The organism is Congregibacter sp. (assembly GCF_045107095.1).
GTDB lineage: Bacteria > Pseudomonadota > Gammaproteobacteria > Pseudomonadales > Halieaceae > Congregibacter.
The window spans coordinates 1-51,506 of sequence record NZ_JBGCFU010000041.1 but is presented as its reverse complement, the minus strand read 5'-3'; the positions used below and the strand labels follow the sequence as shown (position 1 = coordinate 51,506).

Here is a 51,506-nt window from a genome sequence, read left to right as displayed (position 1 = left end):
CCACCGTCTTGTTGACCTTAGGCCGCTTGCCTAAGGCACTCGCTATCGCTCGAGCCTGCCGTGCGGCGGGGTGTCGCGTACTTGTTGCTGACCCTTTTCGCTGGCACGTCTGTAAGCCATCCCGGGATGTGGCCCGGTCTTTTCGGGTTACCGCGCCCAATGATTCTCTGTCGTGTTACCTCGCTGATTTGCTCGCTATAGTCGAGCAGGAGTCCGTGGATCTCGTGATTCCGGTTTCTGAAGAAGCACTGCACGTAGCCAAGCTTAGCGATCAGCTGCCCGATGGAGTCCGGCTTTGGGCAGCGCCTCTCAAACAGCTTGCGGAACTTCATCACAAGCGTGATTTTATTGCTCTCGCGGCGCGCAAGGGGCTAGAGGTGCCTGAGACATTCACAGCGGATGAACCTGGTGCGTTAGCGCTGTCACTCAACAACGACTACGTGGAGAAACCTGTACACAGTTGTTCGGGTATTGGCCTGCGGTTCGCTAAGGCTGGTGATGCTCTCGATTCCAGCTCCAAAGAGGGGCTGGTGCAGACCCATCTAGATGGAGATTTGATCAGTTCGCTCTCGGTAGTCAGTGAGGGACGAGAAGTGGCGACCGTGTTCTACCGCGGGTGCGTCTTTGCAGGGACGGTCGCTATTTGCTTTGAGCGTGTGGACGATGCGCCGTCGGCTCAAACGTGGGTGAGCGACTTCCTCAAAGACAGTAATTACAGCGGGTTCCTTGCCTTCGACTTTATCGTTGATGAATCGGGCGTAGCGCGAGCGATTGAATGCAACCCTCGGGCGACTAGTGGCGTGCACTTTTTCGATACCCACGCCCTTGGTAGTGCACTCCTTGATCCTGAAAGTGCGCCGGCCATTGAATTAGCATCAGGTTCGCGCTTTCAGTGGGCGTACTCAACGCTTACAGAGACCTATGCGGCAATCTTCAAGCCTCGCGAATTTATTCGGCGTTTTAAAGAGATGCTGGCAGCGCGTGACGTTATTTGGGCAGGGCATGACCCTCTTCCGTTTTTGCTTATGACGCCCATGTCCTGGGAGATTCTCTGGCCGGCCATGACCAGCGATCTTTCCCTCGGTGAAGCAACTCAGCGGGACATCGCGTGGTTTGGTGAGAACCCTTGAAGGTAATGCTACCGCTAGATTTACGACCGACTGCGGCGAGTCACGCGACAAAATATTTGTTCACGAGGACGCGTGGTAAGGCGCGCAGCGGGGCGAACGCGGTTCGGATTCAAGGCTTCAAAATCAAAGCGTCGCAACAGCTCAGCGATGATCAACAGACTTTCGGTCTGCGCAAAACCCGCGCCTACGCAGGTATGTGGTCCTTGTCCAAAGGGTATGTAAGCGCCGTTGGTAAGCGCACTCTCGTTCTCTTGCAAGAATCGCTCGGGCTTAAAGGCGTGGGGATTTTCCCAGTAGTCTCCATTGCGATGGAGTGTCCACGGCGAAATCATCACCAGCGCACCCTTGGGCAGTTTTCGGGGTCCCACCGTCGTGTCTTCCATGGCAACCCGAGGCATAAAAGTGATCGGGGGGTACAAACGGAGGGCTTCGCGAAAAACTGCTTTGAGCAATGGCAATTGCCGCATGTGCTCAAAGGTAATTTTTCCATCGGTCGCTCCTTCTACTTCACCCCCGCCTTCAATTCCGGTAACGCGATCAATCTCCTCACGCATTTGGGCGACCAGCGTGGGTCTTTGAGCGCAGATAAAAAACAGCCAGGTCAGAACGCTGGCGGTGGTTTCGTGCCCTGCAAGAAAGAACACGCCGAGCTGATCAATGAGTTCGTCCTTGGTAAAAGGCTCCTGCGTGTCACTGTCCCGCGCTGCCACTACCGCACTGGCAATGTCGTTGTAATCAGCGTCGGGCGCGAGGTGCGTGTCGATGAGCGCCGCGAGATGGCTGCGAATGCGAGTGCAGGCGTCAAGCACGACTTGTGGCTGCGGGGCCTTGGTCCATGCGGGCTCAAAGATCAGTCGCTTGATGTCAACCTGAGCAACAGAACGCTCAAAGACCGTGAAGTCTTCAAAGACATCGTGGGCAACCTGAGAATCCAGCGAGGTGGAAAATACCGTGCGGCAGATGATGTCAGCGGTGAGTTGACTCATAGCCAGATCCAGCGAGAGTGGCTCACCACTATCGGCACTCGCCTCGAGAGTGTGTACATAGTCGTTAACCGCTGCCTGCATCGCCTCAAAGGCGTGACTAATGCGCATATGCGAGAAGGCGGGATCAATCATCGCTCGCTGACGCCGCCACTTTTCGCCGTCGGTAACAAAGATCGATTCACCGATGAGATGCTCAAGGGCGTTGACCATGAGATCGCTCTTGGGAAAGATGCCATCGGGGTCGCGCATGATGTGTCGCACGAGATCGGGGTCATTAAACAGCACGGTGGAGCGTCTCGAGTACCCGAGGTTTCCCACAGGGAAGCGGTAGGCAGCAGCTGGGAGAAGATCCAGCAGGTTGCCATCACCGTTCCACAGCACCCGCATCAACGCCGGAAGCGCAGCGAGGGAATGAGGTTTTGGAGGAATATAGTGTTTGTCTTGGCTCATAGTGCCCAGGGTGTTTTTATGAGGTTTCAGTATCAGGTTCCTTCGCAATGATGTCGACCCACACTCTGTTTGAAATTCTTGTGGCGATACACATCGTCACGGGTGCTACCGGTTTAATCAGTTTCTGGGTGCCCGTGGTCGGACGCAAAGGCGGCGTAAATCACGCACGCTTTGGCAAGCTGTTCACGATGATGATGCTGGTTACGGGCAGCGTTGCGATATGTATTGCGCTGACCACGTTGTCAGATCCTATCGCGACTCACCCGCATTTGGTCGATCACGCACAATTCGGTGATCCTGCACTCATCGCAGGGATCTTCGGATGGATGATGCTGTATCTCGCTACGCTAACGATCAACCTGGCTTGGCATGGTTGGCTGTGTATTCAGAATCGTCGGGATCATAAGGCCAATCGCACCTGGCATAATTTGCTGCTGCAAGTCCTGCTCACCATCGCGTCCGCGAACTGCGCCTGGCGGGGCTGGGAGCTGAATCAGCTTTTGATGGTGGGCATCTCTATGGTGGGATTTGCCACCGTAGGGACGAATCTCTGGTTTCTTTACAAGCCTAATCCGCGGCCGCTCGATCGTATTAAGGAACACATTAAGTCGTTGGTAGGAGCTGGCATATCAGTGTATACCGCGTTTTTTGCCTTTGGGGCTGTGCGCATGCTGCCGGAGATCGCACTGACACCCGCGCTGTGGTCTGTTCCTTTGATTACTGGTTTGACCTTGATTATTTATCACCAGCGCGCCGTGACTTTAAAGTTTCGTGCGAGAACTGCAGCTTGAGCGCCAACCATACTCTCGTTATCGGTGCGGGGGTTGGCGGTTTAGCCGCGGCCATCGAGTTGGCAGCTGCAGGACATCGTGTCACGGTACTTGAGCGTGCGGCGGAACCCGGCGGCAAGATGCGTCAGCTACCCGTGAATGGAGTGGGGGTGGATGCTGGGCCGACGGTGTTCACTATGCGCTGGATTTTTGACCAGCTCTTCGAGACAGCGGGATCGGCATTGGAGGCGCATTTACGTCTGGAAAAAGCCGATGTGCTTGCTCGCCATGCGTGGCGACAGGGCGGTGTACTGGATTTGTACGCGAGCACGGAGCGGTCCGAACAAGCGATCCAGGAGTTCGCAGGGAGAGAAGACGCCTTAGGTTACAGGGCGTTTTGCGCGCGAAGTGCTGATATCTACGAAACGCTGCGTGAACCGTTTATCGCGTCCTCTCGCCCGGGCATGCTCGAGTTGGTTAGCCGGGTCGGTTTTAGCAAGTTAGATGCGATGTGGCGCACGGCGCCTTTCTCTTCTTTATGGTCCGCGTTGGATGATCACTTTGCCGATCCTCGTTTGAGGCAGCTTTTTGGTCGTTACGCGACTTATGTGGGTTCCTCTCCGCTAAAGGCCCCGGCAACGCTAATGCTCATCGCGCATGTGGAGCAAGAGGGCGTGTGGCTTGTCGACGGAGGTATGCGCGCTGTCGCGGTGGCGCTTCGGGAACTGGCGGAGGGCCTGGGTGTGCAGTTTTCCTTTGATGAAGGTGTTCGCCAGATCGTGATGGAGGCCGATCGTGCGGTAGGCGTGCTAACTGAGCATGAGCGAGAGCTACGGGCGGATCAAATCGTTTATAACGGTGACATCTCTGCCCTAGGTACGGGAATGCTAGGAGCGGCGGTGGCACCCAGCGTTAAGCCGGTAATGCCCACAAATCGGTCCTTGTCTGCAATGACGTTTTGTATGGTGGCGAAAGTCTCGGGCCTCGCTCTGCATTATCACACCGTGTTTTTTGCTGAAGAATATCCGGAAGAATTTGCCGCCATTTTTGGTCGAGGGCAGATCACGGAATACCCGACGGTGTATGTCTGTGCTCAGGATCGCGCTGGCGGAAACGTTCCCCAAGGCCCTGAACGTTTGTTGCTGTTGATCAACGCTCCTGCTGACGGAGATCGGCGTCTGCGAGACCCGCACAAGCTTGCACAGTACAAAAGTAAGGCGCTCGCCCTGCTGCGTGAGTGCGGCTGCGAGCTGGAATTTGATGAGGCATCCTGCGTGACCACGGATCCGCGGGGGTTCAGCGAGCGATTTCCGGGTAGTGGGGGAGCGCTTTACGGGCGCGCGAACCATGGATCTATGGCGAGCTTTGCAAGGCCCGGTGCCCGCAGTCGCGTCAAAGGACTCTATCTTGCCGGCGGCTCAGTGCACCCCGGTGCCGGGGTGCCTATGTCAGCGATGTCTGGGCGCTTGGCGGCGGGGGCAGTCCTTGAAGATCAGAGTTGAGCGCATTGGACTGTGCGCCCAACACTAATCTTTAGGGCTCTCAGAGCTTATCGCTCTCTCCGTTGGTGGCGTCTGGCCATTCCGAGTAAGAGCAGCGCCATAACAATCAGGGCACTGCGACTCATCGTGTCAACGCTTAATGCCGGGAACATATTGATTACCCGCGCGATGTTGTTTTCGGGCACAGGATCCAGACCGTTACTGAAGTCATCATTGGCTTCGATGATGTTAATGATTTGCCGGTTATCGGGTGTGCTTACAACGTCGATCGCGAACATCAGAGTTTCCATGAAACCCACATTGACCGCTCCCGCCTGGTACTCGCAAATCGTTCCGCCAGGCGCACCGTCTGCACAGCTCCAAGGAGTCGGGGCACTGTTGCTGGCATTAAAGGTAGATCCGAGCGGTACAGCCTCACGAACGATAACGCCGGTGGCATTCTGGTTTCCCTGATTTCCGTACATTGCGGTGTAGATGATGCTGTCGCCTTCGCGAACAATACCGGCATCTGTTTGTTTGCTTACGTAAATCTCAGGTACGGCGATGAGAGGTGTGTCATCGGTGTCGGTATCAGTTGCAGGGAGCACAGAGTTTGCGCCGTCATCCTCAATATCTACAGTGTTGATGATGAGCTCTCTGCCAGCCTCTGCAGGGAAATTGACATCAAGACCAAAGCGAGCCTGATCACTAACTGAGGCTAACAGTAGAGGTATGGTGATGGAGCAAACCGTACCCGGTGGGCTCCCATCGGGGCAGCTCCAGACACTCGGCAAACTCGCCACTGCACTAAACGCCACGTCGTCGGGAACGGTTTCCGAAACCACTACGCCGGTAGCGCCCTGATTACCAATGTTCGCGTAATCAATGAGGTAGCTATAACGTTGACCGGGGGTGACGCCGATGCCGCCATCATCTTTGGTGATCTGCAGTTGCGGGGATGCACCTCCAATCGGTGTTTGTTCTGTGTCCGTGTCTGTCGACGGAACAACCGGCGCCCCGGGGTCGAACTCATCGCCGTCATCGGTGATGGAAACGAGGTTGTCGATCTGAGTAACGGCTGGAGGTAGCGGTGTATCGACGAGTACGGCAAACACCACATTGCCCGGCGTGTCCGACAGATTTCCAACGGTGAATTCACAGGTCGTTCCGGGGCCACTGCCGTCAGCGCAGCTCCACCCTGCAGCGCTGCTTGCCGCGGTGTAAACAGTATTTGCGGGTACCGTTTCGGTGATGACCACGCCGGTGGCGTCTTGGTTGCCCAAGTTACTGTAGGCGATGAGATACTCGATTACGGCCCCAGGAGCGGTGAGTACCACTTGATCGTCTTTGGTAACGTTCATCACGGGATCCGCAATGACCGGAACAACTGTTGGATCGTCTGCAGTACCCGTAGTTGGGTCATCAGAGATGATGCCTTGTTGCTCTTTAGAGTCAGCGTTGGCTTGGTTGCTCAGCTCTTCCGGAGAAGTCTGCCCATCGGGATACGGCAGTGGCAACAGAACATCGTATGTAATCGTTGCAGTCGCGGTCGCCGCAAGTGTGGTGTAGCTCACACTGATACTGGTGTCGCCCGGCGTGTTGCCGGTGTCCACTACACCTATGCCCGATGCGCTCACAGATCCGGCTTGAAACTCACCAATGGCGTCTGGTGTATCGGTAATCACCAGCGTCGTAGCAGCAGCTAGTCCGTTGTTGTCCAGCGTCAGGGTGTAAGTAATTGTGTCGCCGGGTTCCGCCGGATTGTTTGGCCCTATCCACGTTTTCTCCAACACCAAATCCGGAAAGAACAGGCTGTCCGTTGCAGTTGTGGTGTACGTGCGCTCAGCGGGATCAACACCCGGTAGGCTGGTTGCTTCAACGTCCGCCGTGTTGTCTATTTGGCTGACGCCAACGATGCCGCCGTTTACCAGTTCCATGGAGAACGTGATAGATAGCGTTTCTCCCGGAGCCAATACTTCCTCGGGCTTCGCGGGATTACCTTCCGTCTCAAGGGTGACGGTAGTTGTGCCCGCTGCGGACGCTTCAGTCAGTGTGAATCCTGGCGGCAGCGTGATCGGAGTTAGACTTCCGGGTATCCAGAACGTCTCATCAAACGCATCTGTCACCGTGAGCTCATAAGCACTGGAAGTGCCACTGTTGGTCACCGTGATTTCGATAGTCGCGATGCCTTCCGTTAAGTCGGTAAAGTCTTTGGTCGCTGCCAGAACAGGTTCCACCACGTCGATATCTACGCTGCTGGTCTCAGGCAGTCCGGCACCTACAAAGTTCAGCTCTGCGGTATTGGTCAGAGTAATTCCGGCAACATTGTTGGGCACGTCCACCACGCGAGCGATCAATTCGTAGACGATGGTGTCCTTCTCGTTGAGGATCATGTCCGCAACGTTGTCAACCGTGCCGTAGTCAATGGTTATTACGTTTCCGGCAACAACAGGTGTTCCTGGCAACGAGGTTGTGATGTTGTCGCCAATAGAAATCACGTTGCCACCGATGAGTTCCAGTATGGGGCCACTGGGATCGTCATCCTGCAGCGTATCTGTAAGCACAACGCCCGTTTGCTGGCCTTCGCTAAATGCAGTCACTATCTCGTAACGTACCTGCTCTCCTATGGTGAGATCCTCAAGCAGTGGATTCGCCTGCGCGCTTCCTGTATCTGGAACAGAGGTGCCAGATACAACCTTGCTTACGGAGGCTGTGCTAAGGCTTACAAGGAAGTTGCGATCGCTGTCGCCCCCAGCCCGTGACTCTGGACTTGTCGGTGCAGACTCCCAGGCAATGGTGGCTACGTTGGGAAATTCACTAGGCACAGGGAATCCCGCTCCGATCGCTTGAACATCGTAGCCAATCTCACAGAAGCTTTCCGCGACACTGAGTGAATCTACTGAAAACTCAAGGCTCCCGTTGGTAAGTGGCGCCGGGCTATTTACTATCGCAAAGCCCGGGCAGTCAGATACGACCGTACTGTCGTTTACCCACAGCATGTCGCTATTCAATACATCAGTGACAGTGATAGATCGAGCCGTGGCGGTGGATATGGCGGCGTGATTAATTTCCAGTACAAATCTCTTCTGCTCCGCCGCGACAACGATGGCCGGTAAGGTGCCATTCTCGGTGAGCTTACTGATTTGCAATTGGGGCTCAATGAGATCGAAGCTTGTGGCCGCGACGACGTTAATGGAGTTACTGCGAAGCTGGGCGCGGTTTTGCAGGTTTTTGTCTTCGCCCGGAGCTCCGGAGTTTAGTGCGTTGTCTAACACTATGGCGTCGATTTCGAAGGTGACACGATCGTCGGTGTCGGGCTCCGGTCGATTGTCCGGTGTGTTCACCACGTTGCCCAGTAACCATTCAGCGCAGGTTTGCGGTGCTCCTGGGCTGCAGTCGAGAGCTGCGTCACCCACTAGCAGACCGCTACTGATTGAAAGGTCACTGCCAATAGCGATGACTTCGGTTCTTGTTATTTCGAAGGCGACATCGGTGTTCGGCATGCTGTCCGTGACGAATGCTTGCTCTGTCGTCCCGTCGGGGAAATCAGCATCAATGGTGAAGGTGACTGTTGAGCCGATGGTCAGATCCTGCGAGGAGGCGCCCAAGACAAAGTCACCGATATCAATCGCCGTAATCTCCTTGGCGATGCCCGGCGCACTAATGTTAAGTGTCCATTGGTCAGTGAGGTCGTAGCTTCTGTCATCAGGGTCGCCTTGGGTATCCAAGGTGGTCCATATCACTTCGGCGGTATTGATTATCGTCTGCCCGGTTACGGCTGTTACATTTACTGAAGCGTCAAACTCGATTTCGCAGACGCCTCCTAGAGGGAACGTTGACCAGGTGGCAGTAATTTCCCCGGCTGCCAACGTAGGCCCGGTATCGGGCAAAGCACTGCAGACAGCGCCTAGTCTGACGTCCGCGGGCACTACACTAAGGTCTGTAGGTATCACATCGCTTAAAGCCAGGTCTTTGGCGTCTATACGTGAGGCGGGGCTGTGCTCCACACGAAGGGTATAGGTAACCAGGTCACCTGCTTCCGCCTGTCCTGTGTTCGCTGTTTTGCTGATGCTCAGTAGCGGCTCGACGATTTCCAAGGCCGCGCTGTCAGACGATGTGATTGATGGTAGGAATCGGGCAATCGCGCCGTTGCTGGTGCTGTCGTTGTTTTGGTTGACCAGTACGTCTTTGACTTTGGCAACCACCTCTATGCGAATCCGGTCGCGGAAATTGGTGGTGCCGTCAGCGGCCTGCGTTACCGGACCGTAGTTCAATACTGCACGGTCATTAACGCCGTCGCCATCACGATCGTCGATAGCAGCTGTCGGGTCCGGGATCGTGGGTGTTAGGTCGCCACCGACAGAAATAGTTCTCGCCGAGACAAGTTCCAGCACATTGTCTGTAATGGGAAGTAAGTCAGTGATGGTCAGGTTGGGAATGTTGACGTCAGGGATGGTCGCCACAACCTGAAAAGTCACCGTCTCGCCAATCGTCAGTGATTCTGCGTCGGCGGGTGTACCGGGGATGTTGTCTGTGTGGCTTTGATCCGTTGTGGTGACATTCTTTGTCAGTCCCACGCCAAATACGGTGAAGATATCGCAGCTTTGCAGGCGATAGTTGTTTTGCTGCCCGGGATCGGCATCGTTACCGGTTCTTTCCACACCAAGGGTATTGTTTGGTGTTGTGGGTAATACGGGCTGATCTGTATCTAAAAGGCTCTCCCAAAGCGATTCCGCGCAGTTTTCTAATTGACTTCCCGCGATAGGATTGATGATGAATTCAGTCTGAAAGCGTAGCGTGCAAACCGCGCCTTGGGGGAATCGGCCCCAGGTTGCTTCTACCTGGTCTGATGCGGCTAGTGAGGTGATGGTTATATTGTCGGGTGTTGCCGGACAAAGACTGTCGTCGATGGGACCATCGACGCGCATATCGTTCGGGAGTACATCACTCAAACTCACATCGAAAGCGTCAGCGGTAGTTCCGCTCGCATGATTCAGCGTCAGCGTGACGAGCGGTGGTGTCGCATTGTCGCCGGTATCAGGCGTAAACGTTTTCGCAAGCTGCAGACTACTTTCTACGATGCGAATAGGGTCTGCGCGTCCTTGAACGTTGCGCCGAGACTCCCCGCTGGTTTGCCACAGCCACCGGGCGCGGTTGCGTCGTCGCTGTCCCGAGGTGTTGACCGAAGCGTTCAGGACTTTGGCTCGATAAGTAATAGTGATGGTTTCGTCGACGGTGTTGTCGCTGTTCGCATTCGTGATCGTTCCAAAGCCGCTGGCGTTGTTTGCGGGGCCAAAGACCAACCTGCGATCAGGCGCTGTTTCACCGCTGCCTAGGCTGTTGAATCCAGCATTGGCAAGCACGTTGTTGAAGTTGCCCAGCGATGTCGTGACGTCTGCGCTACTTGGCACAATGGAAACGACGTCTGCAAACGCCATTCCGTTAGGTAGTCGATCTTCCACCCGTACGCTGGTAGAGGTGCCCTCGGGGACAGTGATTACCAGGTCATAAGTGACGAGCTCGCCGATGTGTGCACGAAGGTTTTGGGAGCTGTAGCCCGGAGAAATATCGGTAATTGTTTTAGTGACCAGGGGATTCGCAATCACCGCCTCGGCTGTGTCCGTGACACGGGTAAACGGTGCAGAAGGGTCAGGGACTGATGTCCATGTTACTCCGGCTTCGTTAGTTACGGTTTGCAAAGGTTCAACCGCGTTATCCAGAGTACATCGAACGGTCGCCAGAGCTGTGTCTGTGCCGTATGGCGCTCCTTCCATTCCATCGTTTGCGGCTAATGGGTCATCTAAAACAATACCGGTGGTTAAGGAGCCCGTGAACGGCAACACGTTTCCGTTGCCATCGACAACATCACCTAAAGTGGGTTCAGTGCAGGCCAGTAAACTCACTACCGGTTCATCAAAAGTAACGTTGTAAGCGGGTGTTGTACCAACGTTCTCCACGGTTAACAGATAGGTGATTTCATCGAAGGCATCAACGCCGTTGACGTCGCTCTCCGCGGTTTCCGTGCTAGGGTCCGCCGGCGGAGCCGGAACAATGATCGCGTCACTGTTATCGGTAGCGATAACGCCTTTGGTAATGGTGAGAGACGGTGCGCCGATGGTTCCGCCAACGGCCTGTAGGTCTGTGATGGTCCTGCCATCGGTGGTGTCGTAGTTCGTTTCCAATAGGTTGGTGAGAAACAGTGAGTCCGCGAAGGGCGTGCCGACAATGCGAGCGGTCAGTCGTACACGCAGCGTGGTGGCAATGGTTGTAGCGACGTTGCCAAACTCCATGCGAATCGAGTTGTTGCTTGCCTGCGTCGTGACCGTGGGGTTGAGGCTTGCAAAGGGCGGCAAAATAGAAAGGTCATTCGCTTCGACAAAGTCTGCAACGGTAAACACGGGGCGCGGTAGAAAATCGACGAACGTCACATTGTCCGTGTTTCCAGCAGGAATGCTCAACGACAGTTCAAATACAACTTCATCCCCAGGCTCCAGAACCGGTGGAACCGGATTAGGAGAAAAAATAGTCTTGTCCGGTACATTGGGCTGCACTGCGGCCTCAATGGTTGAATCGTTAGCACCGCTACCGCCTTCCGTAAGTCCATAGGTGAGAGTTGCCGAATTATCGAAACCGTCTGCTGCCAGCACGGGATCACCGTTGGCGTAGGTGTCGAGGATGGTTGTCTCGTAGGTCAATGAACCTTGAGCGCCATTATCAAGCTGGCCGCCCGTTGCGGCAGCAATATCCCATGTCAGCGAGGTCTGTCCGGGACCTGGGCCGGGTATTGCCGTGGCGGTTATGGGTACCGTGGCACCGTCGATAATCAGTGCGACGGTGCCGTCGAAGTTGAGGCCATCAGCGATCACGTCATCGATCAAGAAGGCGTTAGCACCCGCGCCGGGAGGTGCGTCCGGGTAGTCGGTGAGACGAAAGTTCATTACATAAGTGAGGACTCCGCCGGGAAGTCCCGTACCCGACACGGACTTTTGCAGCGTCGCATGCTCCGCGGTAACAGTGCTGTTCGCAGTGTCATTGAATCCTGTGCCCTGATAGTCGTAATCAAAGGTCACCGTGTTGATGATGGTTTCGCTGTCAGGCAGGGTTTCGTCAAGAACATCAGAAATGTAAACCGGTACTGAAACCGTCAAGTCCGCGGTACCTGCGGTGCCGAGTACGGCGGTGCATTCTGCCGTCACAGTGCCGCCCGTGATCGGTGCAAGATTAGGGTCGCCGGTTATTGAGCAGCCGACGCCAAAGGGCGATGCGATGCTTATGGGGTCTCCCGTCCACTGAATCTGTGCAGGCAAGACGTCACTCAGGACAATGTTTTCAATCGCAACGCCTTCTGAAATGTCCACGTTCCATGTGTAGACAAAAGCGTGGCTGGGTCCGGGGGGGCGTTCGCCTTCAGGCGCTGAATTTGCCTTCGTAATACGCGCTAGTTCGGGTGTAACAGTGGAGTTGCTGGGCGTTCCGGTTATTGCGCCGTTTGTTCCTACCGTTGTGTCGCCGAACTCGAATCCGGGAATCACCTCTACCGGCTTCGCCACTCCAATATCCGCTCCTGCCTCGACAACTGCACACACAGTCATAACCAGTGCGGGTTGTCCTTGGTCAACAGATCCGACGGGGTACCGCGCAATCCATGCACTACCACCCGGGTTCCCGGTCAGAGGGATGCCTGAGATGGGGTCAGTTAACATGCCGGTGGCGTCAAAGGTCCCAATCTGGGTGAGCTGAGGAGGGATATCAACAAAATCGACGCTCAGTTGCCGAATCTGGCTATCCACAACAGCGATGAGGTAAGGGCCGTAGCCGGTTGTGCTATCTGCATTGGTAAAGCTGGCGTCGACACAAAATTCTTCACCAATCAATGGAGTTGCGGGCAGGCCCTGCAGGCTTACCGTAGGAATTTGTGCGATTGCAGTAGGAGTGATTAGAGCTAGGACTATAGCGGCAAAGGCGCAAACGATCGATCGTCCAATACTGGGTAATAATGAAGGGCTGCTGGTGTTGCGCTGCACTTTGACGTTCACTCGGTTTGCTCTACTGTTATATGTCTGTGTTATTGACGCTTTTCTTCACGTTACAGTTTAGCAGCAAGGTGCGTGCCAAAACTGTGACGAAACACACATTGCAGATTCATGCTGCGGCAAAAGGCCAAGTGTGATAATTCTAAGAGAATGTCCGGTGTAACAAGGTTTTTCGAATTCCTCGGGAGGGCGGCCCTTTGGAGTGCTGTGCTATGCGCCTCCGCGGGCGCGGCTGGGTCATCATCAGAGCTAGTCCAAGACATCGCCGAAGCAGAACTTAGCGAAGTGTTGGTCGAACCTGCTTCGGATATTGAGGTGCCGCACTGGGTCGACAAAAGCCACGAGTACGCCACAAATCGAACCCAAGCCTTAGCCCAATGGATGGATGACTTCTTCGGTGCGCAAGTGCGCGATGCGGAGCGGGCGGATTCCTTTGTTCGCGCCATCTTTATAGATGATTGGGATCAACGCGATGGTCATGATCTCAAGGTGCGGCTCCGTGGGCAGGTGGATCTTCCGAAGATTTCAGAACGCGTCGACCTGGTGTTTTCCGGCGAGGAGTCTGAGCAAACGCTGACTGAGGAAGAGCGCGGGCAGGAAAATGATGTAGGCCTGCGCGTAAATGTCCGAGATGGCCGCCGCACACGCCTCGATGCCACGATTTCCGTGCGATCAGGTCCGGCGATTTTACCCGGTGTGCGTTTTCGCTATCAGCAATCAATTACCGATAACAGTTGGGCGCGATTCACCCAGCGCCTGCAGTACCACACCGAGGATGGCTATCGCTCACTGACCAATTTTGAGGCGAACCGAATTCTGGACGATAAGAGCCTGATTCGATGGGCCGGGCGTGTTCGATACCGTGAAGATAAAGAGTTTTGGGATTACAACACCGGTATTACCTATCGACGCTGGCTGGATGACCATGCGAAGTTTCCGAGCGCCATTGAGTATTTTGTTGCCGTGAGTGGCCGCGACCAGCCTGAAAACTACGAGACCAGTTATCGTCTCGGGTTTTTATACCGCAAGCAGTTCTTTCGGCAGTTTTTGTTTTATGAGATAGAGCCGAGCTACAACTGGCGAAGAGATCTCTATGAAGAAAAACGGGAAGGCGTGATGGGTATCGTTTTTCGCCTGGAGGTCATGCTCGATCGGGAGCTGGTCGGCGGTCGCTAAACCTTGCTCAGCTTTTGCTCCTTGCTTGAACGTAGCGCTCTCGCGCTTCCTGACATTCTGGGTCTGAAAGTCCGGCAAGAAGGCTGTCTGCGTCTGACCAAGATCGTGCGAGTCCTACCTGATTGGCGGTCACCGCATCGACATGGCGCTTGGTAGCCTGTATCGGAAATGCTGGACGAGAACTTATGGACTCGGTCATGCGATGTACTGCCTCATCTAGTTCTTCTATATCCACTGTTTTGTTAAGAAACCCGGCGCCCAAAGCCTCCTGCGCATCAAACGGTCTGCAGGTCATGACTAACTCTTTAGTGAGAGCCGGGCCAATCTCGCGCACCAACCTGGGGATGCCTCCCCAGGCCAGCGGAATGCCGAGATCGACTTCGGGGATCGAGAACCGCGCATCCTGCGCCGCTATGCGCAGATCGCAAGAAGCTGCCAATACCAGTCCCCCGCCAATGCACCATCCTTGAATACGGGCGATGGTTACGGCGTTAATCTGTTCCATGGCGTCGGCCATGCGTCGTCCTGCATCAGCCGCTTCCCTGGCGCCAACGTCGCCAGGTGCTGGAAAGCCCGCAAGGTCAGCTCCTGCTGAAAAGCACCGGCCTCTGCCGCCTACAGTGACTACCTTAATGGCGTTGTCGCGATTAAATTCTTTGGCCGCGTGGGTGAGTTCTTCCAGCGTCTCTAAAGACAAAGGGTTGAGTTTGTCGGGTCGATTTAGCCACAACGACGCGGTCTGTCCTTGGCGCTCTATATCCAGTGTTTTGTACATCGATTGAATCCCTGCGACAGCTAATGAACTAAAGTTTAGCACCGCCACAAAAACGCGTGCGCGAAGTGTGTGCCCCGTGGTTCAAATGGTGTAACCTCCCGCGGGGGGACCTATTGCTGCAGCGTTTAGTGCGTGTTTCGCATCAAAAGCCCTGAACCCAGAATGCAAATTCCCACTAAAAAAACAGCAAAGAAAGGACATGACCATGAAATTGTTTACACGGCTTTTTGTACTCCTGTCAGTCGCCGTGCTCGCGGCTTGTAGCAGCGTTGATATACGCGATTACGAAACCTGTATCGTCGGCAGTAGCGCGGTGGGTGGCGTTGTTGGCGCGACCGCTGGCGGAGCCGGCGCGGTAGGTGGGGTAGCAGTGGGTGCCGGTGTAGGCGCTGTCATCTGCGATTACGAAGAGCCAGCGCCCATGGCGGCAGCTGCCGCAGCGCCCATGGATAGTGATGGCGATGGCGTAATGGACGACAAGGACCGCTGTGCCAACACCCCTGCCGGCGCAGAAGTTGATATGAGCGGCTGTGCCCTTGATAGTGACGGGGATGGTGTTGCCGACTACAAAGATCAGTGCGCGAATACACCCGCAGGCGTCAAAGTGGATGCGACAGGTTGTCCCGTTAAAGACGAGGTGGTGCTGACAGTGGACCGTCTGAACTTCGACTTTGATAGTGCGACTTTGGACGCTCAGTCGCGAGCAGCTCTTGATTCAGCGGTTGCTGTTATCAAGTCCCACAGCAGCGTGAAGATGGATGTTGTCGGTTACACCGACACCTCGGGTCCCGAGGAGTACAACCTGGGCTTGTCCGAGCGTCGCGCGCAAGCAGCAGTAGATTATCTGGTGTCTCAAGGTGTTGATGCTGACCAGTTGCGTGCAACGGGTCGCGGTGAGGCTAACCCGATTGCCAGCAACGACAGCCGGGACGGGCGCGAGCGCAACCGACGTGTTGAGCTGGTAGTTCGCTAAGGCACTTTTTGACGATCTTTGGAGGCGCCGGATTGCACCGGCGCCTTTTCTTTACCGTGAAGAATACTTGAGCGACAGTAAAACATACTGTATGTTCAAATCCGACTTTTTTGCGGTGCGGGCACAGGCTGCCCAAGCCCTTCATATTCGAATTCGTAACCCTCAGGAGGCTTCCGCTTTGACCGAGATAGATACCTTTCGTCAGGAAACCCGGGAGTGGCTTGCCAACCATTGCCCCGAATCCATGCGCCAACCCGTTAACAGCTTTGAAGATATCTATAACGGTGGTCGAAATCCCGAAGTAAACATCCCCGAACAGCCTCTATGGTGTGAGCGCATGGCCGAGCGAGGCTGGACCGTGCCTCACTGGCCCAAGGAGTACGGCGGTGGTGGTCTTTCCGCCGAGGAAGTTAAGGTTTTAAGAGAAGAAATGGCCAGAATTGGTGCCCGGCGCCCGCTGGACTCTTTCGGCATTTCAATGCTGGGGCCAGCACTACTGAAGTTCGGTAGTGAGGAGCAAAAACTGGAGCATCTACCGCGCATCTGCCGCGGCGAGATTCGCTGGTGTCAAGGTTACTCCGAACCTGGCGCAGGCTCAGATCTGGCAAGTTTACAAACGCGTGCTGACGATCATGGTGATCACTATGTAATCAATGGCCAGAAAGTCTGGACTTCCTACGCAGACAAGGCGGATTGGATATTCTGCCTGGTACGCACGGACAACTCCGGTAGCAAGCACGAAGGCATAAGCTTTGTACTCTTCGATATGGACCAGCCCGGAGTGACTGCAAAGCCCATTCGTCTTATTAGTGGTTCTTCGCCGTTTTGCGAGACCTTCTTTGACGACGCTCGCGCGGACAAGCGGAACCTGGTTGGCGAAGAAGGTCAGGGCTGGACAATTGCCAAGTACCTGCTTACGCATGAACGGGAAATGATCTCAGCGTTTGGCACCTCGGGAGGTAAGTCCCTGGGTAAAACGGCAGTCGAGCAGATGGGTGCCGATGCGGAAGGACGGCTTCGTAACGGCATCCTGCGCCAAGACATAGCCCAGCATCAGCTGGACACCATGGTGTTTGGCGCGACCATGGAGCGCGTTGGCGACGAAGTGAAAGCTGGGCAGGGCCTTGGGCCCGCGTCATCAATCTTTAAGTACTACGGCACGGAATTGAACAAGCGTCGTAACGAGTTGAATCTCGCTGTGGGTGGAGAAGCTGCGCTGGGTTGGTCTGGTGATGAATACCGCGGAGGCGAAACTGTACGCAGCTTTTTGCGATCAAAAGGTAATTCCATCGAGGGCGGTACCTCCGAAGTTCAACTCAACATCGTAGCCAAGCGTGTGCTTGGTCTACCCGACGCCTGAGGAGTTGCTGTCATGACATTAGTGCTAAATGAAGAACAACAAATGCTCAAAGAGTCTGCAGCAGGCTTTTTGGCGAGTAAGGCGACCGTAGGGCACCTTCGTAAACTGCGGGATTCTGGTGATGAGCTCGGCTTTGACCCCGCTGTATGGCAAGAGATGGTTGAGATGGGTTGGGCTGGGATTGCGATTCCTGAGGCCTATGGCGGTTTGGGTTATGGATACACGGGCTTGGGTGTGGTTCTGGAGCAGGCTGGACGTCATCTGAGTGCTTCGCCCCTTGAGGCAAGCGTACTGGTTGGCGCCACGGCGATTAACTGTCTGGGCACGGAGCCGCAGAAAGCGACGTGGCTCGCAGAAATAGCTGCTGGCGAAAAGCAGGTCACCTTGGCGTTGCAGGAGTCCGGTGCCTTCGATCCAGCAGCGGTGGCCGCGACGGCAACACGCGACGGTGACGCTTACGTCGTATCTGGTGAAAAGCGCATGGTTTTGGATGCCAAATCCGCCGATGCCTTTGTTGTGATTGCACGCAGTAGTGGAGCAGCCGGAGATCAAGATGGCCTGAGCGCGTTTTTGGTTCCTGCAGATGCCGCGGGACTGAGCGTGACTCCCTGTGACATGGTTGATAGCCGGCAATGCGGATCCGTCGCACTGGATGGTGTTCGACTGTCATCTGATGCGCTCATGGGTGGTGAAGGTGATGCCTGGGCAGCGCTTGAGCGCACACTTGATATTGCGGCCATTGGCTTTTCTGCACAGTTGCTCGGGCTGTCTTTAGAGGCCTTTGAGAGAACTATGGACTACATCCGGGAGCGAAAGCAGTTCGGGAAGGTGATTGGTTCCTTCCAGGGCTTACAGCACCGCGCCGCGCATTTGTTTGCAGAGTTGGAGCTGGCCCGGTCTATCGTCCTTAAAGCTCTGCAGGCAGTAGACGCGGATGACGAAAATCTGTCGCGTTTGGCCAGTGCTGCGAAGGCTAAGCTAAGTGAAGTTGCCAGACTCGCCAGTAATGAGGGCGTTCAGATGCATGGCGGGGTCGGTATGACAGACGAATACGACATCGGCTTGTACATGAAGCGTGCCCGCGTACTGGAGCATTTGATGGGTGACTACTACTATCATCTGGATCGTTTCGCGCGAATCGGTGGATACTGATGAGCTGATTTACTCCGCAGGCACAGGAAACTATAAAAAGTATGAGCGAAGAACTGCAGAAAATTGATGAAGCTGTCGAGCAGCTCACCCAGGACGGCGCGCCCTTTGCGTTGAGCACCGTTACCATCGATGGCGCGGAGTATAGAAGCTTCGCCTCAGCACCAGAGAATATGGCCGCGTACTTCCGCTTTATGCTGAATCACGCGGATAAGGAGTTCACGGTCTATCGCGATGACCGCATGACCTTTGGTGAAAGCTATGCGCAGTCCGCAGCGCTCGCACGGTCCCTTATTGATGACTTCGGAGTGAAGCCCGGTGATCGCGTGGCCATTCTCAGCCGCAATAACCCACAGTGGATGATGGGCTTCATCGCAGCGCTGTCCATTGGCGCGGTAGCCGTGCCAATGAACGCCTGGTGGACCACCGAGGAGCTCGACTACGGTTTAAAGGATTGCGGTGCAAAGCTGGTTATTGTCGATCGTCAGCGCATGGAACGCCTATTGCCTCTTCAGGATGAGTTGCAGCTTAAGCTTATCGCTGTGGACGACTGCGAAGGTCTTGCGGTGGAGTTCAGCAAGTTCGAGGATTTGGTAGCCGCTCATGCGGGTGCACAGATGCCCGAGGTCGAGGTGACCGGTGACGATCACGCCACAATTATGTACACCTCGGGATCTACAGGGCATCCCAAAGGCGCACTGTCATCTCACCGCGGTATGTTGTCGGCGCTCTACAGCTGGATGCTGTTGGGTTTGTCAGCAAAGCAGGCCGGTGGCGATAGCGAGCCAGCAAAGTTTCCAGCGTCAGGCCTGCTCACTATTCCGCTGTTTCACTGTACCGGCAGTCACACAGCTTTCTTGCTGTCCCTTATTGTGGGTCGTAAGTTAGTGATCATGCACAAGTGGGACGTGCAGGAAGCGCTTCGCATGATCGAAGAAGAGCGCATTACCTGGTTCACCGGCGTACCGACGATGTCTGCAGAGCTTCAGGCTGCGGCGGCTGAGTCCGACCGGGATCTATCGTCTCTTGCCGAGATTTATGGTGGTGGTGCGGCCAGGCCGCCCGCACAGGTCGAGAAGCTCGCAACCACCTTCAAGCATTCATCGGCAGGTATCGGCTACGGGCTGACCGAGACTAATGCTTTAGGGACCATCAATACGGGCGCCGTGTACCGCGCGAGACCGGGCAGTGCCGGACGGCCGGTACCTGCGGTCACGGACATCGCGATCTTCGATGAGAATGATCAGCCGGTGCCTGCGGGCGAGCGCGGCGAGGTGTGTATTCACTCTCCTGCGAATTGCCTTGGCTATTGGAACAAGCCCGAAGCCAGTGCGGAGGCTTTTCGCGATGGTTGGTTCCACACGGGTGATGTGGGCTACATCGATGAAGACGGTTTTTTGTTCATTGTCGATCGTATGAAGGAAATCATCATCCGAGGCGGCGAAAACATAAGTTGTATCGAAGTAGAGGCCGGCATCTATCAGCATCCGGCGGTGAGTGAAGCTGCTGTTTACGGCGTTCCCGATGAACGCCTGGGCGAGGCCGTTGCTGCCAGTGTGGTGCTGCGCGAAGGTGAGCGTTTGTCTGCCGAGGAGCTTCAAAGCTTTTTGAAAGAGCACATTGCGGGATTCAAGATTCCCGCACACGTCCGTTTTCACGAGGACGCCCTGCCACGTATTGCTACGGGCAAGATTTTTAAACGACAACTTAAGGCAGAGCTGAGCGAACAGCTAGCAGCTGCTTGAGGGTTTTCATTTATTTGCCCTGCAAGAACGTGGGGCATGCACGCAAGGAGATCGGGTCATGGACCTAGGAGTATCGGAAAAAGTTGCGCCGTTGTTGGCGCGCGTTACGGCGTTTATCGACGAAGAAGTCGTGCCCGTAGAGAAGGAATACGCCGCGGAGATTGCGACAGGTGATCGCTGGCAGTTCACTGAGCGACAAACCGAAATCATCGAGACCCTCAAAGCGAAAGCGCGTGCTGAGGGGCTGTGGAATTTTTTCCTCACGGAAGGTGAGCAAGCGAGCGGTCTAACGACCGTTGAATACGCTTATCTGGCTGAGCAGATGGGTCGATCGCACTTGGCCGCAGAGTCTTTTAACTGCGCCGCGCCAGATACCGGCAACATGGAAGTACTGACTAAGTACGGTAGCGAAGCACAGCAGGCTGAGTGGCTCACACCGCTCCTCAATGGTGAGATTCGCAGCGCCTACGCAATGACCGAGCCCGGTGTTGCTTCCTCTGACGCGACCAACATCTGCACCAGCGCCGTACTGGAAGGTGACGAGTGGGTCATTAACGGCGAGAAGCACTGGATATCTGGCGCGGGCGATCCGCGCTGCAAGATCATGATCGTGATGGTCAAAACCGATCCCGATGCCGCTAAGCATAAGCAGCAGTCTCAAATTCTCGTGCCCATCAATACTCCGGGCGTTGAAATAATCCGTCCCATGCAGGTGTTTTCCATGGACGATGCACCCCACGGACACATGCAGCTCGCGTTCAACAATGTTCGCGTGCCCAAGGACAACGTCATTCTTGGTGCGGGACGTGGCTTCGAAATTTCTCAGGGTCGTCTTGGGCCTGGTCGTATCCACCACTGCATGCGCGCTTTGGGCGCTGCCGAGCGTGCCTTAGAGCTGATGTGCAAGCGAGCGACCACACGAGTGGCCTTTGGTAAGCCTTTGGCTCGTCTAGGTGCCAACATCGACATCGTTGCCAACGCGCGCATGGACATTGAGCAAGCGCGACTCCTGACCCTTAAGACTGCGTGGATGATGGATAACGTTGATCCAAAGGAAGCGCGTATCTGGATATCGATGATCAAGACCGCCGTGCCGAATGTGACGCTCAAGGTAATCGACGAAGCGATACAGATGTTTGGTGGTCTGGGTGTATCGCAGGACACGCCGCTGGCAACTATGTACATGGGGCAGCGAACCCTGCGTCTTGCTGATGGTCCCGATGCCGTGCATCGCATGGTTGTAGGTCGTAATGAGTTTAAAAAATACTCGGATCAAGAGCCGGTTAACGCGACGTTCCGCGACGGTTAATAGGTACAGATAGCAAAGGCTGTGCGGCGCTTGGCGCCGCTCACTAACGACAGAATTCAATCAGTAATAGGGGAAAGTACATGGGAGTTACAGTCGTACCAAAAGAGCAGCTTGTGGATCAGGTGGGCAACAAGACAGTCGGCGAGTGGGCGACGATGGACCAGGATCGCATTAATACCTTTGCGGACTGCACGGAAGATCATCAGTTTATTCACATCGACGAGGAAAAAGCTGCGCAGACGCCCTTTGGTGGCACTATCGCTCATGGCTTCCTTTCACTATCAATGCTGCCAAAGCTGAGCGAAGGCACCGGTGTGGTACCAGAGAACGTTGTGATGGGTATTAACTATGGCCTGAACAAAGTGCGTTTTTTGAACCCGGTCCGTGCGGGGAAGCGCATCCGCGCTCACAGCGAACTGATCAGCGTTGATCAGAAAGATGATAATCGGTTCTTGCTGACATCGTCGGTGACGGTTGAGATTGAAGGCGTAGACACACCCGCGCTCGTCGCTGAGTCTCTCGCGATGATTGTCTGCGGCTGATACACATAAAAGGAGTATTTTAGAATGACGATTCGTTATGACGGTCGAGTGGCTATTGTTACCGGCGCAGGACAAGGACTGGGTCGCAGTCATGCCATCGAGCTTGCAAAGCGTGGTGCCAAGGTTGTAGTTAATGACTTGGGTGGCTCCAAAGACGGTACGGGATCCTCGTCTGATGCCGCTCTCGCTGTGGTTGCCGAGATCGAGGCAGCCGGCGGTGAGGCAATGGCCAACGGCGCTAATGTCGCCGACTACGCGCAAGTCGAAGCCATGGTCGCCGCGACAATGGAGAAGTGGGGTCGCGTTGATATCCTCGTAAACAATGCAGGCATTCTTCGCGATAAGAGCTTCATCAAAGGTTCCATGGAAGATTTTGAGCTTGTACTAAACGTTCATCTTATGGGTACCGTCTATTGCACTCGCGCCTGCTGGGAAATCATGAAAGAGCAGGAATACGGTCGGGTAGTGGTCACCACCTCTTCCTCCGGTCTCTACGGCAACTTTGGTCAGACCAACTACGGTTCTGCCAAGATGGGCGTGATCGGGCTAATGAACACATTGGTTCTTGAAGGCGCGAAGTACAACATCCGAGTGAATGCGTTAGCCCCAACAGCAGGAACTCGAATGACGGACGGCCTCATGCCAGAGAAGATGTTCGAGTTGCTGACTCCCGAGACTGTTACACCCGCTGTGCTGTACCTGGTGAGCGAGGACGGTCCAAATCGCACGATTCTTTGTGCCGGTGCGGGCTCCTACGCTGTGTCGAAAATTGTTGAAAGTGAAGGCCTCTGGCTAACACCTGAAGAACAGACGCCCGAAGGCATCGCTGCTCACTGGGGTGTAATTTCAGCCGCCGAGGGTGGACGCGCGCTACAGGCTGGTTTTGAACAGTCGGGCAAAATGCTGACGCAGGCTGCCGCAGGTTTGGGTATTTCTCTCGAGTAAATCGCGGGTTTTTTAGCTAGCAATGTTTTTTTGACGGCGAGGCTTCGTCGTCTTTTAGGAGATAAGTTATGAAAGAAGCAGTAATTGTATCGACGGCGCGTACGCCTATCGCAAAGGCCTATCGTGGCGGGTTTAACAATTTGCCAGCCCCCACTATGGGTGCTGCGGCCGTGAGTGAAGCGGTTCGTCGCGCGGGTGTGGAGCCGGGCGAAATCGAAGATGTGATCATGGGTGCCGCGCTACAGCAGGGCAGCGGTGGTCAGAACGTCGCGCGGCAGATTGCCTTGCGAGCAGGCTTGCCCGTCACCGTATCGGGCATGACGATTGATCGCCAGTGTTCGTCCGGCTTGATGGCAGTAGCCACTGCCGCGAAGCAGGTTATGTATGACGGCATGGACATCGTTGTCGGCGGTGGTCTTGATTCTATCTCGCTGGTCCAGAACGAGCATATGAACCTGCATCGCGCTGCAGATCCAGAGCTGGTAGCCATGCATCCCGATATCTACATGCCCATGCTGCAGACGGCGGAAACCGTTGCCAAGCGCTATGGCATTAGCCGTGACGCTATGGACGAGTACGGTCTTCAATCGCAGCAGCGAGTAGCGGAAGCTTATGAGCAAGGCCGTTACGATGCGGAGCTGACCCCCGTGACCTGCAAGCGCATTGTGTGGAACAAGGAAACGGGCGAACAGTCTGAGGCTGAAGCAACGGTCAGCCGTGACGAAGGTATTCGCGCTACGACCCCGGAGGCTCTTGCGGGTCTTAAGACCGTGATTGAAGGCGGCACTATCACCGCTGGTAACGCCTCACAGCTGTCTGACGGTGCGTCGGCCCAGTTGATCATGGATTCAAAAGTTGCGGAGCAGCGTGGTCTGGAGCCTCTGGGGCTTTACCGCGGTATTGCGGTCGCGGGTCTTGAGCCTGATGAAATGGGTATTGGTCCTATCTACGCTGTACCTAAGCTGCTGAAGCAGCATGGTCTGACCGTCGATGACATCGGCCTTTGGGAGCTCAACGAAGCCTTTGCAGTACAGGTACTGCATTGTCGTGACGTCTTGGGCATCGATAATGACAAGCTCAACGTCAGTGGCGGCGCCATCGCCATTGGTCACCCCTACGGAATGAGTGGTTCGCGCATGATTGGCCACGCACTCATCGAAGGTAAGCGACGCGGCGTTAAGTACGTTGTCATCACCATGTGTGTTGGTGGTGGTATGGGTGCAGCAGGACTGTTTGAAGTACTGTAATACTCAGTGTTGAGAGATTAAGCACCGAGCCGCGTGAAGCCTTGAGCTGCGCGCGGGCGTCGCGAGCCATGGATGGCGAGCGCCGAGCCTGTCATGGATGACGCTTTTTGGCGTCCCGCGCACAGTTCAAGGCTGCGCACGGCGCCATGCTAAGAATTACTGACCAGGTCATGGAGAGAGAGGATGCGCGCATTACTTTGTACAGAACACGGGATGGCCGACAAGCTGCAGCTTGCGACCGATCATCCGGAGCCAACCGCCGAGGCGGGTCAGGTCGTTATCGACGTTAAGGCGGCCGGCCTCAACTTCCCGGATGTTCTGATTATCCAGGGCAAGTACCAGTTTCAGCCAGATATGCCGTTCTCTCCCGGTGGCGAGTGCGCCGGCGTGGTGTTGTCTGTGGGCGAAGGCGTGGAGCGTTACAAGGCTGGCGACAAGGTGATCGCGATGACCGGTAGCGGCGCTTTTCGGGATCAAGTTGCGGCAGATCAAAATGCCGTAATGCCCATGCCCGAAGGTCTGGACTTTACGCAGGCAGCAGGCGTTGCCATGACTTACTTCACCTCCTATCACGCGTTGAAACAACGCGCCGACCTCAAAGAAGGCGAAACCTTGCTAGTGCTCGGTGCTGCAGGTGGCGTCGGTTCTACTGCCGTGGAGCTCGGTAAAATGATGGGCGCGAAGGTGATTGCGGCGGCGAGCTCAGAAGAGAAGCTGGCTATGTGTCGCGAGCTTGGCGCGGATGAGACCATCAACTACAGCGAGCAGGACCTGAAGGCAGCGGTAAAAGAGCTAACCGGAGGTAAGGGCGTCGATGTTGTTTATGACCCCGTAGGCGGCGACTACGCTGAGCCAGCATTACGCGGTATGGCATGGAACGGTCGTTACCTGGTGGTAGGTTTTGCCGCCGGACCTATTCCAGAGATTCCATTGAATCTTGCTCTGCTCAAGGGCTGCTCTATCGTTGGTGTGTTTTGGGGGCGTTTCATTGCTGAAGAGCCCGCGGTTCATCTTCAGAACATCGAAGATCTGTGGGGCCTTTTTGCCGAGGGCAAACTGAAGCCAGCGATTAATGACGTGTTTTCCCTTGAGGACTACGAGAAAGCCTATGATGTGATGACCGGGCGCTTAGCGCGGGGTAAGGTCATCATCACCATGGAGTAGGTACGGCATGCAGTCATTTGCCTTTAATACCGTCGCGCGTCTTGTCAGTGGAAGTGGCGAAGCACTGAAGCTGGCAGAATACTGCGCCAAACTGGGGGTTCATAACGCTTTACTGGTTACTGACCCCGGGCTGGTAGCTATTGGACTCATCGGGCCTGTTCAGGATGCTCTTGGTGCAGCCGGCGTAGGGGTTTGTTTGTTTCCCAAAGTCAGTGAAGATCCTCCGGAAGCGGTGGTACTCGCTGCGGCCGAGGCGGGCAAAGCCGCGGGTGTTGATGGCGTTATTGCCGTTGGTGGTGGCAGTTCGATGGACGTTGCTAAAGTCGCTGCTGCTCTGCTTTGCGGCGGCCAGGCTCTGGCTGATATGTACGGAGTTGATCAGGTCGTCGGCGGTCGCCTTCCCCTGATCCTGGTTCCCACCACAGCGGGCACCGGTTCTGAGGTAACGCCGGTCGCCGTTATCACCACGGGAGAAACCACGAAAGCCGGAGTGAGTTCTTCAGTCTTGCTTCCCGACGTTGCGGTTCTTGATGCAGACCTGACCCTGGGACTACCGCCCCACATCACTGCCATGACCGGCGTCGACGCCATGGTTCATGCTATAGAGGCCTACACTTCCAAGATCAAGAAGAACCCCGTATCGGACAATCTGGCACGGAGTGCACTGAGGCTCCTTGCCGATAATGTGCGCACGGCGGTACACGATGGACGTCAGCGTGATGCACGCGCTGCGATGTTGTTGGGAGCAATGCAGGCTGGTCAGGCCTTTGCCAACGCACCCGTGGCCGCAGTGCATGCTCTGGCATATCCCTTGGGTGGGCACTTCCATATACCCCACGGATTGAGTAATTCGCTCGTTCTTCCCGAGGTTTTGCGCTTTAACCTGCCCGATGCGACACCCCTCTATGCAGAACTCGCGGAAATTGTGGTGGGAGGGGCTGTGTCGGGAAGTGATGAAGCCCGAGCCCAGGCACTGATTACGGCCATTGAAGAGCTTATTGGCGATTTGTCGATGCCAGCAACTTTGCGCGAGGCGGGTGTTGATGAAGGGAGTTTGGAGACTCTGGCCAGTGATGCCATGCTCCAGCAGCGCTTGTTAATCAACAATCCTCGAGACCTTAGTTACGATGATGCGCTGGGAATCTATCGCGCTGCGTTTTGAACGCGGCATTTCGGCAATGGCTGCTGCCGCTTAAATCATAGCGAGGTAATTCAATGTCCAGAGCTCAGCCCCCGGCGCGCACGGACTACCCCTGGTTCACGGCTATAACGACGCGCTGGTCCGACAATGATGTCTACGGACATGTAAACAACGTCATTTATTACAGTTACTTTGATTCCGTCGCTAACCGATACCTCATTGATGAGGGTGGTTTGAATATTCACACCGGAGAGACGGTTGGCCTCGTGGTGAATTCTGGCTGTGATTACTACTCTCCTGTGGCCTACCCGGAGGCACTTCAGGGTGCCCTGCGAGTGGACCGCTTGGGTAATAGCTCGGTGCAATATGGTATTGGTATTTTCCGGGAGGGGGACGACAAGGCCTGCGCCAACGGGACATTCACCCACGTATTCGTTGATCGTGTGAGTAACAAGCCGGTACCCATTCCAGCGCAAATGCGTGAGGCGCTCGCCGCTATTGCGACTAACAGCTAGCGTTTGGCAGTGCTTACCAAGAATCCTATGGTTCCGAAAAACATCACGGCAGAAAATAACGCGGGTCCAAAGGGCGCCAGAGGATAGAGCAGGCCTCCGATAATCGGTCCGCTGACAAAACCGACTGCGGGACAGGCAGAGATCACTCCAGCTGCACCGCCTTGTTCCTCAGGGCTCACCGCGATGGAGGCTCCGGCTGTGATCGCCGGCATGGACAAGCCCAGTCCTGTCCCCAGCAACGCCATTCCCGAGGCAAGCATTGTAAAGTTGGCAAAGCCAGCAACAAGCAGTGATCCCAGAGCCATAAAAGCCAGACCCGTGCGCACAAATACGTGGGGGGGAAGTTTCAGTCGTTGCATGGCGGTGACCTGAACGACAAAGGTAAATACCGCCGAAACCATTAAGGCTGCGCCGGTGTATTGCGCCGTTTCGACACCGCTGAGTTCCAATTGGTCCTGAAGCTGAAACCCCAGCGTTTGTTGAATGGCGGAGAACCCTGTGAACAAACCTATTGCTGTGAGCGCAAAGCGCCGAATTCGTGGATCCAGGAATCGCAAGCGTTTTGGTTTCTCGTGGCTCAATCGCTGGGGTGCGGGAATGCTGGGCAAGGCTTTCCAAACGAGGACAGCGGCTGCAGCAGAAAGGGCGCCAGCGAAGTAGAGAGGCGCCAGTAACCCCAGAGTTGCAAGCGCTCCGCTCACGGCGGGGCCCAGAATCATGCCCAGGCTATTCGCTGTGCCCAGTTTGGCCATAGCAGCAGTACGCTCGCTAGTGCTAGTGCTGTCTGCTGCGTAGGCGGTTGTCGACGGACTGGATGCCGACATCACTACCGATTGGCTGCACCGGGTGACAAGTGCAACCCCATACAGTGCGAGGCCTGACAGCACTCCCGCGAGACCTGCCATAAAAACCGAAGTGAACAGCAGTGTGCCTACCGTGTAGCCAATTAGGCCGATGAGAATGACCGGTTTGCGTCCTATCCTGTCTGATAGACGGCCCCAGTAGGGCGAGGCAACGGCGAATACCAGTGCCGATAATGCAATGATCGAGGTGATTTGAACCTCGGCGAGATTAACCTCCCGTCCCAGTGGTGCCAGAATCGCAAACACCAGCGACTGACCAATGCCCGTCGCCATAAGCGCTGTGATGAGCACCAAGAGTTGTCGGCGTGTCAGCGTCTCGCTCATTAGCTATTCGGTTGTTCAGCTGTTGGCGTTTCCGAGCGTGTAGCTGTCAGAGCGCTTTCTGTCTTATCGCGAAACAGACGGGCATAAGCGGTGGGGAACAAGCGCACAATCCAATCGATGACCCTGGCGTCGCCGCCAATGAGGAGTCGTCTCTGGCCTTTTTCAGCAGCACGAAGAATCTGGCGAGCAGCATCTTCGGCACTGGTTCGCACATGCTGTGAAAACATTTCCTGCTGAGATTCGGGAGTAGCGCTGGGGTCAGCGTTGCGGGCCCTCCGGGCAATATTGGTATCGATCCCGCCAGGGTGCACGCAGCACAGCTTAATAGGGCTATCCACTAGGTCCAATTCCTGACGAAGAGACTCGCTGAATCCCCGCACCGCGAACTTGGCGGCGTTGTAAGCCGATTGTTGGGGTACCGCGATTAGACCGAAAACTGACGAAATGTTAACCAAATGGCTGCGCTCTGCCTTTTCGAGGGCTGGGATGAACGACTGGCAACCATGCACCACGCCCCAGAAATTGATATTCATCAGCCAGTGGAAGTCTTCCAGGCTGGTTTCTGCAACGGAGGCCATGAGGTCCACACCGGCATTGTTAACCACAAGGTGTAGGGCAGGGGTGATCGCTGTGACCGCGGCGGCCCAGTTGGTTACGGCCTCAGCATTTGATACATCCACCACAGTGCTATGACAACTCACCGTCGTATCGGTAAAACTGGCCGTAGTTGCGGCTAAACCAGCTTCGTCTATGTCGGCGAGGTACAAGTGACAGCCGGCGGAATTCAGCTGCTGGGCGAGCGCGCGGCCAATACCGGAGCCGGCACCCGTGATTGCCGCATGCTTGTTTCTGAAATAGTCCATTTTGAGAGTCCACCGATGAATATGGCCATCATAGGCAGGGAGGCGAGCGTCAGCCAGTGCTTAGTTTGTGGATCATCCGTATGGACAGAAAACAGGCGATTTCGTACACTGCGCACCCACGACCAGACTTCGGGTCTGGCGTAACACATTGATGACACAAAATTCTGAGCTGCCGGCATTAACGCACATTAACAATTCAAAGAAAGCGAGATGAGAACTACTCATCTCGCTTTTTTTTGAGCCTGCGAGCGGACTGCCTGCGCCCCTGGAGGAACGATTGACCCGTCCCGCAATTCTAGTTCTTGAAGACGGCAGCGAATTCCATGGGATATCCATTGGAGCTGCCGATACATCAGTTGGTGAAGTGGTGTTCAACACGGCCATGACTGGCTACCAGGAGATCCTTACCGATCCTTCCTACGCCCGTCAGATCGTAACGCTTACCTATCCTCATATTGGTAATACCGGCACGAATCCCGAAGACGAAGAATCGTCGCAGATCTGGGCTTCTGGCTTGGTTATCCGCGATCTTCCTCTATTGGCGAGCAATTTTCGAAATACCCAAGCACTGGATGATTATCTTCGAGAGCGCGGTGTGGTGGGCATTGCCGAGATCGATACGCGGCGTCTTACCAGAGTGCTTAGGGACAAAGGCGCACAGAATGGTTGTCTCATGGCGACGGATTCACCGGATGTCGATGCGGCTTTGGCCCTCGCTAAGGGGTTTGGCGGACTTAAGGGTTTGGATCTGGCTAAAGAAGTCTCGACCAGCGAGAGTTACAGTTGGACCGCCGGTACCTGGCAGCTGGGGGAGGGTTTTGCGGATCCGGCCATCTCAGACATGCCCTGGCATGTGGTTGCCTACGATTTTGGTGTGAAGCGAAATATTCTGCGTATGCTTGCGGATCGAGGCTGTCGCCTTACGGTTGTGCCCGCCCAGACGAGTGCCAGCGAGGTGCTCGCCTTAAACCCTGATGGCGTTTTTCTTTCCAATGGTCCCGGGGATCCGGAGCCTTGTGATTACGCTATCACTGCCATTAGTGAGCTTTTGGAGACGGGGATACCGATCTTTGGGATTTGTCTTGGCCATCAGCTACTTGCTCTTGCCAGTGGAGCCCAGACGCTAAAGATGAAATTTGGTCATCACGGCGCTAACCACCCCGTTCAGGACCTTCGCAACCAAACGGTGATGATCACCAGCCAGAATCACGGTTTTGCGGTAAATGACAACGCACTGCCGGATTGTCTAACCGTGACACACCGCTCGCTGTTTGATGGAACCTTGCAAGGTATTGAGCGAAGCGATAAGCCCGCCTTTAGTTTTCAGGGCCACCCCGAGGCGAGTCCAGGCCCCCATGAGCCGAGTGTGCTCTTCGATCATTTCATCAGCCTGATGCAGCAACGGGCGGGATAAGCACATGCCAAAGCGTACAGACATCCAAAGTATTCTGATCGTAGGCGCCGGCCCCATCGTTATTGGGCAGGCCTGCGAGTTCGATTACTCCGGCGCTCAGGCCTGTAAGGCGCTGCGCGAAGAGGGTTACCGGGTCATTCTGGTTAATTCCAACCCCGCTACGATCATGACTGATCCAGCGATGGCAGATGCTACCTACATTGAGCCTATTGAATGGCGTACGGTGCAGCGAATCATTGAGGTGGAAAAGCCCGATGCGCTGCTGCCGACCATGGGTGGACAGACGGCGCTGAACTGCGCGCTGGATCTGGCAAGAGAGGGTGTTCTCGAGGCCAATGGTGTGGAGCTTATCGGCGCAACCAAAGAGGCGATCGATAAAGCGGAAGACCGCGAACTATTCGATAAGGCCATGAAGCGTATTGGACTGGAGACGCCCCGGGCATCCTTTGCCCGATCCATGGACGAGGCGCACGCCGTTCTCGACTCTATAGGTTTCCCCTGCATCATCCGTCCCTCTTTTACTATGGGCGGATCCGGTGGAGGTATCGCTTACAACCGCGAAGAGTTTGAAGAAATCTGCATTCGCGGTCTGGACCTTTCGCCGACCTCCGAGCTGCTAATTGATGAGTCGCTCATCGGTTGGAAAGAGTACGAGATGGAGGTGGTGCGTGATCACCACGACAACTGCATCATCATTTGCGCCATCGAAAACTTTGATGCCATGGGTGTGCACACGGGTGACTCCATTACCGTCGCGCCAGCTCAAACCCTGACGGACAAGGAATATCAGATCATGCGCAACGCCTCTCTGGCGGTGCTGCGTGAAATCGGCGTGGAGACGGGTGGCTCGAACGTACAGTTCGGCATGTGCCCCGATACGGGACGCATGGTAGTGATTGAGATGAACCCCAGGGTGTCTCGATCGTCGGCGCTGGCCTCAAAGGCTACCGGATTTCCGATCGCCAAAGTGGCTGCCAAGCTGGCTGTTGGGTATACCCTCGATGAACTCAAGAACGATATTACGGGCGGAGCAACGCCAGCGTCTTTCGAGCCCTCAATCGATTATGTCGTCACGAAAATCCCCCGCTTTGCTTTCGAGAAATTCAATGCGGCAGATGCTCGCTTAACCACGCAGATGAAGTCTGTAGGTGAAGTGATGGCGATTGGTCGGAATTTTCAGGAGTCACTGCAGAAGGCTTTGCGTGGCCTCGAAGTGGGTGCCTCCGGACTGGAGTCCCGGTTAGGGCCCGAGGATATTGAGCCCAGCGATGAGCTGATCAGTGAGTTGATTAACCCCGGAGCCGATCGTATTTGGCATTTGGCGGACGCCTTTCGTTTGGGCATGTCCGTCGAAGATGTGTACGGGCACTCAGGTGTAGATCCCTGGTATCTCGTTCAGATAGAAGACATCGTAAAAGACGAAGCGTCCATTGCCGCGGGTTCCCTTGCGGATCTGAATGCGGAACGCTTATACCGCCTCAAGCGTAAAGGCTTTGCCGATCGACGCTTGGCAGCACTCCTTAACGAGAGCGAGACTTCGGTGCGTGAGCATCGACAAGCTTTGGATATTCGGCCCGTCTACAAGCGCGTGGACACCTGTGCGGCAGAGTTTGAGTCCAGCACCGCCTATATGTATTCCACTTACGACGAAGAGTGCGAAGCACAGCCCAGCGATCGCCCCAAAATTCTCGTGATCGGCGGCGGCCCGAATCGTATCGGTCAAGGCATTGAGTTCGACTACTGCTGTGTCCACGCGGTGCTGGCGATGCGTGAAGATGGCTACGAAACCATCATGGTGAACTGCAACCCAGAGACGGTCTCAACAGATTACGACACCTCGGACCGCCTGTACTTTGAGCCGGTTACTCTGGAAGACGTACTCGAGATCGTCGCCAAGGAAAAACCCGAAGGCGTGATTGTGCAGTTTGGTGGCCAGACGCCGCTGAAGCTCGCCCGCGCTCTTGAGGCAGCGGGTGTGCCTATTATTGGCACGTCCCCCGATGCGATTGATCGTGCGGAGGATCGCGAGCGGTTTCAGCACCTCATTCAGGATCTGGATTTGCTGCAGCCGGCAAACACTACGGTTCGCAGTGTTGAAGAGGCTGTTGAGGCGGCGCGCAGTATCGGCTATCCGTTGGTGGTACGCCCTTCCTATGTTCTGGGTGGTCGAGCTATGGAGATCGTGTATCGAGAAGAAGACCTTCTTCGCTACATGCGTGATGCGGTATCGGTCAGCGATGAGGCTCCGGTTCTCCTGGACAGCTTTTTGAGCGCCGCAATCGAGGTCGACATCGATGCGGTGTCGGATGGCGAGCAGGTCGTGATTGGCGCCATCATGCAGCATATTGAGCAAGCCGGTGTGCATTCGGGAGATTCGGCGTGTTCATTACCGCCCTATAGCCTTCCTGCAGATGTGCAAGATCAAATGCGTGAGCAGGTGAAGCAAATGGCCCTGGCACTGGGTGTTAAAGGCTTGATGAATGTCCAGCTCGCTTGGCAGGACGAAAAGATTTACGTGATCGAGGTGAACCCTCGCGCCTCGCGTACCGTGCCCTTTGTGTCCAAATGTATTGGCACCTCCTTGGCGAAGATCGCGGCGCGCTGTATGGCCGGGGTAAGCCTTGAAGATCAGGGTTTCACCGCAGAGATAGTGCCGGACTTCTTTAGTGTGAAAGAAGCGGTGATGCCCTTTAACAAGTTTCCCGGAGTCGATCCCATTCTTGGGCCCGAGATGAAGTCTACGGGTGAGGTCATGGGTACCGGTGATAGTTTTGCGGATGCCTTCGCTAAGGCCATGTTAGCCGCGGGAGACCCCCCGCCACGGAGCGGCACTCTGCTTATCAGCGTGCGTGATGTTGATAAGCCGGGCGCGGTTACCTTCGCCAGGCAAATGGTTGATTTAGGCTTTAGCCTCGCCGCCACCGGCGGTACTGCCGATGCCCTTGAAGCTGCAGGACTGGATGTCCGCCGCGTTAAGAAGGTGCTCGAGGGTCGCCCGCATATCGTCGATATGATCAAGAACGACGAAGCAGACATCATTATCAACACCACAGAAGGGCGCCGGGCTATCGCCGATTCAGCGCCTATTCGAGCCAGTGCCGAAGCGCATCGGGTTTTCTATACAACAACGCTTGCCGCAGCGGAGGCTATCTGCCTGACCTTGCAGCGAGAAGGGGATAAGACGGTACGCCGTCTGCAGGATCTCCACAGGAGCATGCATTAATGAGTAAAGTGCCGATGACAGCGCATGGCGAAGAAGCTTTGCGCGCAGAACTCGAGCAATTGAAGAAGGTAGATCGTCCGCGCATTGTGCAGGCGATAGCAGAGGCTCGTGAGCACGGCGATTTGAAAGAGAACGCCGAGTATCATGCGGCACGAGAGCAACAGAGTTTTGCCGAAGGCCGCATCCTGGATATAGAAGGCAAGTTGTCTCACGCGCAGGTGATCGACGTGACCACTATTCCCTACACCGGGAAAGTGATCTTCGGTGTAACAGTCGACCTGATCAATGTGGAGAACGACGACACGGTCACCTATCGCATCGTGGGAGACGATGAAGCGGACGCTAAGCAGAATCTGATTTCGGTGAATTCACCTATCGCTCGTGCTCTCATTGGTAAAGAGGAAGGTGATGTCGTTGTGGTGCGTGCGCCGGGCGGTGACCGAGAGTATGAGATCGACCAGGTGCGCCACCTGTAGCGGCAGCGACTGTATCCACTTTTGTGTCAACTATGGCATCAGCTACTGCATGAGCTACTACGTCGACGACTAAATCGACGACTAAATCGACGACAACAGCAGCAAAGTATCTAGTTTGCGCTAAGCGAAGCTCTTCGGTGGTTGTTTAGCCGAGCATTCGGAGAAGGTTGGATTTTTTGGGATCCGGCTTTGCACTGTGGCGCAGTATCAACGCGGTGTTTCCTACCCGCTGCACCAGCTCCGCGCGGCTGTCCTTTAGCAGTTGCTCGATAACTTCGTCGCGCGCTTCACGACTGCCCACCGCCAGCTTGATCTTGATGAGTTCGTGGTCTTCGAGTGCACGTTCAAGTTCGAGTTGTACCGACTCGCTGAGGCCGTTGCCTGCGATGGTGACGACAGGATTTAACTTGTGGCCGATAGCGCGAAGTTGGCGCGTATTGGTTTTGCGAGTCATGCTAGGGTAAACCGATTAAGTCAGCGGGGCGCGGAGTCTACACTACAGTGGCAATGGGACCCAAATACCGGGCTAGTACCCGGATTGATTTTTCAGGAACAGGAAATGGTTAAAAAGCGGTCGAGCAGCAAAGCGTGGCTGCGCGAGCATCGGGATGACCCCTACGTGCAGCAGGCGCAGAGGGATGGCTATCGATCCCGTGCTTGCTACAAGCTTCTGGAGCTGCAGGAACGAGAGCGAATCATCCGGCCCGGTATGACCGTACTGGACCTGGGGAGTGCTCCGGGCGGCTGGTCTCAAGTGGCGGTAGAGCTGGTGGGTGCCAGGGGGCAGGTCATAGCCTCAGACATTTTGCCTATGGACAGTATTGACGGAGTTGACTTTGTTCAAGGAGATTTCACCGAAGATGAAGTATTTAAGCGAATTTTGCAGGAGATGGGCGACAAAAGCGCAGACCTTGTAATATCGGATATGGCCCCCAACATGAGTGGTATGAGCGCTGTTGATCAACCGAAATCCATCTATCTGGTTGAGCTTGCATTAGACATGGCCTGTCGTGTTCTCGCCCCTGGTGGCTGTTTTGTCACTAAGGTTTTTCAGGGGGAGGGTTTTGATGACCTGTTTAGAGCTACTCGCGAGCAGTTCGACAAGGTTTTAACCCGAAAACCTGCGGCCTCCAGACCGCGTTCCCGAGAGGTATATTTAGTCGCTAGAGGTCGTCTGGTATCACCGAGCGATGAATAGAGAGAGTTTGGGGTGGCCCAAGCAGGCGTTTGTGCCGTAAAAAACGCTATACTGGTCGACCGGCAATAGCGGGACTCTGCGCTACGGCGATCTAGTCTCGCGACTCGCAGCAAACCGCTGCGGTGGTCGATGAATTTTCGGCGGTAGCCTTTAGAAGCTGCCGCAGCAATGAGGTAACGATTTTGAACGATATGGCCAAAAACCTGCTGCTGTGGGTCGTGATAGCTGCAGTATTGCTGTCAATCTTCAACAACTTCAGCATGCAGACACCCACCGAGCGCATGGTGTACTCCGAATTCATTCAGGAAATCCAGCGCGATCAGGTTCGTAAGGTCACTATTGATGGGCTTACCATCGCGGGTGAGCGCTTTGACGGTTCTTACTTCGAAACCACGCGCCCCATGGTGGAAGATCCCAAGCTCATGGACGACCTGCTAACCCACCAGGTCGAAGTCGAAGGCAAAGAGCCAGAGCAGCAGAGCGTTTGGACGCAGCTTCTCGTGGCTAGCTTCCCCATCCTCATAATCATTGCGGTCTTCATGTTCTTTATGCGCCAGATGCAAGGCGGCGGCGGTGGTCGCGGCGGCCCCATGAGCTTTGGCAAGAGTAAGGCCAAGCTGCTGGGCGAGGATCAAATCACCACAACGTTTGCAGATGTCGCTGGTGTCGACGAGGCTAAAGAAGACGTGCAGGAGCTCGTGGAGTTTCTGCGTGACCCCGGCAAATTTCAAAAGCTCGGTGGGCGTATTCCCCGCGGCGTGCTAATGGTTGGTCAGCCGGGCACGGGTAAGACCCTTCTTGCAAAAGCTATTGCAGGCGAAGCCAAGGTGCCGTTCTTCTCGATTTCGGGTTCGGACTTCGTAGAAATGTTCGTCGGTGTCGGTGCCTCGCGGGTACGTGACATGTTCGATCAAGCCAAAAAGCAGGCTCCATGCATTATCTTCATCGACGAGATTGACGCTGTTGGTCGGCATCGTGGCGCGGGTCTTGGCGGTGGTCATGATGAGCGGGAGCAGACCCTCAATCAGCTATTGGTAGAAATGGATGGATTCGAAGTCAATGACGGCGTCATCGTTATTGCGGCGACGAACCGTCCCGATGTATTGGATCCCGCACTTTTGCGCCCCGGACGCTTCGATCGTCAGGTCGTTGTTGGCCTGCCAGATATTCGTGGTCGCGAGCAGATCCTCAAAGTACATATGCGTAAGGTGCCGCTGGCTGAAGATGTAGAAGCATCCAAGATCGCCAGAGGCACGCCTGGGTTCTCTGGTGCGGATTTGGCTAACCTGGTGAACGAAGCAGCACTGTTCTCTGCTCGCTCGGGTTCAAGAACCGTGGGCATGACGCAGTTTGAGCTCGCGAAAGACAAGATCATGATGGGCGCCGAGCGCAAGTCCATGGTGATGTCTGAGGACGAAAAACGGAATACCGCCTATCACGAGGCCGGGCACGCAATCGTGGGCAGGATCATGCCTGAGCACGATCCCGTTTATAAGGTCAGCATTATCCCTCGAGGTCGCGCTCTGGGTGTGACTATGTTCTTGCCTGAGGAAGATCGTTACTCGCACAGTCGCCGTCATATCATCAGTCAGATTTGCAGCCTCTTTGGCGGGCGTATTGCTGAAGAAATGACTCTGGGCCCCGATGGCATAACGACCGGTGCATCCAATGACATTCAGCGTGCGACAGAGATTGCTCGCAACATGGTCACCAAGTGGGGCTTGTCCGAGAAGATGGGACCCCTCTTGTACGACGAAGGCGGCGAAGAGGTGTTCTTGGGTCGTAGCGCCGGCCAGTCTCACAAAGCGATGTCTGATGAGACAGCGAAGCAGATTGATGCAGAGGTCCGTCGGATTATCGACGAGTGCTACCGCGAAGCGCAGGACATTTTGGAAGAACACGTGGACAAGCTGCACGTTATGTCTGATGCACTCATGCATTACGAGACTATCGACGCAGATCAGATCGACGACATTATGGCGGGGCGAACGCCTCGCGAGCCTAGCGACTGGAGCAAGAAGGATGGCGACAGCGATTCGGGGTCTTCTTCAGCGGCAGGGTCCGACACCGCGGATCGCAGTGGACCTATCGGTGGGCCGGCAGGCGAGCACTAAGCTGCTTGCAGGTTTAGCCGTAGTCTTTTGACCGCCTCGAAAGGTACCGGTGCTACTCTCAGTTGCGCCGGTACGGTTCTTGATCTTTCCTCCCCCATTGTCATGGGGGTTCTTAACGTAACTCCTGATTCCTTTTCTGACGGTGGTCGCTGGATGGATGGCGGTCGCCCTGACCTCGATGGGCTAAGGCGTCAGGCCGTAGCGATGGTAGATGCCGGAGCCCGTATTCTCGATATCGGTGGTGAGTCGACGCGGCCGGGTGCTGCAGTGGTATCTGAACAACAGGAACTGGATCGAGTTCTGCCCGTGTTTGAGGTCCTGCGCGCCGAGGTTGATGCCGTATTGTCTCTGGATAGCAGTACGCCGGCTGTCATGCGTGCAGCTGCATCCGTGGGAGCTGGCTTGATCAACGACGTGAGAGCGCTGCAGCGAGATGGCGCCTTGGATACCGCTGCAGATTTGGGCTTGCCCGTGTGTCTTATGCATATGCAAGGAGCGCCTGAGACAATGCAGAACGCCCCCGCTTATCGCGATGTAGTGAGGGAAGTTACGGAGTTTCTTGGAGACAGAGCGAACGCCTGCATCAGCGCTGGCCTTGAGCAAACACAAATCGTTGTTGATCCGGGCTTCGGTTTTGGGAAAACACTTGAGCATAATCTTGTCCTGCTATCTCAGCTTGCACGGCTTAGTTCGCTGGGCTTTCCGTTGATGGCAGGCTTATCACGGAAGTCCCTCATTGCTAAACTAACCGGCCGCGAGCTCGACAGTCGGCTCCCGGGAAGCCTTGCATTGGCGATGCTTGCCGCGCAGCATGGCGCAGCCATTTTGCGCGTCCATGACGTCGCGGAAACCGCCGATGTTTTGCGAATACTCCAGGCAGTGAAGGATGTCCAGACTCTATGAAGAAACGTTACTTTGGCACTGATGGCATACGCGGGTTGGTGGGTGAGTCCCCGATCACGCCGGACTTCGTGCTTAAACTGGGCTGGGCCTGCGGTCGAGTGTTTACCCGGCTCATGGGTAGCCAGGGGCGATGTAGCGTCATCATTGGAAAGGACACGCGAGTGTCTGGATACATGTTCGAGTCTGCTCTGGAAGCGGGTTTGGTGGCGGCGGGTGTTGATGTAAAGCTCTTGGGCCCGATGCCTACCCCCGCAGTTGCTTTAATGACACGTACTCAAAATGCGGACGCAGGCATTGTGATCAGTGCGTCTCACAACCCTTACTTTGACAATGGCATTAAGTTTTTTTCTGCCAGCGGTTCAAAGCTGCCTGATGAGGTTGAGCTGGCCATTGAGGCCGAACTAGACCTTCCGCTGAGCTGTGTGGAGTCACACGACATCGGCAAGGTGCAGCGAGTGGTCGATGCGGCTGGTCGTTACATTGAGTTCTGCAAGTCGACGGTTCCTGAGGGTTTTAGTCTGCGCGGACTGAAAATCGCCATGGATTGCGCTCACGGCGCGACCTACCACATTGCACCCAGCGTATTGTCAGAGTTGGGCGCGCAGGTGATTCCCATCGGTATCTCTCCCGATGGCTTTAATATTAACGAGGGCGTGGGTTCCACCCATATGGGTACCCTTTCGGAGACTGTTCGAGAAAACAATTGCGACCTTGGCATTGCTTACGACGGCGACGGTGACCGCGTGTTGTTTGTTGATGATCAGGGCGAAACGGTAGACGGTGACCAACTGCTCTACGTGATCGCTATGCATCGATTGCGCGAAGGAAGCTCTGATACCGGAGTGGTCGGAACTTTGATGTCGAATCTTGGCCTCGAACTAGCGTTACGCGCTGAAGGGCTGCAGTTCGTCCGAGCGCAGGTAGGCGATCGGTATGTGCGCGAGATGATGGAAGCGCAATCTTGGCATCTGGGTGGAGAGTCTTCCGGCCACATTATCTGCTCGGATGTGACAACGACCGGTGACGGTATTGTTTCGTCTTTACAGGTACTCAGGGCCTTGCAAAGCGCCGGGCAAAGCTTGCGCGAAGTTTTGGCCGCTGTTCCGTTACTCCCTCAGACCATGATTAACGTGCGAGTGAGCCCCGGTGTCAGCGTTGATTCGCAGCCAGCGGTGACAAAAGCCATCGGCCAGGTGGAGGAAGAGCTCGGCGACAGTGGTCGCGTGCTTTTGCGCCCTTCGGGCACGGAGCCCGTTATTCGAGTAATGATTGAGGGGCGGGATGCTGAGCAGGTTGAGCGGCTTTGTCGTTCCCTTGCGCAGACGGTTGAGGGTCTTATGGCGGCTGCCTGAGAGCGTTGCCCAGACTCGGATCATTATGAAAGCCAACGTCTTTTCTTGCCCCCAGCAGACAGCTTGGGTAGTATTGCGCGCCCTCGCGACGCGGAGCTTGTAGTTATGCGACAGCCGCTGGTCATTGCTAACTGGAAAATGCACGGTAAAGGCACTTTTAATCAGGCCCTTGTCCGCGAATTTTTGACACTGTTAAAAGAACATCGAGCTGCTTGTGTTCTGTGTCCGCCCTCTGTTTATCTGGGGCAGGTCGCACAGTTACTGGAATCCAGTGATGTCATGTTGGGTGCGCAGGATTGCAGTCATATTGACGAAGGCGCTTATACCGGTGAAGTGTCGGCAGAGATGCTTCGCGATTGCGGTTGTGAATGGGTAATAGTGGGCCATTCGGAGCGACGACAGTATCATCAGGAGTCGGACGCTTTGCTTGCGGCGAAGCTGACGATAGCGCAGCGGGCCGGTTTAACGCCTGTGTTGTGCGTTGGCGAAACGCAGGAGCAGCGCGAAGCCGGGACGGCGGAACACGTCGTCAAGGCGCAGTTGTTGGGCGCTTTGAGTGATTTGTCCGATCTCAACGGATTGGCGATTGCTTATGAGCCTGTGTGGGCCATAGGGACAGGATTAACTGCTACACCAGAGCAGGCGCAAGACATGCACGCGTTTATTCGGAGTGTATTGCGTGAATTTGATGCCGCAAATGCCGATGCTTTGCGGCTCCTCTACGGAGGTAGTGTTAAGGCGGGTAACGCGGCGGAGCTGTTTGCCCAAACGGATATTGATGGTGCGCTAGTGGGCGGGGCATCTCTTGATGCGCAAGCCTTCGCAGCCATTGTAAGTGCGGCGTAGGTGCGGCGTAGGTAGAGACAATACAACAGCAGGGGTGGGGTTAGCGCCGCTGCAATGAGGTTTTAGGAAATGAGTGCGCAATTGATTGAACAGCTGGTACTGGTGACGCATTTGTTGCTGTCACTGGCGATTATCGGTCTGATCATCCTTCAGCAGGGTAAGGGCGCCGATGCAGGTGCATCTTTCGGCGCTGGAGCATCCCAGACTGTTTTTGGCAGTACCGGCAGTGGCAATGTTCTGACTCGTGCCACGGCATGGATGGTCACTCTGTTTTTTGTGACAAGCTTTGGTTTGGCAGTTATTGCAAAGAACAAAACGGCGACGGTAGATGAGTTTGTGATCCCCGTTCCGACAAATTCCGCGCCCGCGACACTGGACGCGGACATCGAAGCTGTGGATGATACGCTCCCGGTGAATGAGGGCGATCTTCCAGTACTAGATGACAGCATGCCGTCAATGAGTGCTGATGGGTTCGAAGCGGAAGTTGAGGCTGCGTCTGAGGATATCCCGCAGTCTTAAGAGAGATATGCCGAAGTGGTGGAATTGGTAGACACGCTATCTTGAGGGGGTAGTGCGCTATGCGCGTGGGGGTTCAAGTCCCCCCTTCGGCACCACAAAGAAGTCCAGGATGAACTTATTTTCATTACTGGCAAATGCGGGCTCCGTTGAGCTTGCGTGACGTGTTGGCCGCACCTATAATACGCGGCCTCTCACGGGGGCAGCTTAAGGGAGTGTCCCGCGAGTCGAAGAAATTTTCGGTTCGCAGAGAAAAGTTTTGATGCGGGGTGGAGCAGCCTGGTAGCTCGTCGGGCTCATAACCCGAAGGTCGTCGGTTCAAATCCGGCCCCCGCTACCAACACTATCAAGTACACCGTTAGCTCCAAAGACCGACGGTGTGAATAAAAAAGCCCCTTATGGGGCTTTTTTATTGGCTTGGCTTTTGTATGGGCCCGGCTTTTGTGTGGGTCCGGCGGATGTGCGGGGCTTGCGGATGTGCCGGTCCTGCTGCCAGCGAAGCCAGTGATAGATGTAAACAGTAAGTTTGACCGGATAATAGGAGGCTGGCGATGAGTGCACGAGAAAACAAGCTGCAGGCATTGCTAGCGCCTACGGTAGAAGCATTAGGCTTTGAGCTTTGGGGAACGGAGTTCCTTATTCAGGGCAAGCACAGTGTTTTAAGACTGTATATAGAGTCTGAAAACGGTGTGCAGGTCACTGATTGCGCAGCAGTGAGTGAGCAGGTTGGCGCGGTGCTTGATGTTGAAGAGCCCATAGGCGGCGAGTACACGCTTGAAGTGTCGTCTCCCGGTGTTGATCGCCGTTTGTTTCGGTTGGAGCAATACCTGGCGTATGTGGGTCAGGAAGTAGAACTGCGTTTACGCAGTCCCTTCGAAGGACGTCGCAAGTTCAAGGGCATTCTTAGGGGCATAGAAGACGACGATATTGTGTTGCTTGTGGATGACCACGAGTATCTGTTGCCTTACGGCGACGTGGACCGGGCGCAGCTGACACTGCGTATTTGAGCAACCCCTGAGGTTGTTGTTACGAGGCTTTAGAACGATGACAAAAGAAATATTGCTGGTAGCGGAAGCGGTATCCAATGAGAAAGGTGTGTCCGAAGACATCATCTTTGAAGCGATAGAGTCCGCGCTGGCCATGGCCACCAAGAAGCGTTACGACGAAGACGCCGATATTGAAGTCACTATTGATCGTGAAACCGGTGACTACGAGACCGTGCGCCGATGGCTGGTTGTGCCTGATGATGAGCTTGCACTGCTGGGAACGCAGTTCACCACGGAAGAAGCTATTGAGCAGGACGAGTCCCTCAAGCCGGGTGACGTGCATGAGGAACAGGTTGAGAACGTCGGATTTGGACGCATCGCCGCCCAGACTGCGAAGCAAGTAATTGTTCAGAAGGTCCGTGATGCGGAGCGCGCTCAGGTTGTTGAGCAATACGAGAGTCGTGTAGGCGAGTTGGTTGCCGGCACGGTCAAGAAGGTGACTCGTGACAACGTGATTGTGGATCTTGGTAACAACGCTGAAGGTTTGCTGCCACGAGAGCAGTTGGTGGGGCGGGAGACTTTCCGCATCAACGATCGCGTACGCGCCATTCTCAAGGAAATTAGCACAGAGACTCGTGGGCCGCAGCTGATTCTCAGCCGCGCTTGTCCGGAAATGCTCATCGAACTGTTTAAGATCGAGGTGCCTGAGATTTCCGAGGAAGTGATTCAAATTCGCAGTGCGGCTCGTGATCCTGGGTCTCGAGCAAAGATTGCGGTTAAGACCAATGACCAGCGTATCGATCCTGTGGGTGCCTGTGTCGGAATGCGCGGATCTCGAGTGCAAGCGGTCTCTAACGAACTGGATAACGAGCGCGTTGATATCGTGCTTTGGGACGACAACCCCGCGCAGCTGGTGATCAACGCGATGTCGCCTGCGGAAGTGGAGTCCATTGTTGTAGACGAAGAAAACGGCACCATGGATGTTGCTGTAGCTGAGGACAATCTCGCGCAGGCTATTGGCCGAGCTGGCCAGAACGTACGTCTCGCGAGCGAGCTCACTGCCTGGACGATCAACGTTATGAGTGTTGACGAAGCGCTCGAGAAGCAGGAAGCCGAGGCCGGCCAGGTTATTCAGACCTTTATGGACAAGCTCGATGTCGATGAAGACGTTGCGGGAATTTTGGTTGACGAGGGCTTCACCACACTGGAAGAAGTGGCTTACGTCCCGCTGGAAGAAATGACGTCCATTGATGGTTTTGACGAAGACATAGCGGAAGAGCTTCGCGCTCGCGCGAAGGACGCTTTGCTGACATTGGCGATCGCCTCGGAAGAAGAGCTTGGCGCCCAGGAGCCAGCAGAAGATCTGCTGACTATGGAGGGCATGGATCGTCACCTCGCATTTATTCTCTCTAGTCGCGGCATCGTGACGATGGAAGATCTTGCAGAGCAGGGTGTCGACGAGTTGATGGACATCGAAGATATGACCGAAGAGCGTGCTGGTGAGCTGATCATGACCGCTCGCGCACCGTGGTTCGAGGAAGAGTCGGCCTGATTAACCCTCTGGTAGTAGTAAAGCAGGGTAAACGGGTCACAAGGGAGACAGCGCGATGGCGCAGGTAACAGTAGAACAACTGGCAGAAACAGTCGGCGCACCGGTAGAGCGCTTACTGGCGCAAATGAAAGATGCGGGTTTGCCTCATAGTGCGGCAGAACAAGCCGTGTCTGATGAGGACAAGCAGACGCTGCTGGCGTTCCTTAAGGCAAGCCATGGTGAGTCCACGGCTGCGCCCAAGCGCATCACCTTAAAGCGCAAGACTATTAGCACCTTGCGCGGTGCTGGCGGTTCCCAGGGCAAGAAGACCGTTAACGTGGAAGTGCGTAAGAAGCGCACCTACGTGAAGCGAGATGTCCTTGAGGAAGATGCAGCGGATACGCCAGCAGCGGCCCTGGACGATCTCGTAGAAGAACCCGTTGTAGAGGAAGCGGTGGAGCCGGAAGTAGTAGCAGCGCCCGAGCCGGAACCTGTTGCGCCCGAGCCGGAACCCGAGCCCGAGCCTGAAGATGAAAAAGACCTTGATCCCGAGGTATTGCGTCAACGTGCAGCAGCGCGCCGTAAGAAGCAGGAAGCCGAGGAAGCGGAGGCCCGCGCGGCTGCAATAGCAGCTCGTAAGGCTGAGGAAGAGCGCAAAGCTGCGGAGGCTGCCCCTGCACCACGCTCAGCCCCAAGCGGTGATATCGCTCGCAAGCCCAAGCGTCTCCATGACGCTCCTGCGGCACCTGGTCGTGAAGAACCCCGGAAGAAGAAGTCCCGCGGCCGGGTGGGTTCCGAGCCCCTGGGTCGCGGAAAGCATCGAGGCCACAATTTGTCGCTCTCCGATCTGGAGGCCGCAGAATCTGGTGGCCCTCGTCGTCGCGGTGGCCGCCGTAAAGGTAAGTCCACGCACGAAGAGCATGGCAAGCACGGATTCGAGATGCCCACAGCGAAGAAGGTTTACGAAGTAGAGCTGGCGGACATGATTTCTGTTGGTGGTCTTGCGCAGCAGATGTCTGTGAAGTCTGGCGCGGTGATCAAGGAATTGATGAAGTTGGGTGTCATGGCCACCATCAACCAGATGATCGACCAGGATACTGCGACCCTTGTGATTGAAGAGTTAGGGCACTCCGTGAAACTGATTAGTGCGGACGCGCTCGAGGATAATCTCAGCGAAGCGCTATCCATGCACGAGGGTGAGCTGGAGTCGAGAGCGCCAGTGGTGACTGTGATGGGTCACGTTGATCACGGTAAGACTTCCCTTTTGGATTACATTCGTAAAGCTAAGGTGGCGTCTGGCGAGGCTGGCGGTATTACCCAGCATATTGGCGCCTATCACGTAGATACAGATCACGGAATGATCTCCTTCCTGGATACTCCGGGACACGCGGCGTTTACCGCAATGCGTGCTCGCGGTGCGAAGAGCACGGATATCGTGATTCTTGTAGTAGCAGCCGATGACGGTGTGATGCCCCAGACCATCGAGGCGGTTCAGCATGCGAAGGCAGCGGAAGTTCCTCTGATTGTTGCTGTGAACAAAATGGACAAAGAGGGTGCTGACCCAGATCGCGTGAAGAACGAGCTCGCCGCTCAGGAAGTCATTCCTGAAGAATGGGGTGGCGAATATCAGTTCATTCCTGTGTCGGCATTAACCGGTGACGGCGTTGACGCTCTTCTGGATGCTATTTTGTTGCAGGCAGAGCTTCTTGAACTGCAGGCTCCCCGGGACGTCCCTGCTCAGGGTATTGTCATCGAGTCCCGTTTGGACAAGGGGCGCGGTCCGGTAACAACGCTGCTGATCCAGAGCGGTACGTTACGTCAAGGCGATATCTGTCTTGCGGGACTGCACTACGGTCGTGTTCGAGCCATGCTCGATGAAAACGGTCAGCCCATTGAAGAAGCTGGGCCGAGCATTCCTGTAGAGATCCTGGGTCTTGATGGAACGCCGGATGCTGGAGACCAGTTTGCGGTGCTTGAGAATGAGAAGCGCGCACGAGAACTTGCGGACTCCCGACAGGAGAAGGTGCGCGACAGCAAGCTACAGCGTCAACAGGCTGCGAAGCTGGATAATATGTTCGAGAGCATGACGGCCGGCGAGAAGAAGACGCTCAACGTTGTGGTTAAGGCTGACGTTCGCGGTTCTCTAGAGGCGCTGCAAACAGCACTTCTGGAACTGGGTAACGACGAAGTTCAGGTCAATATCGTTTCCGGTGGCGTGGGCGGAATCGCCGAAACTGATATCAATCTGGCGATGACCTCTGAAGCGGTTGTGTTTGGCTTTAATGTTCGAGCGGATGCTTCTGCGCGGCGTTTGGTCGAAGCTGAAGGTGTTGATCTGCGTTACTACAACGTTATTTACGATTTGATTGATGACGTGAAGCAGGCCTTGTCGGGCATGTTGCCGCCAGAAATGCGCGAAGAGATCGTAGGTATCGCCGAAGTGCGGGATGTATTCCGGTCTCCGAAGTTCGGACAGATTGCTGGTTGCATGGTCACCGAAGGCACGGTTTATCGCTCCAAGCCTATTCGCGTTCTCCGCGACAACGTCGTTATCTACCAGGGCGAACTCGAATCGCTGCGTCGATTTAAAGACGATGCCAATGAGGTTCGAAACGGCGTCGAGTGTGGTATCGGCGTTAAGAATTACACCGACGTGAAGGTAGGCGATCAGATCGAAGTCTTTGAGGTTCGAGAGATAGCGCGCAGCCTCTAAGGGGCTGCTTTCGCTACTTTCAACACCATGGCCAAAGAGTTTAGTCGGACAGAGCGAGTAGGTGATTACCTGCGTCGCGAACTTGCGCTGATTATTCAACGGGAAGTGCGTGATCCTCGTTTGGGCATGGTGAGTATTACGGCTGTCGATGTAAGCAGGGATATCTCCCACGCTAAAGTACACTTCACTCTATTGGGTTCGGACACTGCCGAGGAAGCGAAGCCTTGTACGGACGTTCTCAATAAAGCCGCAGGCTTTTTGCGGTCAGCCCTGGCTAGGGACGCATCTATGCGAAGCGTTCCTAAGCTACGTTTTTTCTTTGATAGCAGTGTTGGGCGCGGGCGAGATCTTGAAGCTTTGATCAGTCGCGCACGTTCAGCAGATGACCGTCGCTACGCGGATGTCGAGCGTGAAGCTGAGTCATCCCATGAGCATGACGGCTTTCATGGGCATGAAGGCTCCGACGATCAGGGCGAGGCGCAATAGTCATGGCGCGACGGCGCCGCGGTAGAGCTATCTCTGGCATCCTTCTTCTCGATAAACCGATGGGCATGAGCTCGAACCAGGCTTTGCAGCGTACCAAGTGGCTGTTTACTGCTGCAAAAGCCGGACACACGGGTAGTCTCGATCCACTTGCTACGGGCGTGCTACCGCTGTGTTTTGGCGAGGCGACCAAGTTTTCTCAATACCTGCTTGATGCCGATAAGGGCTACGACAGTACCTTTCGTCTCGGCCAGAGTACTGACACAGGTGATTCCGAGGGAGAAGCCATCGAGGAGTCTGACGCTTCAGCGCTGGATTTAACGCAGCTTGAGCAAGCGCTGGACAATTTTCGTGGCCCTATTGAACAGCTTCCGCCGATGTACTCAGCGCTTAAGCGAGATGGCCAGCCGCTTTATAAGTTAGCCAGGGCCGGCATTGAAGTAGAGCGTGAGCCTCGGCCTGTGACCGTGATGGCTTTGGAGGTTCTGGCATTTCGCCCCGGTGTCTGCGCAGAGCTTGATGTGCGTATTTTGTGTAGCAAGGGTACCTATGTACGCTCCCTCGCTATGGATTTAGGCGCGCTATTGGGTGTCGGCGGCCATGTTTCAGCACTACGCCGTATCAAGGCAGGTCCTTTTGAACTCGCCGAGTGCGTAACTATGGGGGCCCTGGAGGCACTTCATGGGAAGCAAGATATCGCAGGAATGGACGCGTTTTTAAAGCCCACAGATACCGCCGTGGCGCATATGCCCCTATTGAAACTTCCTGAATCCAGTGGATTTTACCTCCGTCAGGGGCAGCCGGTGCTAGTGCCAAATGCGCCCTGTGATGGTATGGTGCGCGTCGCTTTGGAGACCGGTGAGTTTCTGGGGCTTGGAGAAATTCTGGACGACGGGCGCGTGGCGCCCCGTCGACTGGTTGTCAGCGGTGGATAACGCTCTAAAACTAGAGTGATTTCTGCGGACGTTGACGAGAACCTGGCTGTCAATCTGCACGGGCAGGCTCTTTTTTTAGTTGGTTACCAATGGGTAACGGTGTTTCTCTTTGATGAGAAACCCGGCCAAAGGGGTGCCAGAGCAGATTATTACAAGGAAATTGAAATGGCTTTAAACGCAGAACGCAAAGCGGAAATCGTCCGTGACTATCAGCAAAGCGAAGGTGATACCGGCTCCCCGGAAGTACAGGTAGCCCTGCTCACAGCAAACATAGAGCAGCTTCGCGATCACTTTGAGTCCCACAAACAGGATCACCATTCTCGACGGGGCCTCATCCGCATGGTTAATCAGCGTAGAAACTTGCTGGATTACCTCAAGCGAAAAGATTCAGCGCGTTACGCTGAATTGATTAAGCGACTCGGCCTACGCCGATAATCGCTGACGCGACCGGGGCATGGGCTCCGGTCGTTTTATTTTGAATTGGAGAAAAATTGTGAACCCAGTTACTAAAACCTTTCAGTATGGCGGCCAAACCGTCACGCTGGAAACAGGCCGCATCGCCCGTCAGGCGACCGGCGCCGTTCTTGTTACCGTTGAAAACACGAGTGTGTTGGTAACCGTTGTTGCCGAGAAGACTGCTCGCGAAGGTCGTGACTTCTTCCCTCTGGCCGTGCACTACACCGAGAAAGCTTATTCTGTGGGTAAGATCCCCGGCGGTTTTTTTAAGCGTGAAGCACGCCCCAGCGAAAAAGAGACACTGACATCTCGATTGATTGATCGGCCCATTCGCCCGCTGTTCGCTGACGGCTTTATGAACGAAGTGCAGGTTATCTGTACTGTGATGTCTGCCGACAAGCATATTGATCCCGATATCCCTGCAATGATTGGTACTTCAGCAGCTCTCGCGATCTCTGGCTGTCCTTTCAATGGACCTATTGGTGCAGCGCGTGTCGGATTTAACGACGCTGAGGGTTACATCCTGAACCCAACTTATGACCAGCTGCCCGAGAGCAAGCTTGAGATGGTTGTTGCGGGAACCCAGGACGCCGTACTTATGGTTGAGTCTCAGGCGGATCAGCTGACCGAAGATCAGATGCTGGGTGCGGTTTTGTTTGCGCACCAGGAAATGCAGGTCGTTATCAAAGCGGTTCAGGAGCTGGCTGCAGAAGCTGGTAAGCCTAGCTGGGACTGGCAGGCACCCGCTATCGACGAAGCGCTTTTCAGCTCGGTTGAAGAGAAAGCAAAAGCCGATCTTGGTGAGGCTTATCGTATTACCGACAAGGCTGAGCGCTACGCGCGCGTCGGAGAGATCCGTGAGGCTTGCGTTGCAGAGCTTGCTATCGAAGGTGGCCCTAGCGCTGACCTGGTTAAGGAGTACTTCAAGAAGGTCGAGAAGTCCCTGGTACGTAACCGCATCATCGCCGGCGAGCCGCGCATTGATGGTCGCGACACGCGCACCGTACGCCAAATCGCTTGCGAAGTAGACGTACTGGCCAAAGCCCACGGTTCAGCACTGTTTACCCGTGGCGAAACTCAGGCTATTGGCGCTGTAACGCTGGGTTCTACCCGCGACTCTCAGATCATTGACGCGCTGGAAGGCGAACGTCGTGATCCGTTCATGCTGCATTACAATTTCCCTCCCTACTCTGTAGGTGAGGCTGGTCGTGTTGGCTTTACCAGTCGCCGCGAAATCGGTCACGGTCGTTTGGCGCGTCGCGGTCTGGCGGCAGTTCTTCCTAACCTGGAAGAATTCCCCTACACGATCCGCGTTGTGTCAGAAATTACAGAGTCCAACGGCTCCAGCTCTATGGCGTCGGTATGTGTAGGCTCTCTCGCCATGATGACCGCGGGTGTGCCTCTGAAGGCGCCTGTTGCGGGTATTGCCATGGGTCTAGTGAAGGAAGGCAATCAGTTTGCTGTTCTCACGGACATCCTGGGCGACGAAGATCACCTGGGTGACATGGACTTTAAGGTAGCCGGTACCGCTGAAGGTGTTACCGCCCTGCAGATGGATATCAAGATCGAAGGCATCACCGAGCAGATCATGGAGATTGCCCTCGAGCAGGCCATGCAAGCTCGCTTGCACATTCTTGGTCAGATGAATGCAGTGCTTGCAGCGCCGCGGGAAGTGACTTCTGAGAACGCTCCGAGCATGGTGACTCTGAAGGTTGATTCCGACAAGATCCGCGACATCATTGGTAAGGGTGGTGCGATGATTCGTTCCATCACCGAGAATTCGGGTGCCACTGTGGATATTGAAGATGACGGCACCGTACGCGTATTCGGTCAGGATCAGGCCTCCCGCGATAAGGCGGTAGCGATGATCGAAGAGATCACTGCAGAAGCTGAAGTAGGTGCTATTTACACCGGTAAGGTTGAGCGTATCGTCGATTTCGGCGCATTCGTAAACATCCTCCCGGGTAAGGACGGACTGCTACACATCTCCCAGATCGCTAACGAGCGCGTAGAAAACGTATCTGATCACCTGACTGAAGGTGAGGAAGTGCGCGTTAAGGTTTTGGATGTGGATCAGCGTGGTCGTATTAAGCTGTCTATCAAGGAACTTCTTGAAGACGATGCTGCACCGGCAGAAGAAGCGGGCGACGCCTAATCGATTTAGGTTAAGCAGCTGTATCAAAGGGCGCTTAGGCGCCCTTTTTTATGGCCCGTGTTTTATAGTTGCGTTCCTGTTGAGTGATTAGGTAGCCGGTTTAAATCTATGCGTCTTTCTCTGTGCATGATCGTAAAAGACGAAGCGTTCTTTATTGAGGAGTGCCTCGCATCAGCAGCGCCCTTTGTTGATGAGGTTGTAGTGGTGGATACGGGTTCCACTGACGGCACTCGGAAGATTGCTGAGCGCTACGCAGATAAAGTTCTGGATTTTGAATGGATTGACGATTTCTCTGCCGCGAGAAATACCGGACTCGCCGCAGCCTCGGGAGACTGGATTTTGGTGCTCGACGCAGATGAGCGCATCGCCGCTGAGGACTATCCTAAGCTCAGAGAGGCGATGTCGACTTCTGAGTTTGACGGGTTTTACCTGGTCCAGCGTAACTATAGCGACGAAGAGCTACAGTTAAACTGGATTGCGGTAACTGAGCCGGATGAATGGTCGGGGCCCTGGGCCGGCTACACGGAGAATCCTATTCTTCGCCTCTTCCGTCGTAACCAATCTATAGGTTACGAGGGCAGTATTCATGAAATTGTGGATGGAACTATCTCAGGACCTGCCAGAGGCACTTTAGATCTGCCTATTCATCACTATGTTGATGCAAATCCTGCTCGTTCGCGTCTTGAGCGAGCTAGTCGGTACCTCGTCCTTATGGACCGGTTGTTGGAGAAGCGTGACGATGGTCGAATTTACGGTATCGCGGGTTCTACAGCTTTGAATGCGTCAAAGGATTACGCGAAGGCCGCTAGTTATTTCCGTCGCGCAGCAGAGCTGGGATATGAACCTTTGCGCAGTCTGGAAGGTGCGGCAGAGGCGGCCTATCGCGGTGGAAACTATGGTGAAGCTCAGGACCTCTATCGTCGCCTCTACGATGAAGGCCACAGGACAGCTTCGTTATGTCTAAATCTTGCGAATCTCGCCGTTCGCAGCGGGGACAAATCCCGTGGTGCCCAGTTGTTAAAAGAGTGCCTTTCTCTTGGGGGTATGGGCCCTCAGACCGACGAAACCATCCGACGTAACATAGAGTTTCTTAGCGCGTAAGTCGGCTTCAGGTTGTTGAAGCCGACAGGGCTCAGATCGTTTAGGCGTCGCGGTTACTGATTAGTTCGTCGACCACACTGGGGTCTGCAAGAGTCGATGTGTCCCCAAGGCTATCCAGCTCGTTCTCCGCAATTTTGCGCAAGATGCGCCGCATGATCTTGCC

38 protein-coding genes and 2 tRNA genes are annotated in these 51,506 nt (G+C 55.2%); 34 read left to right on the top strand and 6 right to left on the bottom strand.

Features of this window, described 5'->3' with window-relative positions:
• A partial coding sequence (locus AB8B76_RS08040) for an ATP-grasp domain-containing protein (RefSeq protein WP_405271519.1) occupies nucleotides 1-1,130 on the top strand: 1,130 nt, incomplete at its 5' end.
• Between the two features lie 20 nt (nucleotides 1,131-1,150).
• Here AB8B76_RS08040 and AB8B76_RS08035 read toward each other — a convergent pair.
• On the bottom strand, nucleotides 1,151-2,566 hold the full coding sequence (locus AB8B76_RS08035; protein ID WP_405271518.1) for a cytochrome P450: 1,416 nt from the start codon (nucleotides 2,564-2,566) through the stop codon (nucleotides 1,151-1,153).
• A 47-nt stretch (nucleotides 2,567-2,613) separates the two neighbouring features.
• On the opposite strand from AB8B76_RS08035, the gene AB8B76_RS08030 reads away from it, so the two are divergent.
• Nucleotides 2,614-3,357, top strand: a complete 744-nt coding sequence (locus AB8B76_RS08030; RefSeq protein WP_405271517.1) for a hypothetical protein — start codon at nucleotides 2,614-2,616, stop codon at nucleotides 3,355-3,357.
• Nucleotides 3,354-4,838, top strand: coding sequence for a 1-hydroxycarotenoid 3,4-desaturase CrtD (crtD, locus tag AB8B76_RS08025; RefSeq protein WP_405271515.1), 1,485 nt, complete (start codon nucleotides 3,354-3,356; stop codon nucleotides 4,836-4,838). Before AB8B76_RS08030 ends, crtD begins: the two co-directional genes overlap by 4 nt.
• 47 nt (nucleotides 4,839-4,885) lie before the next feature.
• Here the strand turns inward: crtD and AB8B76_RS08020 are convergent, their stop codons facing one another.
• On the bottom strand, nucleotides 4,886-12,853 hold the full coding sequence (locus tag AB8B76_RS08020; protein WP_405271514.1) for a hypothetical protein: 7,968 nt from the start codon (nucleotides 12,851-12,853) through the stop codon (nucleotides 4,886-4,888).
• A gap of 204 nt (nucleotides 12,854-13,057) precedes the next feature.
• Here AB8B76_RS08020 and AB8B76_RS08015 point away from each other — a divergent pair, with 204 nt between their 5' ends.
• Nucleotides 13,058-14,026: a hypothetical protein gene (locus AB8B76_RS08015; protein WP_405271513.1), complete on the top strand. Its 969-nt coding sequence runs from the start codon at nucleotides 13,058-13,060 to the stop codon at nucleotides 14,024-14,026.
• 7 nt (nucleotides 14,027-14,033) lie between these two features.
• Here AB8B76_RS08015 and AB8B76_RS08010 read toward each other — a convergent pair whose 3' ends face one another.
• Nucleotides 14,034-14,801, bottom strand: a complete 768-nt coding sequence (locus tag AB8B76_RS08010; RefSeq protein ID WP_405271512.1) for an enoyl-CoA hydratase/isomerase family protein — start codon at nucleotides 14,799-14,801, stop codon at nucleotides 14,034-14,036.
• 205 nt (nucleotides 14,802-15,006) lie between these two features.
• Here AB8B76_RS08010 and AB8B76_RS08005 point away from each other — a divergent pair, with 205 nt between their 5' ends.
• The 11 genes from AB8B76_RS08005 to AB8B76_RS07955 all read left to right on the top strand — a co-directional run bounded on the left by AB8B76_RS08005 (nucleotide 15,007) and on the right by AB8B76_RS07955 (nucleotide 26,891).
• Nucleotides 15,007-15,774, top strand: a complete 768-nt coding sequence (locus AB8B76_RS08005; RefSeq protein ID WP_405271511.1) for an OmpA family protein — start codon at nucleotides 15,007-15,009, stop codon at nucleotides 15,772-15,774.
• A 178-nt stretch (nucleotides 15,775-15,952) separates the two neighbouring features.
• Entirely contained in the window at nucleotides 15,953-17,134 is a 1,182-nt protein-coding gene (locus AB8B76_RS08000; protein ID WP_405271524.1) for an acyl-CoA dehydrogenase family protein, read from the top strand.
• A 12-nt stretch (nucleotides 17,135-17,146) separates the two neighbouring features.
• A complete protein-coding gene (locus AB8B76_RS07995; RefSeq protein WP_405271510.1) occupies nucleotides 17,147-18,286 on the top strand; it encodes an acyl-CoA dehydrogenase family protein in 1,140 nt (379 codons plus the stop codon).
• Between the two features lie 41 nt (nucleotides 18,287-18,327).
• Nucleotides 18,328-20,028, top strand: coding sequence for a class I adenylate-forming enzyme family protein (locus AB8B76_RS07990; protein ID WP_405271509.1), 1,701 nt, complete (start codon nucleotides 18,328-18,330; stop codon nucleotides 20,026-20,028).
• A 58-nt stretch (nucleotides 20,029-20,086) separates the two neighbouring features.
• On the top strand, nucleotides 20,087-21,337 hold the full coding sequence (locus AB8B76_RS07985; RefSeq protein WP_405271508.1) for an acyl-CoA dehydrogenase family protein: 1,251 nt from the start codon (nucleotides 20,087-20,089) through the stop codon (nucleotides 21,335-21,337).
• 80 nt (nucleotides 21,338-21,417) lie between these two features.
• A complete protein-coding gene (locus AB8B76_RS07980) occupies nucleotides 21,418-21,879 on the top strand; it encodes a MaoC family dehydratase (protein ID WP_405271506.1) in 462 nt (153 codons plus the stop codon).
• A 24-nt stretch (nucleotides 21,880-21,903) separates the two neighbouring features.
• The gene (locus AB8B76_RS07975) at nucleotides 21,904-22,824 is read left to right on the top strand and encodes an SDR family NAD(P)-dependent oxidoreductase (protein WP_405271504.1); all 921 of its coding nucleotides are present in this window, start codon (nucleotides 21,904-21,906) and stop codon (nucleotides 22,822-22,824) included.
• A 68-nt stretch (nucleotides 22,825-22,892) separates the two neighbouring features.
• Nucleotides 22,893-24,071, top strand: coding sequence for an acetyl-CoA C-acyltransferase (locus tag AB8B76_RS07970; RefSeq protein WP_405271502.1), 1,179 nt, complete (start codon nucleotides 22,893-22,895; stop codon nucleotides 24,069-24,071).
• Between the two features lie 183 nt (nucleotides 24,072-24,254).
• Nucleotides 24,255-25,235: an NADPH:quinone oxidoreductase family protein gene (locus AB8B76_RS07965; RefSeq protein WP_405271500.1), complete on the top strand. Its 981-nt coding sequence runs from the start codon at nucleotides 24,255-24,257 to the stop codon at nucleotides 25,233-25,235.
• A 7-nt stretch (nucleotides 25,236-25,242) separates the two neighbouring features.
• On the top strand, nucleotides 25,243-26,397 hold the full coding sequence (locus tag AB8B76_RS07960) for an iron-containing alcohol dehydrogenase (protein ID WP_405271498.1): 1,155 nt from the start codon (nucleotides 25,243-25,245) through the stop codon (nucleotides 26,395-26,397).
• Between the two features lie 53 nt (nucleotides 26,398-26,450).
• Nucleotides 26,451-26,891: an acyl-CoA thioesterase gene (locus AB8B76_RS07955; RefSeq protein WP_405271497.1), complete on the top strand. Its 441-nt coding sequence runs from the start codon at nucleotides 26,451-26,453 to the stop codon at nucleotides 26,889-26,891.
• Here the strand turns inward: AB8B76_RS07955 and AB8B76_RS07950 are convergent.
• Together AB8B76_RS07950 and AB8B76_RS07945 are read right to left on the bottom strand one after the other, a co-directional pair.
• Nucleotides 26,888-28,078, bottom strand: coding sequence for an MFS transporter (locus tag AB8B76_RS07950; RefSeq protein ID WP_405271496.1), 1,191 nt, complete (start codon nucleotides 28,076-28,078; stop codon nucleotides 26,888-26,890). The genes AB8B76_RS07955 and AB8B76_RS07950 overlap by 4 nt on opposite strands.
• Nucleotides 28,078-28,941, bottom strand: coding sequence for an SDR family NAD(P)-dependent oxidoreductase (locus AB8B76_RS07945; RefSeq protein ID WP_405271495.1), 864 nt, complete (start codon nucleotides 28,939-28,941; stop codon nucleotides 28,078-28,080). Before AB8B76_RS07945 ends, AB8B76_RS07950 begins: the two co-directional genes overlap by 1 nt.
• 277 nt (nucleotides 28,942-29,218) lie before the next feature.
• Here AB8B76_RS07945 and carA point away from each other — a divergent pair, with 277 nt between their 5' ends.
• The 3 genes from carA to greA are packed head-to-tail and all read left to right on the top strand — an operon-like array spanning nucleotide 29,219 to nucleotide 34,054.
• A complete protein-coding gene (gene carA / locus AB8B76_RS07940; protein WP_405271494.1) occupies nucleotides 29,219-30,355 on the top strand; it encodes a glutamine-hydrolyzing carbamoyl-phosphate synthase small subunit in 1,137 nt (378 codons plus the stop codon).
• Between the two features lie 4 nt (nucleotides 30,356-30,359).
• The gene (gene carB / locus AB8B76_RS07935; protein ID WP_405271493.1) at nucleotides 30,360-33,578 is read left to right on the top strand and encodes a carbamoyl-phosphate synthase large subunit; all 3,219 of its coding nucleotides are present in this window, start codon (nucleotides 30,360-30,362) and stop codon (nucleotides 33,576-33,578) included.
• Entirely contained in the window at nucleotides 33,578-34,054 is a 477-nt protein-coding gene (greA, locus tag AB8B76_RS07930; protein ID WP_405271492.1) for a transcription elongation factor GreA, read from the top strand. The genes carB and greA overlap by 1 nt, the downstream gene beginning before the upstream one ends.
• A 145-nt stretch (nucleotides 34,055-34,199) precedes the next feature.
• On the opposite strand, the gene AB8B76_RS07925 is transcribed toward greA, so the two are convergent.
• Nucleotides 34,200-34,508, bottom strand: coding sequence for a YhbY family RNA-binding protein (locus AB8B76_RS07925; RefSeq protein ID WP_405271490.1), 309 nt, complete (start codon nucleotides 34,506-34,508; stop codon nucleotides 34,200-34,202).
• Nucleotides 34,509-34,613: 105 nt separating this feature from the next.
• On the opposite strand from AB8B76_RS07925, the gene rlmE reads away from it, so the two are divergent.
• From rlmE to AB8B76_RS07845, 16 genes are all read left to right on the top strand, one after another.
• A complete protein-coding gene (gene rlmE / locus AB8B76_RS07920) occupies nucleotides 34,614-35,252 on the top strand; it encodes a 23S rRNA (uridine(2552)-2'-O)-methyltransferase RlmE (protein ID WP_405271489.1) in 639 nt (212 codons plus the stop codon).
• A gap of 191 nt (nucleotides 35,253-35,443) precedes the next feature.
• Nucleotides 35,444-37,366, top strand: coding sequence for an ATP-dependent zinc metalloprotease FtsH (ftsH, locus tag AB8B76_RS07915; RefSeq protein ID WP_405271522.1), 1,923 nt, complete (start codon nucleotides 35,444-35,446; stop codon nucleotides 37,364-37,366).
• A gap of 102 nt (nucleotides 37,367-37,468) precedes the next feature.
• Entirely contained in the window at nucleotides 37,469-38,269 is an 801-nt protein-coding gene (folP, locus tag AB8B76_RS07910) for a dihydropteroate synthase (protein WP_405271520.1), read from the top strand.
• Nucleotides 38,266-39,621: a phosphoglucosamine mutase gene (gene glmM / locus AB8B76_RS07905; RefSeq protein WP_405271488.1), complete on the top strand. Its 1,356-nt coding sequence runs from the start codon at nucleotides 38,266-38,268 to the stop codon at nucleotides 39,619-39,621. Before folP ends, glmM begins: the two co-directional genes overlap by 4 nt.
• 105 nt (nucleotides 39,622-39,726) lie before the next feature.
• The gene (gene tpiA / locus AB8B76_RS07900) at nucleotides 39,727-40,467 is read left to right on the top strand and encodes a triose-phosphate isomerase (protein ID WP_405271487.1); all 741 of its coding nucleotides are present in this window, start codon (nucleotides 39,727-39,729) and stop codon (nucleotides 40,465-40,467) included.
• Between the two features lie 69 nt (nucleotides 40,468-40,536).
• Nucleotides 40,537-40,986, top strand: coding sequence for a preprotein translocase subunit SecG (gene secG, locus AB8B76_RS07895; RefSeq protein WP_405271486.1), 450 nt, complete (start codon nucleotides 40,537-40,539; stop codon nucleotides 40,984-40,986).
• 9 nt (nucleotides 40,987-40,995) lie between these two features.
• A tRNA-Leu gene (locus AB8B76_RS07890) sits at nucleotides 40,996-41,081 on the top strand.
• Nucleotides 41,082-41,246: 165 nt separating this feature from the next.
• A tRNA-Met gene (locus AB8B76_RS07885) sits at nucleotides 41,247-41,323 on the top strand.
• 211 nt (nucleotides 41,324-41,534) lie between these two features.
• Entirely contained in the window at nucleotides 41,535-41,990 is a 456-nt protein-coding gene (rimP, locus tag AB8B76_RS07880; protein ID WP_405271485.1) for a ribosome maturation factor RimP, read from the top strand.
• A 37-nt stretch (nucleotides 41,991-42,027) separates the two neighbouring features.
• On the top strand, nucleotides 42,028-43,521 hold the full coding sequence (gene nusA / locus AB8B76_RS07875; protein ID WP_405271484.1) for a transcription termination factor NusA: 1,494 nt from the start codon (nucleotides 42,028-42,030) through the stop codon (nucleotides 43,519-43,521).
• A 55-nt stretch (nucleotides 43,522-43,576) separates the two neighbouring features.
• A complete protein-coding gene (infB, locus tag AB8B76_RS07870) occupies nucleotides 43,577-46,213 on the top strand; it encodes a translation initiation factor IF-2 (RefSeq protein ID WP_405271482.1) in 2,637 nt (878 codons plus the stop codon).
• Nucleotides 46,214-46,240: 27 nt separating this feature from the next.
• On the top strand, nucleotides 46,241-46,699 hold the full coding sequence (gene rbfA, locus AB8B76_RS07865; protein WP_405271480.1) for a 30S ribosome-binding factor RbfA: 459 nt from the start codon (nucleotides 46,241-46,243) through the stop codon (nucleotides 46,697-46,699).
• 2 nt (nucleotides 46,700-46,701) lie between these two features.
• Entirely contained in the window at nucleotides 46,702-47,631 is a 930-nt protein-coding gene (gene truB / locus AB8B76_RS07860; protein ID WP_405271478.1) for a tRNA pseudouridine(55) synthase TruB, read from the top strand.
• A gap of 165 nt (nucleotides 47,632-47,796) precedes the next feature.
• Complete coding sequence (gene rpsO, locus AB8B76_RS07855; RefSeq protein WP_008294031.1) at nucleotides 47,797-48,066, top strand: 30S ribosomal protein S15; 270 nt, start codon at nucleotides 47,797-47,799, stop codon at nucleotides 48,064-48,066.
• 58 nt (nucleotides 48,067-48,124) lie between these two features.
• A complete protein-coding gene (gene pnp / locus AB8B76_RS07850; RefSeq protein ID WP_405271476.1) occupies nucleotides 48,125-50,242 on the top strand; it encodes a polyribonucleotide nucleotidyltransferase in 2,118 nt (705 codons plus the stop codon).
• Nucleotides 50,243-50,350: 108 nt separating this feature from the next.
• Nucleotides 50,351-51,343 carry a glycosyltransferase gene (locus AB8B76_RS07845; protein ID WP_405271475.1) on the top strand — a complete coding sequence of 331 codons (993 nt, stop codon included), beginning with the start codon at nucleotides 50,351-50,353 and terminating at the stop codon, nucleotides 51,341-51,343.
• Nucleotides 51,344-51,506: the final 163 nt, after the last annotated feature.

Coding starts and splice junctions, on each gene's coding strand:
- AB8B76_RS08035 (WP_405271518.1), bottom strand. CDS start 2,566: ATGAGCCAAGACAAACACTATATTCCTCCAAAACCTCATTCCCTCGCT.
- AB8B76_RS08030 (WP_405271517.1), top strand. CDS start 2,614: ATGATGTCGACCCACACTCTGTTTGAAATTCTTGTGGCGATACACATC.
- AB8B76_RS08010 (WP_405271512.1), bottom strand. CDS start 14,801: ATGTACAAAACACTGGATATAGAGCGCCAAGGACAGACCGCGTCGTTG.
- AB8B76_RS08005 (WP_405271511.1), top strand. CDS start 15,007: ATGAAATTGTTTACACGGCTTTTTGTACTCCTGTCAGTCGCCGTGCTC.
- AB8B76_RS07995 (WP_405271510.1), top strand. CDS start 17,147: ATGACATTAGTGCTAAATGAAGAACAACAAATGCTCAAAGAGTCTGCA.
- AB8B76_RS07990 (WP_405271509.1), top strand. CDS start 18,328: ATGAGCGAAGAACTGCAGAAAATTGATGAAGCTGTCGAGCAGCTCACC.
- AB8B76_RS07985 (WP_405271508.1), top strand. CDS start 20,087: ATGGACCTAGGAGTATCGGAAAAAGTTGCGCCGTTGTTGGCGCGCGTT.
- AB8B76_RS07980 (WP_405271506.1), top strand. CDS start 21,418: ATGGGAGTTACAGTCGTACCAAAAGAGCAGCTTGTGGATCAGGTGGGC.
- AB8B76_RS07975 (WP_405271504.1), top strand. CDS start 21,904: ATGACGATTCGTTATGACGGTCGAGTGGCTATTGTTACCGGCGCAGGA.
- AB8B76_RS07970 (WP_405271502.1), top strand. CDS start 22,893: ATGAAAGAAGCAGTAATTGTATCGACGGCGCGTACGCCTATCGCAAAG.
- AB8B76_RS07965 (WP_405271500.1), top strand. CDS start 24,255: ATGCGCGCATTACTTTGTACAGAACACGGGATGGCCGACAAGCTGCAG.
- AB8B76_RS07960 (WP_405271498.1), top strand. CDS start 25,243: ATGCAGTCATTTGCCTTTAATACCGTCGCGCGTCTTGTCAGTGGAAGT.
- AB8B76_RS07955 (WP_405271497.1), top strand. CDS start 26,451: ATGTCCAGAGCTCAGCCCCCGGCGCGCACGGACTACCCCTGGTTCACG.
- AB8B76_RS07950 (WP_405271496.1), bottom strand. CDS start 28,078: ATGAGCGAGACGCTGACACGCCGACAACTCTTGGTGCTCATCACAGCG.
- AB8B76_RS07945 (WP_405271495.1), bottom strand. CDS start 28,941: ATGGACTATTTCAGAAACAAGCATGCGGCAATCACGGGTGCCGGCTCC.
- carB (WP_405271493.1), top strand. CDS start 30,360: ATGCCAAAGCGTACAGACATCCAAAGTATTCTGATCGTAGGCGCCGGC.
- greA (WP_405271492.1), top strand. CDS start 33,578: ATGAGTAAAGTGCCGATGACAGCGCATGGCGAAGAAGCTTTGCGCGCA.
- AB8B76_RS07925 (WP_405271490.1), bottom strand. CDS start 34,508: ATGACTCGCAAAACCAATACGCGCCAACTTCGCGCTATCGGCCACAAG.
- rlmE (WP_405271489.1), top strand. CDS start 34,614: ATGGTTAAAAAGCGGTCGAGCAGCAAAGCGTGGCTGCGCGAGCATCGG.
- ftsH (WP_405271522.1), top strand. CDS start 35,444: ATGGCCAAAAACCTGCTGCTGTGGGTCGTGATAGCTGCAGTATTGCTG.
- folP (WP_405271520.1), top strand. CDS start 37,469: ATGGGGGTTCTTAACGTAACTCCTGATTCCTTTTCTGACGGTGGTCGC.
- glmM (WP_405271488.1), top strand. CDS start 38,266: ATGAAGAAACGTTACTTTGGCACTGATGGCATACGCGGGTTGGTGGGT.
- tpiA (WP_405271487.1), top strand. CDS start 39,727: ATGCGACAGCCGCTGGTCATTGCTAACTGGAAAATGCACGGTAAAGGC.
- secG (WP_405271486.1), top strand. CDS start 40,537: ATGAGTGCGCAATTGATTGAACAGCTGGTACTGGTGACGCATTTGTTG.
- rimP (WP_405271485.1), top strand. CDS start 41,535: ATGAGTGCACGAGAAAACAAGCTGCAGGCATTGCTAGCGCCTACGGTA.
- nusA (WP_405271484.1), top strand. CDS start 42,028: ATGACAAAAGAAATATTGCTGGTAGCGGAAGCGGTATCCAATGAGAAA.
- infB (WP_405271482.1), top strand. CDS start 43,577: ATGGCGCAGGTAACAGTAGAACAACTGGCAGAAACAGTCGGCGCACCG.
- rbfA (WP_405271480.1), top strand. CDS start 46,241: ATGGCCAAAGAGTTTAGTCGGACAGAGCGAGTAGGTGATTACCTGCGT.
- truB (WP_405271478.1), top strand. CDS start 46,702: ATGGCGCGACGGCGCCGCGGTAGAGCTATCTCTGGCATCCTTCTTCTC.
- rpsO (WP_008294031.1), top strand. CDS start 47,797: ATGGCTTTAAACGCAGAACGCAAAGCGGAAATCGTCCGTGACTATCAG.
- AB8B76_RS07845 (WP_405271475.1), top strand. CDS start 50,351: ATGCGTCTTTCTCTGTGCATGATCGTAAAAGACGAAGCGTTCTTTATT.